Source organism: Rhizobium sp. 62_C5_N11_2, assembly GCF_051811185.1.
GTDB classification, from domain to species: domain Bacteria; phylum Pseudomonadota; class Alphaproteobacteria; order Rhizobiales; family Rhizobiaceae; genus Rhizobium; species Rhizobium leguminosarum.
This window is the reverse complement of the sequence record NZ_JBPWPW010000002.1, coordinates 687,061-744,731: the sequence shown is the minus strand read 5'-3', so window position 1 is coordinate 744,731 and position 57,671 is coordinate 687,061. Positions and strand designations below refer to the sequence as shown.

General features: G+C 59.5%; 51 protein-coding genes and 7 pseudogenes. 31 read left to right on the top strand and 27 right to left on the bottom strand.

Translation table 11 applies throughout. The features are described 5' to 3' along the window. Positions 1–270 precede the first annotated feature (270 nt). The 5 genes from AB8B31_RS27170 to AB8B31_RS27150 all read right to left on the bottom strand — a co-directional run bounded on the left by AB8B31_RS27170 (position 271) and on the right by AB8B31_RS27150 (position 8,138). Entirely contained in the window at positions 271–1,977 is a 1,707-nt protein-coding gene (locus AB8B31_RS27170) for a SulP family inorganic anion transporter (protein WP_018245218.1), read from the bottom strand. Between the two features lie 395 nt (positions 1,978–2,372). Beyond that, positions 2,373–3,206 carry an SDR family NAD(P)-dependent oxidoreductase gene (locus AB8B31_RS27165; protein ID WP_018245219.1) on the bottom strand — a complete coding sequence of 278 codons (834 nt, stop codon included), beginning with the start codon at positions 3,204–3,206 and terminating at the stop codon, positions 2,373–2,375. Positions 3,207–3,289: 83 nt separating this feature from the next. Further along, positions 3,290–3,913: a TetR/AcrR family transcriptional regulator gene (locus AB8B31_RS27160; RefSeq protein ID WP_018245220.1), complete on the bottom strand. Its 624-nt coding sequence runs from the start codon at positions 3,911–3,913 to the stop codon at positions 3,290–3,292. Between the two features lie 2 nt (positions 3,914–3,915). After that, positions 3,916–7,026, bottom strand: a complete 3,111-nt coding sequence (locus tag AB8B31_RS27155) for an efflux RND transporter permease subunit (protein ID WP_018245221.1) — start codon at positions 7,024–7,026, stop codon at positions 3,916–3,918. Further along, positions 7,026–8,138 (bottom strand): efflux RND transporter periplasmic adaptor subunit, encoded by a 1,113-nt coding sequence (locus AB8B31_RS27150; protein WP_018245222.1) that lies wholly within the window; start codon positions 8,136–8,138, stop codon positions 7,026–7,028. Before AB8B31_RS27150 ends, AB8B31_RS27155 begins: the two co-directional genes overlap by 1 nt. Positions 8,139–8,236: 98 nt before the next feature. Here AB8B31_RS27150 and AB8B31_RS27145 point away from each other — a divergent pair, with 98 nt between their 5' ends. From AB8B31_RS27145 to AB8B31_RS27120, 6 genes and pseudogenes are all read left to right on the top strand, one after another. Beyond that, positions 8,237–8,824, top strand: coding sequence for a TetR/AcrR family transcriptional regulator (locus AB8B31_RS27145; protein ID WP_018245223.1), 588 nt, complete (start codon positions 8,237–8,239; stop codon positions 8,822–8,824). Between the two features lie 56 nt (positions 8,825–8,880). Beyond that, positions 8,881–9,119 (top strand): annotated as a pseudogene (locus AB8B31_RS27140) (IS66 family transposase); the annotation flags it as partial. A 51-nt stretch (positions 9,120–9,170) separates the two neighbouring features. Further along, positions 9,171–10,412, top strand: coding sequence for a site-specific integrase (locus AB8B31_RS27135; protein ID WP_096772357.1), 1,242 nt, complete (start codon positions 9,171–9,173; stop codon positions 10,410–10,412). Further along, positions 10,409–11,332, top strand: coding sequence for a tyrosine-type recombinase/integrase (locus tag AB8B31_RS27130; protein WP_086083856.1), 924 nt, complete (start codon positions 10,409–10,411; stop codon positions 11,330–11,332). The genes AB8B31_RS27135 and AB8B31_RS27130 overlap by 4 nt, the downstream gene beginning before the upstream one ends. Further along, entirely contained in the window at positions 11,329–12,330 is a 1,002-nt protein-coding gene (locus tag AB8B31_RS27125; RefSeq protein ID WP_096772358.1) for a tyrosine-type recombinase/integrase, read from the top strand. Before AB8B31_RS27130 ends, AB8B31_RS27125 begins: the two co-directional genes overlap by 4 nt. A gap of 114 nt (positions 12,331–12,444) precedes the next feature. Beyond that, positions 12,445–12,579 (top strand): annotated as a pseudogene (locus AB8B31_RS27120) (transposase domain-containing protein); the annotation flags it as partial. Between the two features lie 74 nt (positions 12,580–12,653). Here the strand turns inward: AB8B31_RS27120 and AB8B31_RS27115 are convergent. Next, positions 12,654–13,400 (bottom strand): NADPH-dependent F420 reductase, encoded by a 747-nt coding sequence (locus AB8B31_RS27115; protein WP_018245225.1) that lies wholly within the window; start codon positions 13,398–13,400, stop codon positions 12,654–12,656. 94 nt (positions 13,401–13,494) lie between these two features. On the opposite strand from AB8B31_RS27115, the gene AB8B31_RS27110 reads away from it, so the two are divergent. The 11 genes from AB8B31_RS27110 (at position 13,495) to AB8B31_RS27060 (ending at position 24,700) form a co-directional block, all read left to right on the top strand. Further along, positions 13,495–13,869 carry a winged helix-turn-helix transcriptional regulator gene (locus AB8B31_RS27110; protein ID WP_018517409.1) on the top strand — a complete coding sequence of 125 codons (375 nt, stop codon included), beginning with the start codon at positions 13,495–13,497 and terminating at the stop codon, positions 13,867–13,869. A gap of 145 nt (positions 13,870–14,014) precedes the next feature. Next, on the top strand, positions 14,015–14,785 hold the full coding sequence (locus AB8B31_RS27105) for an SDR family NAD(P)-dependent oxidoreductase (protein WP_018245227.1): 771 nt from the start codon (positions 14,015–14,017) through the stop codon (positions 14,783–14,785). 281 nt (positions 14,786–15,066) lie between these two features. Beyond that, complete coding sequence (hisD, locus tag AB8B31_RS27100) at positions 15,067–16,395, top strand: histidinol dehydrogenase (RefSeq protein WP_018245228.1); 1,329 nt, start codon at positions 15,067–15,069, stop codon at positions 16,393–16,395. 4 nt (positions 16,396–16,399) lie between these two features. Further along, a complete protein-coding gene (locus AB8B31_RS27095; protein WP_018245229.1) occupies positions 16,400–17,413 on the top strand; it encodes a zinc-dependent alcohol dehydrogenase in 1,014 nt (337 codons plus the stop codon). 36 nt (positions 17,414–17,449) lie between these two features. Further along, complete coding sequence (gene hutC / locus AB8B31_RS27090; RefSeq protein ID WP_439007580.1) at positions 17,450–18,181, top strand: histidine utilization repressor; 732 nt, start codon at positions 17,450–17,452, stop codon at positions 18,179–18,181. A 32-nt stretch (positions 18,182–18,213) separates the two neighbouring features. Continuing rightward, entirely contained in the window at positions 18,214–19,503 is a 1,290-nt protein-coding gene (locus tag AB8B31_RS27085) for a hypothetical protein (RefSeq protein ID WP_439007579.1), read from the top strand. A 3-nt stretch (positions 19,504–19,506) separates the two neighbouring features. Further along, positions 19,507–20,652, top strand: a complete 1,146-nt coding sequence (locus tag AB8B31_RS27080; protein ID WP_131705717.1) for an alpha-hydroxy acid oxidase — start codon at positions 19,507–19,509, stop codon at positions 20,650–20,652. 125 nt (positions 20,653–20,777) lie between these two features. Then, entirely contained in the window at positions 20,778–21,794 is a 1,017-nt protein-coding gene (locus tag AB8B31_RS27075) for an ABC transporter substrate-binding protein (RefSeq protein WP_018245233.1), read from the top strand. A 24-nt stretch (positions 21,795–21,818) separates the two neighbouring features. Then, positions 21,819–22,679, top strand: coding sequence for an ABC transporter permease (locus AB8B31_RS27070; RefSeq protein WP_026188656.1), 861 nt, complete (start codon positions 21,819–21,821; stop codon positions 22,677–22,679). A gap of 1 nt (position 22,680) precedes the next feature. Beyond that, positions 22,681–23,463, top strand: a complete 783-nt coding sequence (locus tag AB8B31_RS27065; protein ID WP_018245235.1) for an ABC transporter ATP-binding protein — start codon at positions 22,681–22,683, stop codon at positions 23,461–23,463. Positions 23,464–23,518: 55 nt separating this feature from the next. After that, a complete protein-coding gene (locus AB8B31_RS27060; protein WP_131705718.1) occupies positions 23,519–24,700 on the top strand; it encodes an amino acid aminotransferase in 1,182 nt (393 codons plus the stop codon). A gap of 122 nt (positions 24,701–24,822) precedes the next feature. Here AB8B31_RS27060 and AB8B31_RS27055 read toward each other — a convergent pair. Then, positions 24,823–25,032, bottom strand: a pseudogene (locus AB8B31_RS27055) (ISL3 family transposase); the annotation flags it as partial. Between the two features lie 714 nt (positions 25,033–25,746). Between AB8B31_RS27055 and AB8B31_RS27050 the strand changes: the two are divergent. Continuing rightward, on the top strand, positions 25,747–26,676 hold the full coding sequence (locus AB8B31_RS27050; RefSeq protein ID WP_018244093.1) for a sugar ABC transporter substrate-binding protein: 930 nt from the start codon (positions 25,747–25,749) through the stop codon (positions 26,674–26,676). Positions 26,677–26,853: 177 nt separating this feature from the next. Here the strand turns inward: AB8B31_RS27050 and AB8B31_RS27045 are convergent. Together AB8B31_RS27045 and AB8B31_RS27040 are read right to left on the bottom strand one after the other, a co-directional pair. Beyond that, a pseudogene (locus AB8B31_RS27045) lies at positions 26,854–27,121 on the bottom strand (hypothetical protein); the annotation flags it as partial. Further along, the gene (locus tag AB8B31_RS27040) at positions 27,111–27,407 is read right to left on the bottom strand and encodes a hypothetical protein (protein WP_018245238.1); all 297 of its coding nucleotides are present in this window, start codon (positions 27,405–27,407) and stop codon (positions 27,111–27,113) included. The pseudogene AB8B31_RS27045 and the gene AB8B31_RS27040, both read right to left, overlap by 11 nt. A gap of 57 nt (positions 27,408–27,464) precedes the next feature. Here AB8B31_RS27040 and AB8B31_RS27035 point away from each other — a divergent pair, with 57 nt between their 5' ends. Further along, positions 27,465–27,848, top strand: a complete 384-nt coding sequence (locus AB8B31_RS27035; RefSeq protein WP_077988349.1) for an AraC family ligand binding domain-containing protein — start codon at positions 27,465–27,467, stop codon at positions 27,846–27,848. Positions 27,849–27,894: 46 nt separating this feature from the next. Here AB8B31_RS27035 and AB8B31_RS27030 read toward each other — a convergent pair whose 3' ends face one another. Next, the gene (locus AB8B31_RS27030; protein ID WP_018245239.1) at positions 27,895–28,101 is read right to left on the bottom strand and encodes a hypothetical protein; all 207 of its coding nucleotides are present in this window, start codon (positions 28,099–28,101) and stop codon (positions 27,895–27,897) included. Positions 28,102–28,431: 330 nt separating this feature from the next. Here AB8B31_RS27030 and AB8B31_RS27025 point away from each other — a divergent pair, with 330 nt between their 5' ends. Next, a complete protein-coding gene (locus AB8B31_RS27025; RefSeq protein ID WP_018245240.1) occupies positions 28,432–28,650 on the top strand; it encodes a helix-turn-helix domain-containing protein in 219 nt (72 codons plus the stop codon). Between the two features lie 564 nt (positions 28,651–29,214). Next, a complete protein-coding gene (locus AB8B31_RS27020) occupies positions 29,215–29,688 on the top strand; it encodes a VOC family protein (protein ID WP_018245242.1) in 474 nt (157 codons plus the stop codon). A gap of 78 nt (positions 29,689–29,766) precedes the next feature. Here AB8B31_RS27020 and AB8B31_RS27015 read toward each other — a convergent pair. Next, positions 29,767–30,119 (bottom strand): annotated as a pseudogene (locus tag AB8B31_RS27015) (HipA domain-containing protein); the annotation flags it as partial. A 35-nt stretch (positions 30,120–30,154) separates the two neighbouring features. On the opposite strand from AB8B31_RS27015, the pseudogene AB8B31_RS27010 reads away from it, so the two are divergent. Both AB8B31_RS27010 and AB8B31_RS27005 read left to right on the top strand, forming a co-directional pair. Continuing rightward, positions 30,155–30,451: pseudogene (locus AB8B31_RS27010) on the top strand (class I tRNA ligase family protein); the annotation flags it as partial. A gap of 51 nt (positions 30,452–30,502) precedes the next feature. Further along, positions 30,503–30,739: pseudogene (locus AB8B31_RS27005) on the top strand (IS6 family transposase); the annotation flags it as partial. Positions 30,740–30,858: 119 nt separating this feature from the next. On the opposite strand, the gene AB8B31_RS27000 reads toward AB8B31_RS27005, so the two are convergent. The 15 genes from AB8B31_RS27000 to AB8B31_RS26930 form a co-directional block, all read right to left on the bottom strand. Further along, positions 30,859–31,476: a nucleotidyltransferase family protein gene (locus tag AB8B31_RS27000; RefSeq protein WP_245484586.1), complete on the bottom strand. Its 618-nt coding sequence runs from the start codon at positions 31,474–31,476 to the stop codon at positions 30,859–30,861. A 300-nt stretch (positions 31,477–31,776) separates the two neighbouring features. Beyond that, complete coding sequence (locus tag AB8B31_RS26995; RefSeq protein ID WP_018245245.1) at positions 31,777–31,974, bottom strand: hypothetical protein; 198 nt, start codon at positions 31,972–31,974, stop codon at positions 31,777–31,779. Then, on the bottom strand, positions 31,971–32,678 hold the full coding sequence (locus AB8B31_RS26990; protein ID WP_018245246.1) for an XdhC family protein: 708 nt from the start codon (positions 32,676–32,678) through the stop codon (positions 31,971–31,973). Before AB8B31_RS26990 ends, AB8B31_RS26995 begins: the two co-directional genes overlap by 4 nt. After that, positions 32,678–33,007, bottom strand: coding sequence for an XdhC family protein (locus AB8B31_RS26985; protein WP_130716195.1), 330 nt, complete (start codon positions 33,005–33,007; stop codon positions 32,678–32,680). The genes AB8B31_RS26990 and AB8B31_RS26985 overlap by 1 nt, the downstream gene beginning before the upstream one ends. Before the next feature lie 13 nt (positions 33,008–33,020). Further along, a complete protein-coding gene (locus AB8B31_RS26980; RefSeq protein WP_439007578.1) occupies positions 33,021–35,363 on the bottom strand; it encodes a beta-glucosidase in 2,343 nt (780 codons plus the stop codon). Positions 35,364–35,395: 32 nt separating this feature from the next. Continuing rightward, complete coding sequence (locus AB8B31_RS26975; protein WP_018444488.1) at positions 35,396–35,875, bottom strand: MarR family winged helix-turn-helix transcriptional regulator; 480 nt, start codon at positions 35,873–35,875, stop codon at positions 35,396–35,398. A gap of 52 nt (positions 35,876–35,927) precedes the next feature. Further along, the gene (locus tag AB8B31_RS26970; RefSeq protein ID WP_112907576.1) at positions 35,928–36,524 is read right to left on the bottom strand and encodes a cysteine hydrolase family protein; all 597 of its coding nucleotides are present in this window, start codon (positions 36,522–36,524) and stop codon (positions 35,928–35,930) included. Between the two features lie 2 nt (positions 36,525–36,526). Then, a complete protein-coding gene (locus AB8B31_RS26965) occupies positions 36,527–37,576 on the bottom strand; it encodes an ABC transporter ATP-binding protein (protein WP_018245251.1) in 1,050 nt (349 codons plus the stop codon). Continuing rightward, positions 37,563–38,342 carry an ABC transporter permease gene (locus AB8B31_RS26960; protein WP_007813634.1) on the bottom strand — a complete coding sequence of 260 codons (780 nt, stop codon included), beginning with the start codon at positions 38,340–38,342 and terminating at the stop codon, positions 37,563–37,565. Before AB8B31_RS26960 ends, AB8B31_RS26965 begins: the two co-directional genes overlap by 14 nt. A 10-nt stretch (positions 38,343–38,352) precedes the next feature. Beyond that, positions 38,353–39,267 carry an ABC transporter permease gene (locus AB8B31_RS26955; RefSeq protein ID WP_018245253.1) on the bottom strand — a complete coding sequence of 305 codons (915 nt, stop codon included), beginning with the start codon at positions 39,265–39,267 and terminating at the stop codon, positions 38,353–38,355. Then, positions 39,257–40,333, bottom strand: coding sequence for an ABC transporter substrate-binding protein (locus tag AB8B31_RS26950; protein WP_032994185.1), 1,077 nt, complete (start codon positions 40,331–40,333; stop codon positions 39,257–39,259). The genes AB8B31_RS26955 and AB8B31_RS26950 overlap by 11 nt, the downstream gene beginning before the upstream one ends. 366 nt (positions 40,334–40,699) lie before the next feature. Beyond that, positions 40,700–42,937, bottom strand: a complete 2,238-nt coding sequence (locus AB8B31_RS26945; protein ID WP_131590815.1) for an MGH1-like glycoside hydrolase domain-containing protein — start codon at positions 42,935–42,937, stop codon at positions 40,700–40,702. A 17-nt stretch (positions 42,938–42,954) separates the two neighbouring features. After that, the gene (locus AB8B31_RS26940) at positions 42,955–45,639 is read right to left on the bottom strand and encodes a carbohydrate-binding protein (protein ID WP_439007577.1); all 2,685 of its coding nucleotides are present in this window, start codon (positions 45,637–45,639) and stop codon (positions 42,955–42,957) included. 11 nt (positions 45,640–45,650) lie between these two features. Then, positions 45,651–49,193 (bottom strand): molybdopterin cofactor-binding domain-containing protein, encoded by a 3,543-nt coding sequence (locus AB8B31_RS26935; RefSeq protein WP_131590819.1) that lies wholly within the window; start codon positions 49,191–49,193, stop codon positions 45,651–45,653. Further along, positions 49,190–49,729 (bottom strand): (2Fe-2S)-binding protein, encoded by a 540-nt coding sequence (locus tag AB8B31_RS26930; protein WP_245268266.1) that lies wholly within the window; start codon positions 49,727–49,729, stop codon positions 49,190–49,192. Before AB8B31_RS26930 ends, AB8B31_RS26935 begins: the two co-directional genes overlap by 4 nt. Before the next feature lie 357 nt (positions 49,730–50,086). Between AB8B31_RS26930 and AB8B31_RS26925 the strand changes: the two genes are divergently transcribed. The 8 genes from AB8B31_RS26925 to AB8B31_RS26890 all read left to right on the top strand — a co-directional run bounded on the left by AB8B31_RS26925 (position 50,087) and on the right by AB8B31_RS26890 (position 56,886). Beyond that, complete coding sequence (locus tag AB8B31_RS26925) at positions 50,087–51,223, top strand: FAD-dependent monooxygenase (protein WP_047620176.1); 1,137 nt, start codon at positions 50,087–50,089, stop codon at positions 51,221–51,223. After that, positions 51,220–52,020 (top strand): alpha/beta fold hydrolase, encoded by an 801-nt coding sequence (locus AB8B31_RS26920; RefSeq protein ID WP_047620175.1) that lies wholly within the window; start codon positions 51,220–51,222, stop codon positions 52,018–52,020. Before AB8B31_RS26925 ends, AB8B31_RS26920 begins: the two co-directional genes overlap by 4 nt. 78 nt (positions 52,021–52,098) lie before the next feature. Next, positions 52,099–52,851, top strand: a complete 753-nt coding sequence (locus AB8B31_RS26915) for a maleate cis-trans isomerase family protein (RefSeq protein WP_047620174.1) — start codon at positions 52,099–52,101, stop codon at positions 52,849–52,851. A 13-nt stretch (positions 52,852–52,864) separates the two neighbouring features. After that, positions 52,865–53,506: an N-carbamoylsarcosine amidohydrolase gene (locus AB8B31_RS26910; protein ID WP_131590821.1), complete on the top strand. Its 642-nt coding sequence runs from the start codon at positions 52,865–52,867 to the stop codon at positions 53,504–53,506. 59 nt (positions 53,507–53,565) lie between these two features. Further along, complete coding sequence (locus tag AB8B31_RS26905) at positions 53,566–54,597, top strand: leucyl aminopeptidase (RefSeq protein WP_047620173.1); 1,032 nt, start codon at positions 53,566–53,568, stop codon at positions 54,595–54,597. A gap of 133 nt (positions 54,598–54,730) precedes the next feature. Beyond that, positions 54,731–55,210 carry a MarR family winged helix-turn-helix transcriptional regulator gene (locus tag AB8B31_RS26900; RefSeq protein WP_018245264.1) on the top strand — a complete coding sequence of 160 codons (480 nt, stop codon included), beginning with the start codon at positions 54,731–54,733 and terminating at the stop codon, positions 55,208–55,210. 621 nt (positions 55,211–55,831) lie between these two features. Continuing rightward, complete coding sequence (locus AB8B31_RS26895) at positions 55,832–56,293, top strand: mobile mystery protein A (protein ID WP_131590824.1); 462 nt, start codon at positions 55,832–55,834, stop codon at positions 56,291–56,293. Then, the gene (locus AB8B31_RS26890; RefSeq protein ID WP_131590827.1) at positions 56,290–56,886 is read left to right on the top strand and encodes a mobile mystery protein B; all 597 of its coding nucleotides are present in this window, start codon (positions 56,290–56,292) and stop codon (positions 56,884–56,886) included. The genes AB8B31_RS26895 and AB8B31_RS26890 overlap by 4 nt, the downstream gene beginning before the upstream one ends. Positions 56,887–57,206: 320 nt before the next feature. Here AB8B31_RS26890 and AB8B31_RS26885 read toward each other — a convergent pair whose 3' ends face one another. Next, positions 57,207–57,572 (bottom strand): VOC family protein, encoded by a 366-nt coding sequence (locus tag AB8B31_RS26885; RefSeq protein WP_245494235.1) that lies wholly within the window; start codon positions 57,570–57,572, stop codon positions 57,207–57,209. Positions 57,573–57,671 lie beyond the last annotated feature (99 nt).

The window sequence follows — 57,671 nt, the reverse complement described above, 5'->3', positions numbered from 1 at the left end:
TTTGGTCGCCCGCTGCCTCGCTCGGCCAGGTGGTTGCCAAAGTTGGGGTCTGAGTCAGACCCATCACGGCGGATATGCGCACAGAGCCAGGTTAAACGGCGACTGCCTCGTCAAGCTCATCGAATCGCTTTCGACGAAAGATGCCATGGCCATCGGGGCTGCTGGTCACACGGTCATGCTGTCTGTGCTGGCATACCAGACTTGTATAGGTTCCATTCGTGAGAAACGCTGCATGTGGCAAATCTGCATCTTTCTATCCCATGCCGTAACTTAGCCAGCCAAGGAATTGCTTTCCTCCAGCCATGCATTCACTCCGTCCGTTGTCCGTTCGTAGAACCTGCCCGGTCCCACCAATTCCTCAATCCCGGCAAGCCGCATGGCATCTCGTACGGGGTCCCGAACGTGGGAGAATGCGACGGTGACGCCCACGCTCCGAAGGTCCTTGATAAGGACAGAAAGCCCGTCCACTGCAGTCACGTCGATAAAGTTTACCGAGCTAAAGTCGAGCAGCGCGCATCTGACCTCGGGTCGTGCGCTCAGAGCTTCTTTCAACATGCCGGCCATTCGTCCGATGGTCGCGAAGAAAAGGTCACCGCCAGCTCTCCATATCAAGAGCCTGTCAAACGTCCTTGCGTCTGGATGGCGTTCCACATCCCGATAGGCCTCGACCCCTGGGACTTGACCAAGTTCGGCGCTGAGTGGGTGGCTTACGAGATAGATAAGCGTCAGGAGAGATAGCACGACTCCAAGCGCGATGCCCTGTGGCACGCCAAGGATCAACTCACCCGCAATGACAATGAGAACGTTCGCGAAAGACCAGCGGCTGCGCAAGAACAGCTGCCGTAAGTAGCTTGGCTTCGACAGATGCAGCATTGCCGCGATGACAACGGCCGCTAGCGCCGGTTGCGGCATCGTGCGGAAAAGCGGGGTCAAGAAAATCAGCGTTAGGAAGCAGAGCGCAGCGGCGACCAGGTTAGCTGCTTGGCTTCGTGCGCCTGCTGCCATTGCCACCGATGTCTTGGAGAGGCTGCCCACTACGAGGAAACCGCCGAAAAGCCCGCTTAACATGTTCGCGGGTCCGTGTGCGATGAGTTCCTGGTTCGGGTCAATCTCGGCGCCGCTTTCCAGTGCGGCCGCCTTGGCCGCCCCAAGAGCTTCCGCGTATCCGACCATCACGATCGCAAGCGCGCCTGGCGCAAGTTGCAACCATATTGCTGGATCAAGGTTTGGCTGGGCCAGACTTGGCAAGCCTGAGGGGATGTGGCCCGCTACATGCACGCCGAAAGCCTCTCCGCCAAGCACGCCGATGGCGATCGTGGCAACGGCCATGACGACGAGAGCTGCCGGTACGAGCGGCACCAGACGGCGAAGCAATAACATGGTAGCGAGCGAAAGCAGACCGGTTGCGGCAGGCGCAACATGGACGTCCGGCAGGTGTGCCAAGATGTTGGAGAGCTTGTCGAAAAAGTTCCCCGATCCGCCTTCGATACCAAGCAGATGAGGCACTTGGCCGATGATCGTCACGTAGACGAGACCTTCTATGAACCCCCGCATAACCGGCGCAGGAATAAAGCTGGCGATCCACCCCATCCGCATGAAACCAAAGATCAGGAAGAGAAAGCCGATCAGCACCGCCAGTGTTGACGTCAGCGAATTGAAATCCGCCGTCCCCTGGGTCGCGATGGCACCAACGGTCAACGCAGAGAGCAAACCGGTCGCCGTATCGGGTCCGACAACAAGCTGGCATGAGCTACCGAGAAGTGCGTAGGCAAGGAGTGCCGGGACTATCGTGTAAAGTCCCATGATCGGCGGGACACCGACGATACCGGCGTAAGCCATTCCTTCAGGAACCATGACCGCCCAGAGCGCGACACCGGCGAATACATCATGCGACAGCCAGTCATGCTGGTAGCCGCGGACCCAATTGACGATGGGTAGCGCGGAGTGGGCGGTAGGTTTGACACTGGGCTGTACCATAGGTCCTCGCAAGGTTTGGGAGTCTATCGGTTCCTAGCCACGACTACTCGTTGATCAAGGAAGCGACACCACTCTAGCTCCGCTCCTTGGCGATCAAATGCGGATCGAATTCCGCGGTCGTATCTTACTGTAACCTACTTCAAGAACTCGGCCACGGGGGATAGTCATCCTGATCGAAGATCAGCGGCACGCGCATCGTTATATGGAACGGCGATATGCTGCGAGCCTTTCTTCCTCTTGTCGATACCCATTGATGATCGCCAGGGTATTCTGGATGCATTAATCGACTGAAGGGACCGCTGCGGCGGTAGATGCCATGTCGATGAAGCATTGCACGCTGGGGATTGGAAACCGGCCTGTCCGGATATCGGTATGGGGCGGCAACAATGATCATTCTATGGCCCCAGAATTCTTTTCATGGTGGCTCGCTGCATCGAACGTGGCGTCAAGCGATTTGAAAAGGCAACGACGTTATTCATGAACCCGGCGATCACGGACGCTTTCCCCTGAGAGAGTGCTCGAAGGCCGCTTTCGGCGACTGGACGGGGCTTCATTGTCAAAAGGCGCAGTATGGGTGAGACCGGAGCCCCGGCAGCTGTATCGAAACCCGTTTCGGTGTGCCCTGGGCAAAGGCTGGTGACGACCACGCCTTGCCGACGGAGCTCTTCGTGCAGGGCTTCTCCAAACGCCAGTACATAAGACTTCGTCGCAGCGTAAGCAGCAAAGCTGGGAACCGGCTGAAGCGCAAGGAGACTTGCCACGAGAAGGATCTGGCCCGATCCCCGGGCGGCCATGTCACGTCCGAAAGCATAGCTCAGTTCGGTGAGCGCCGTGATGTTGAGCTGGATCATATCGGTGGTGCGCTCGATCGGTGTTTCGAGAAAATCGCCGTGCAACCCGTATCCGGCATTGTTCACCAGGATGTCGATCTGTAGCGACTTCTCATCCAGGCTGGTCTTCAAACGGGCAGCAGCGCCTGGAGCGGCAAGATCGATTGGCTCGACAACGATATCGACATCATGCTTCCGCCGAAGTTCGGCAGCGAGCTTCTCCATTGGCTCCCTGCGCCGGGCCGCGAGTACGAGATTGACTTTTTGCGCCGCGAGCAGTTCAGCAAATTCGAGGCCAAGGCCACTTGACGCACCGGTGATCAGGGCACGTTTTCCGGGAGCGCCATCAATTTTTTCCACGACGGAGATTTGCGTTCCCGTGTCAGCACTGTGTTGCATTCGTTTTCCTGTCAATTAACTGGACCTGACCCCCCATGTTTGATTCCCTCGGGGTTGATGGCGAATGGAGATATTCGAGCGCTTCACGCATCGATTGCTTTCAGAATAAAGTGGATCTGATCACGCAGACCTTCTTCGGTATCTACGCCGTCTCGGACCCCCTGCTCTATGAGAACAGGGTGGTAGAAGGGCATGAGGGCGTTCATCAGAGATCGGGCGGCCTTCGCCGCATCAACACGAAACGCGCCTGTGTCGATCCCATCATTTACAATCGCCTCGATGATCGCCACGAGATGCTTATTATGCGCACCGATGATCGCCCAGTTCTGTGCCGTTGCGGCGACAACCAGATCATGAACCGGCTTCTCGTGCAGGAAGGTGTTTTTCCGTTCCCTGTGAAGCTGATTGAAAAGTTCTACCAGCTTCTCGTAAGCCGGCCCCTCCATCTGTGCAATCGAAGCTGCAGACCGCATTGTTTGTCCGATGATGCGACCACAAATCGCCGTGTTGATCGCCGCCCTTGAAGGAAAAAAGCGATATATATTGGCGCTACTCATCCCGAGGTGGGATGCTATGTCGGCTACCGATGTCTTTTTGTACCCGATGCGCCGAAAGTGTTCTTCCGCCACATCGAGGATTCGCTCCCGCCAGAGATCGGTATGCGTTTCTGTACGGGTGCGGAGGGCTCGTCGGGTCGGGCACAACATTCCTACTCCGCAGCCAGTGCTATCGGCGGTTCGAGACGCTCAATGGCTTCCTCGTGGCTCTCTTCTTTTGCAGGCTTGATCCGGAACCACACCGCGTAAAGGGCTGGAAGGAAGAGCAGTATCATCACGGTCCCGGCTGCCGTTCCGCCAATCAGCGTATAGGCCATCGATCCCCAGAACACCGAATGCGTCAGCGGTATAAAGGCCAGTACGGCTGCGAGCGCGGTCAAGATGACAGGACGAGTCCGCTGGACGGTTGCTTCAATGACAGCGTGATAGTCGTCGAGACCTGCAGCCTGGTTCTCCTTGATCTGCTCCGTCAGGATCAGCGTGTTGCGCATGAGGATGCCGGCCAGTCCTATCAAACCGAGAATGGCGTTGAATCCAAAGGGTTGATTGAACAGAAGCAGCGCTGGGACCACGCCTGCAAGTCCAAGAGGCGCGGTCAACATGACCATCGTCATCGTCGAAAGGCTGCGTACCTGGAGGATGATGACAATCAACATGGCCGCGATCATCAACGGGAAGACTTGAACAAGTGCGACATTGGCCTTGAGCGATTCTTCGATGTTGCCGCCCATCTCAATGCGATATCCCACTGGAAGCGATGCGATAAGCGGCTGAAGGGCCTTCATCACCTGCTGGGAGACCTCCGGCGGCTGCGTCGCCTCGTTGATATCCGACCTGATCGTAATGACCGGTGTCCGATCGCGCCGTTTCAGGATCGGTTCCTCGAACCGGATTTCGGAATGCCCGATCTGATCGAGGGGAACCTGGCGACCATTCCGGCTCATCAGCGAAAAGTCGGCAAGGCGTGATGGATCGAGGCGGTTCTCGCCAGCACTGCGTGCGACGACGGGCACGTTGCGGATGTTGTCGCGCACCTGCGTGACAGGGATGCCGCTCAGCAGCAACTGCATCTGCTGGGCTGCCTCGGACGGTGAAAGACCGATCAGATTGAGCCGCTCCTGATCAGGGACAAAGCGCAACACAGGCGTTCGATTGCCCCAATCGCGATTGGCCTGACGGACATCGGGCACAGTTTTCATAATTGCCAGAGCTTGCTCGGAAATCTTATAGAGTTCCTCCTGATCCGGTCCCATGATCCGAAACTCGACCGGGAACGGCGTATAGGGACCGAATACGAGCTGCGTGACGCGTACGGATGCCTCTGGAACAAGGCCGTCAGAGATTGCGGCGCGAAGGCGATGCTTTAGCTCTTCTCGTGCATGCGCATCGGGCGTCAGCACGACAACCTTGGCGAAGGCGGGGTCGGGCAACTCGGGCGCCATGGCAAAGAAGAAGCGGGGAGCGCCCTGCCCTACATAGCTGGTGACGATTTTTGTTTCCGGCTGGGCCTGCAACCAGTCTTCGACCTTCTCCACCGCGGCCGTCGTGGTTTGAATGCTCGTACCTTCAGGCATGCGAACTTCGACGAGAACCTCAGGCCGGTCTGATGTCGGGAAAAACTGTTGTTTTACCCCTCCCATCCCGACGACCGAGACAGCCATCGTCACGCCGACCACGGCGCAGGTCATGAACTTATGGCGAACCGCAAACGCGATGAATGAGCGCAAGCGGCGATAGTTCGGCGTATCGTAGATGGCGTGGTGTCCACCTTCCACCGGTTTGATGTCAGGCAGCATCTTCACGCCGAGGTAGGGCGTAAAAGTCACCGCGACGATCCAGGAAACGATCAGGGCAAATCCCACGACCCAGAAGATGTTGCCGGCATATTCACCTGCAGTCGACTTGGCGAAACCAACGGGCATCAGTCCGATGATTGTGACGAGTGTGCCGGACAGCATCGGTGCCGCCGTGTGGCTCCAGGCATAAGCGGCCGCCTTAATGCGATCCATGCCCTCCTCCATCTTCACCACCATAACCTCAATGGCGATGATGGCGTCATCCACGAGAAGGCCCAGCGCAAGAATGAGCGCGCCGAGTGTGATGCGGTCGAAGAACCGACCGGTTTCCAGCATGATGAGGAAGACGACGGCGAGCGTCAGCGGCACGGCGAGTGCCACGACAATGCCAACGCGCCAGCCGAGTGCGACAAGGCTCACGAACAGCACGACGCCAAGCGCCATGGCGAACTTCAGCATGAATTCACCGACCGCCTCGTCGATATTGACGGCCTGATCGCTAACTTTTGTAAGGGTCATGCCCAACGGCAGTGTCTGCGCGATCGCGGCGGACCGGGCTTCAAGCGCCTTGCCGAGGTCAAGGCCATTCCAGCCCTGCTGCATTACGGCGCCCAACATCAAAACCGGTTCGCCATTGTGACGGATGACGTAAGTGGCCGGATCCTCATAGCCACGCCGTACATCCGCCAGATCGGAGAGTTTCACCGTTCGTCCACCTGCTACGATCGGCGTGTCGGCAATTGCCTGTACGCTATTATAGGCTCCGTCGAAACGGATGAAGACCTGTGGCCCGCGCGTGTCGATCGAGCCTGCGGGCGTCACCGTGTTCTGCCTCTGCAAGGCTGCGGCAACATCCTGCGCCGATATTCCAAGTGTCGCGAGCTTGGCATAGGAAAATTCGACGAATATCTCTTCGGGGCGCTCCCCGAGGATGTTGATTTTCTTGACGCCCGGAACATGCAGCAGATCCTGGCGGATGACCTCCGCCTGCCGAACGAGGTCCCGCATCGGCATCCCCTTCGCCTTCAATGCGTAAAGGCCGAAGCTCACGTCGGAATATTCATCATTGACAAAGGGACCCATGACGCCGGGCGGAAGATTTCGAGCCTCGTCGCCGAGCTTCTTGCGCGCTTGGTAGAACTCCTCTTCAACTGCGGACGCCGGAGTATTATCCTTGAGTGTGACTGTAAGGAATGCGTAGCCAGGCCGCGTCGTTGTTTCGACGCGGTCATACCAGGTGAGTTCCTGGATACGCTTCTCGAGTGGCTCTGCGACAAGATCCTGCATTTCACGCGCGGTGGCGCCCGGCCAAACTGAGGTTACCGTCAGGGTCTTGATGGTGAAGGAGGGATCCTCGGCGCGGCCCAATTTGACAAAGGCATAGACCCCGGCGGCGGCCAACAGGACAATAAAGAATAATGTAACGGCGCGTTCGCGAACCGCGATGGCGGAAAGATTGAAGCTCATTACTTTGTCACCTCTTGCTGCGCAGCCGTCCTGACGGTCGCGCCATTTTCCAGTAGATGCGCGCCCAGAGCGACAACCTGCTGACCAACCCCTATTCCGGTGACAAATGCCATTTCCTCGCCGATCCGCTTGATCTCGACAGGCTTGAAGTTCACGGTCGATGTGGCCCCGTTGACAACCCACACACCTGTCCGGCTGCCGTCGTCCAGGATGGCACCGACTGGTACGGCGACCTCCGATCGCCGGTTCGCGTCGAATATTTTGATCGTCACCGTCGAACCAAGCGGGGCAGAGGCAGCGGCGCCTTCGAGAACATACCGCGCCTCGTAGGTCCGGGTTTGCAGGTCGGCAGAATCGGAAATCTGTCGCAAAAGGGCTTTTCCACTTAGACCCTCGCCTCCATAGACACTGGCTTGCGCTTCGGATCCTGTCTCGGGCCGCAGGGTTTCCGGTAGCCAGACAACGGCTTCACGCGGCCCCGCCTGCGCCAGTTGAACCACCGTTTGTCCCGCTGACACCACCTGTCCCGGGTCTCCGAGCGTATCGACGACCGTTCCATCCGAGTCTGCAAGAAGAACGCTATAGGAGGCGGCGTTTTCCGCAACCTCGGCGTCCGCTTCAGCCGCGGCAAGCTGTGCCGAGGCCGTATCGAGGGCCGCTTTCGCTTGTTCATAACGCTGCGGGGTGGCGGCCAATCCATTTTTGACCAGCGCCGCATACCGTTTCTCGTCTGCTTGTGCTTGGATCAGGACAGCACGCGCTGCGGTAACCGTATTGCGCTTCGCCGTCAGAGCAAGCTGAAGATCGGTTTCATCGATGCGCATCAGAGCCTGGCCTTGCTTGACCTGCTGGCCCACATCGACCATCCGCTGAACGATCTTGCCCGGAACCCGAAAGCCCAGATTGCTCTGTACTCGCGAAGCAACCGTGCCGGTAAAAGATCGCTCTGCCGTTTCAGTCCTTGTCGCCTCTGCCACCCTGACCAGTGGCGAGGCAGTCCTTGGGTCCGCAGCCTCTGCCTCCGACTTAGGGGTTCCGAAAACCACGAAATAGGCACCGGCACCCGCCGCTGCCGCGAGGCCCACGAGAGTCAGGACATGTTTGCGTTTCATCTTAAGTTCTCTTCTTGACCAGCGATCCGGATGATTTAGATTGCGATCTAAATCTAATTGCGTTATAGATGTCAAATGAAATCTAATCGGAGATCAGTATGAGAGTGAGCCGGGCACAGGCCGAGGAGAACCGGGAAACGGTGATCAACGTCGCAAGCCGTCTGTTTCGAGAGCACGGCTTCGACGGTATTGGCCTCAAAGATCTGATGAAGGGGGCGGGCCTTACACAAGGTGGGTTCTATAAGCAGTTCTCGTCCAAGGACGATCTTGCAGCCCAGGCGTCCAGGCGCGCGCTGGAAAGCGCTACACGCAGATGGTCGACGGCGGCTGCGACAAGTTCCGATCCCCTCGAAGCAGTCATGGAGTTCTACCTCTCACCCGGACATCTTGGAGAAAAGGGTGACGGTTGCCCTCTAGTGGCGTTGGGATCGGACGCGGCGCGGCAGAGTGAAGAGGTCAGGCGTCCATTTGAGGATGGTATCCTCGCTCACTTTGAGGTGCTGGATGAGCTGATGGACGACGCCAAGAGCTCAAATCCCAGCGGCAAGGCGATGGCGATACTGTCTCTGATGGTGGGCGCCGTCACGCTGTCGCGCATCTTGCAGGATGAGAATTTGTCGCAAGGCATCCTCGACGCAGCCGCTGGCGAAGTCAGGCGCATTGCGCGCGGTGATGGCATCACCTAAAGACTATCGCTGGGTTCGGTGACCTGGTCCGGACGCCAAATATTGGGAAGGGTCTGGACGGTCGCATCGAGATCGACAACAACAGCGTCGACAGGACCATTCGGCCGATTGCCCTCAACCACAAGAACGCACTTTTGCCGGGCATGACGCGGGAGCGGACAACTGGGCGACCATCGCCTCGCTCATCGAGACTGCCTTATGCCGCGCGCGGCATAAGGCGGTTTATGCCGACCGGCGAACTATGCCGATTAATCAACTTTTTGCCAACGTTTCCAGCACCATAGCGGCCGCCTAGTCGGCATAGCTTAGGGTCTCTCCGTCGCAATTGTCGCGAAGGAGAGGACACATGAACGCAACTGACTATTTGAATCGCAGCGCCCTATACCGGAAGCTGGTCTACGGTCCGTATCGGGAGTTTGCGGGCGTTTACGCCGCCAAAATGTCGAACGAAGGTTTGGGGCGGCAATGCACGTGGCGGTCGCTGAGCCTGTTTCGGGATCTGATGGACTGGCATGTTGGCAATGGACATGCTCCGCAGGATTTGAATGAGGTTCACGCCGACCGCTTTCTTGAGCATCGTTTCAAACACTGGAAGCCCGACTCGGGCGATCGATCGGCGCTCCGCCGCTTGCTTTTGGCGTTACGGGAGAAAGGCTTAATACCAGCCGCGCTTCCGATTCAGCGCAGTGAGCACGAGATGATCGTCGATGTATTCGGGCAATATCTCTCGAATGAGAGAGGGCTCGCCGCCGCGACAGTGGGGAGCCACAAGCTTCTGTCGCTTCGATTTCTCCGGGAGGTGTGTCCTTTCGGCGCAGACGAGTTTGCAGCGCTCACCCCGGAGATCGTTATCGGTTATGTCGAGCGACATGCGCTCGACGGTTCCGCCGACAGTGGCAAAGCCATGTGCGGGGTTGTGCGTGCTTTCCTGCGCTATTTGCATCTGAAGGGCTTCATCTCGACGCCGCTCGCTGACTGTGTGCCGTCCATCCGCCGCTGGCGACTTGCCGGCCTTCCAACCTTCCTGCCGCCCGAGAAAGTCCAGAAGGTTCTCGATGCCTGCGATCGGACGACGGCAATGGGTCGTCGGGACTATGCGGTTCTGATGATCCTCGCCAAGCTCGGTTTGCGCGCCAGCGAAGTGGCCACCCTCAATCTTGACGATATCGACTGGCAGTCGGGCACGATCCTCGTACACGGAAAGGGACGACGACAAGCGACTATGCCGCTGCGTCACGACGTCGGAACAGCGATCGTCGCTTATATCCGGCATGGGCGCCCAGCTTCGGCATGTCGGCGAGTCTTCTTGCGAACACTTGCGCCGCATGTGGGCTTTGCCTCCGGCTGCGCCATCACGATGATCGCGAAGCAGGCACTCGAACGGGCAGGCATTGACGGCTATGCGCATCACGGTGCCCATCTTTTCCGCCACAGCCTTGCGACCGACCTTTTGCGGTCGGGCGCCAGCTTTGCCGAGATCGGTCAACTGCTCCGCCATCGAAGCATCGACAGTACAAGAATCTATGCAAAGCTCGATATTGAGAAGCTGCGGGAACTGAGCCTACCCTGGCCGGGAGGTGTCCAATGAGCCGGCTTCGCACCGCGCTTGAGCGCTACATCGGCATGCGCCAAGGGCTGGGATACAAATATGACGGTCCGGCAAAACGATTGTCGGAGTTCGTCGCTTTCATGGAAGCCCGCGGCGCCGAGACCATCACGGCGGACCTGGCAATGGAGTGGGTCACCTCGATGGGCCGGCAGCCGAGTTGGTCAATCCGACTGGCTGATGTGCGCTGCTTTGCCCAGCACCTCAGTCATTTCGATCCTTTGACGGAAGTGCCACCGAGCGACGCTGTGGCGCCGGCACGGCGGACAAAACCCTACATCTATAGTGAGGTCGAGATTCAGGCACTTCTGGCGGCAGCACTGTCGTTGCCGCCGGCCAACGCCCTGCGGCGCTGGACATATCACTGCCTGTTCGGGCTGATAGCGGTCGCCGGACTGCGCCATTCCGAAGCGCTCAGCCTGCTCCGGGCCGATGTAGATCTCGACCAGGGCGTCCTCACCATCCGAGAGACAAAGTTTGGCAAGTCACGGCTGGTGCCGCTGCATGCCACGACAATTGCTGTCCTTTCAGGCTATGCCGCCCGACGCGATGCACACCTTGGTACGCCGCGTAGTCCCTATTTCTTCGTCGCCGAACAGGGCGGCAGATTGCTGCATCAATACGTGCACCGCGTGTTCTGGCGACTATCTCGGCAAATCGGATTACGGCAGGAGGGGAAACGAGATGGCCCACGGATTCATGATCTTCGTCACCGTTTCGCCGTCCAGACCCTGATCAACTGGCATCGCGCCGGCGAAGATGTGGAACGCGAGCTGCCGGTTCTCTCGACCTTCCTCGGCCATGCGAATGTTCGCGACACCTATTGGTATCTGTCCGCCACGCCGGAACTGATGAACCATGCCGTACGGCGATTGAATAAGCGCTGGGAGGTACGGTCATGAGACGCACGAAAGACCTGGCCGTGCTGATCGAGCGGTGGTTCACAGATCGGCTCATGAAGCATCGAGGTGTAAGTTCTAACACCATCGCCTCCTATCGCGACACCTTCAGGCTCCTGTTTGCGTTCGCACAGACGCGCCTTGGGAGATCCCCATCGGAGTTGACGCTGCGGGATTTGGACGCTCCCTTCATCGGCGCATTCCTGGAGGATCTTGAGACGAAGAGATCCGCCTCGGTGCGGACCCGGAATCTCCGCCTTACAGCCATCCGCTCTTTCTTCCGATATGCGGCGTTCGAGGAGCCGGCACATAGCGCCCACATTCAGCGTGTGCTCGCGATCCCCAGCAAGCGATGTGACAAGCGGCAGCTTCAGTTTCTAACTAGGCCCGAGATTGAAGCGATCCTGGACTGCACGGATCGAAGCACGTGGCTGGGACGCCGCGACTACACTCTGCTGTTACTGGCCGCCCAAACGGGGCTGCGGGTCTCGGAGATCATCGACCTTGACCGAGATTCGGTAATGCTCGGCCGCGGTGCGCATGTGCAATGCATCGGCAAGGGCCGCAAAGAGCGAAGTACGCCGCTCACAAAGGTTGCACAGCAAGCCCTCCGTTATTGGCTCAAGGAACCAGGGAAGCGAGGCTCAACAGCCCTCTTTCCGAATACGCACGGTGGCAGGCTCAGCGCCGACGGCGTGCAGGCACTGCTGAACAAATATGTCGCCAAAGCACGTGAGCACTGCGTCTCCCTTCGCTCAAAGCGGGTGTCGCCCCATGTCTTGCGGCACTCTGCTGCCATGGAGTTGCTGCAGGCGGGCGTCGACTGCTCCGTCATTGCCCTGTGGTTGGGCCATGAAGCGATGGAAACGACGTTGACCTATCTTCATGCGCATCTCGAACTGAAGGAATCTGCACTCGCAAAGCTGAAGCCGTACGAAGGCGCCAAGGCCGAGCGATTTCGACCAAGCGACCGGCTTCTGGAATTCCTGAACACCCTCTGAGCATGAGAACTATGCCGAGTGCCAAACAACGGCGACCCGCCAAACTGGCTCGGAACGCACGGTTTGCCGTTCCTGCCAGAAGACGCACTCGGCATAGTTCGCCGGTCGGCATAAACGAGCAACTTAAATGACGTCGATCCGCTTGCGTATTTAACCAGCACCCTCACCGCCATCGCTAAAGGCCATGAGCAAAGGCGGATCGATTGCCTTCTTCCGTGGAGATACTCGACGCTCCATTGCAAAACGTAACCATCATCTTGGCGGACCCGGCGGATATGATCCTCCTACGGGTTTTCTGACACGACTTTTGACATGGTGCCACCTCAGGTTAGTGGGTTGAGGGAGCGATTCATCGCCACGACATCATCATGGGTGGGGCTCGGGCCGAGAGTTGCCATTTTGCTCGTGAGCTGTTCACGTTTCTTGGGTGCTTCACCCTTTACCGCCGCATTGAGTGCCCTGCGCATGGCGACTGCATCGTAATCGCAGCAATAGCCAGGCGTCGAGGGTTGCTGGCGCCAGGACTCTTCAAGCGTACCGCCATCAACCGGGTCGAATCCGACCTCGTTCACGATCCCCATAACAAGCTGCTTCGCTGCGTCATCATCTCCGGCGACCGCTACGGCCAGCCGACCGTCCGTCCCTTCAGGTTGACCCAGTTCCGCCAGAGAATGCGCAAGGATGTTGTTGAACGCCTTGATGACGGGACGGCCGATTTGTTTGGAGACCCACACGCTTTCGGCCTCGCCTGCATCAAGGTCGGCAATCTGCGGATCGCGCAGCCCCGGATAGTAGTTGCTGGTATCAACGACCGGCACGCTCGCGGGGACGTCTTTGAAGAGGTTTTTCGGCAGCCTTTCGATAGCGGGAAGCGGGATGGACATGATGACCAAATCCGCTCCGGAGATAGCTCCGTTCGTGTCGGTCGCCGTAGCTCCGATCTCCTCCGCAAAGGGCCGCACAGCGACCGCGCCTTTGGAGTTGGCCACCCTGACCTCATGCCCCGCAGACGCGAGTTTGCGAGCTATGGTGCCGCCGATGTTGCCAATGCCAATTATGCCGATTTTCATGCTGATGCTCCTGTTGTTCTGCACCACAAGATAGTAGATACTGCAGTATCAACAAGAACTGACTGATAAGTGGGTTACCCACCAAAAGGTAAGTATGGCAGCGGATCGTGACTGGAAGTGCGGAGACCCGCAACAGCATCTCAAATGGGCGGAAGCGACTACGGACGCCCTGCGTGTGCTGGAAGGCAAGTGGAAGATCGTGATCATCTGCCAACTGTTCGGAGCGAAAGAGGCTCTTCGCTTTTCCGAACTCGAACGGCGCTGCGCAGGCGTGAACCAGAAGATGCTCATCCAGCAACTGAAGGAACTGGAAAAGGACGGAATCGTGACCCGTACCGTGTATCCTCAGGTGCCGCCGAAGGTGGAATACGAGCTGACCGAGATGGGCAAAGCCCTGGGACCCTCGATGGCCGAACTTGTTGACTGGGCCTACATGCGCAGGGAGCGACTGGCGGAAAGAGCGACCTGACAACATTGTAGGGTTAGGATGCCGCCTACGCTTACTAGGCGGGGCATGCGTCTTTCTGGCACGAATGGGAATGCCTCTTTGTCAATGCATGTATAGACATCGTTCTTGAACGATGGTTCTATCCTGCAGAAGCAAGGGGATCATCATGGCCAATAAGATGTTCGATCTGGCAGGAAGAGTGGCAGTTGTAACCGGTGCCAGCCGCGGCCTGGGCCAATGGATTGCGCTGGCGCTTGCCGAAGCGGGTGCCGATGTCTGCGTTACGGCACGCGATCAAAATTCGCTGAGCGAAACCAAAGAGATGATTGAGGCCCTTAACAGGACCTGCATCACGAGCGCCCAGGATGTGACAGACATCTCGTCCATCGACGAGACGCTAAGCAAGTTCGAAAACATCACTGGCGCTGTCGACATCCTTGTCAACAATGCCGGCTACGAACAGACTTCTCCCTCGCTCGAGGTCGATGAACAGATCTGGGACAAGATCATCGGCACCAACCTCAAGGGCGCGTTCTTCTGGTCGCAGGCCGCAGCACGCCGGATGTCGCGCCGACCCCACGGTGGAAGCATAATCAATCTCTGCTCCCTCACGTCCTACGTCGGTATCCCGACCGCTGTGCCCTACGGCTCCTCGAAGTCGGGACTGCTGGGTATGACGCGCGCGCTTTCGGCGGAATGGGCGCCGCTAGGGATCCGCGTAAATGCGGTGGCTCCGGGCTATTTCCGAACAGCGATGACCGAAGGGTTTTATCAGGACAAGGGCTGGTCTGCGAAAATGCTCGACAAGATCCCACAGAAGCGGTTCGGTGATGGTTCCGACATCGGCGGCGCCGTCGTCTTCCTTGCAAGTGGCGCATCGGCCTACATTACCGGCCAATGCATTCCTGTCGACGGCGGCTTTCTGGCATCGATATAGAAACGGAAATTGACGCTTGACAGCACGGGAATGATCATATTGTCTATAGATGTATAGACAACTCTAGACAATAAAACGGGAACGAAGTCTTCGACTTCCTGGGAATTTGCCGGATAACCATATCCGGCATCCTCGCACGAACAGCTTGCAGGGTATTGCCCGGTTGCCACCGACTTGCGGTGCGTTTCCGCATGACCTGTAGGGACGATATATCGTCGCGCCGGCAGGGCGCGGACGACAGCGGCTGTCAGCGCCTCTGTGCGCCAATAAGGGTATGAGCAATGACCGACGTCACCTTTCATGAATATTCCAATCTTGGACCGGATGAGCAGGCCGCACTCTTGCGACGGTCCGAAACAGACATCTCGGGCTTCATCGAGAAGGTGGCACCAATCCTTGAGGCCGTGCGCACCGAGGGTGACCGCGCCGTTGCCCGCTTCGGCCGCGACCTCGACAAGGCAAATATTACAGAAGCAACGATCAAAGCAACGGAGGCGGAATTCGATGCGGCTTTCAAGCTCGTTAGCGAGGATGTGATCGAGGCCATCACCTTCGGCATTGAGAATATTCGCAATTTTCATGAAGAGCAGAAGCCTGAAGCCATGTGGCTGAAGGAGATCAAGCCAGGCGCCTTTGCCGGCGACCGCTTCACCCCGATCAAGTCCGCCGCGCTTTACGTTCCACGCGGCAAAGGTTCGTTTCCGTCGGTCACGATGATGACCTCCGTCCCGGCCGTCGTGGCAGGTGTTCCCAATCTGGCGATCGTCACTCCGCCTGCCCCGGACGGTAGCGTGGACGCCGCAACGCTGGTGGCAGCGCGTCTGGCCGGTGTGGAAACTGTCTACAAGGTAGGAGGCGCTCAGGCAGTCGCAGCTGTTGCCTACGGGACGGAAACGATCAAGCCGGCACTGAAGATCGTTGGACCGGGAAGCCCTTGGGTGGTCGCAGCCAAGCGGAGCCTGTCAGGTATCATCGACACAGGCCTGCCTGCTGGCCCTTCGGAAGCGATCATTTTCGCGGACGACACTGTCCATGGCGGCCTTGCCGCGCTCGATCTCCTGATCGAGGCCGAGCATGGTCCCGACTCTTCCGCCTATCTCGTGACCCATAGCCGCCGCGTGGCCGAGGAGGCCCTCGCCGCGCTGCCGGAGCATTGGGCACGTATGACCGAACAGCGGGTTCAGTTTTCGAGCGCTGTCCTTTCAGGCAAATGCGGTGGGATCATCCTCACCTCCTCGATCGAGGAAAGCTACGATTTCGTCAACGCCTACGCGCCGGAGCATCTCGAAATCCTCTCGCAGGATCCCTTCGCCCATCTCGGAAAGATCACCGAGGCTGCAGAAATCCTCATGGGTCCGCATACGCCTGTCAGCATCGCCAATTTCTGCCTCGGTCCAAATGCCGTGCTGCCGACGAGCCGCTGGGCGCGCACGTTCGGCCCGCTGTCGGTGACCGATTTTGTGAAGCGCAGCTCGATCGGCTACGTGACAGCGTCGGCCTATCCCGAGTTTGCGAAGCGTGCCCACAAGCTGGCGGAATATGAAGGCTTCTCATCCCACGCGCACGCAGTCTCGGCGGTCCGCGACAACTATCTGCCAAAGCGAGGCTGACAGGATGAAGGCGGTTCGGCTTTACGACGCGTTTGATCTCAGGGTCGAGGAAGTCGACAAACCTCTGTCGCCGCCCGCGGGCTACGTGACGATCGACGTTCGCGCCGCGGGCATCTGCGGCTCGGACGTTCACAACTACCGAACCGGTCAATGGATCAGCAGGCGCCCATCCACCGCTGGACACGAGTTTTGCGGGCGCGTTTCCGCGCTTGGTGAGGGTGTCGAAGGTCTCGCGATCGGTGACCTCGTCGCAGCTGACTCCCGCTTTTACTGTGGCCAATGCGAACCATGCAGATCAGGCCGCACCAATATCTGCGAACATCTCGGTTTCGTCGGCGAGGTATGCGACGGAGGATTTGCGGAGCAGGCCCAACTACCCGCTCGTCTGGTTTTCAAACACGAGCCGTCACTTGATCCTGCAGTGGCGGCCATGGCCGAACCTTTGGCTGTCGCCCTTCATGCGATACGACGGCTTAACCCACCCCAAGGCGAGGCGATTCTCCTAGTCGGCTGCGGGACGATAGGCGGTCTCTGCGGTTTGCTGCTTTCACATCTCCACGATGGAAAGTTGTTGTTTGCGGATTTGAATGGCAGCCGTGCCGAGATGGTGGCCGCAATTTGCGGAGGATCGGTGGTCGCACTGGATAAGTCGCAAGCAAGAACCGCACTCGGCGACGCGCGACTGCGTTACGCGGTGGATGCAACGGGAAGTACAAAAGCCATCGCGCAAGGCATCGAACTTCTGGACGGGGGCGGCGCCTTCGCTCTTGTGGGTATTAGTCATGGGAAACTGGATCTGGATCCCAATGTCCTCGTCGAGCGTGAGATTTCCCTGATTGGCTGCCATGCCTTTGAAGACGAACTCGCCGATGCCATCGCGATGTTGCCAAAGCTGCAGCCTGCACTTCTGCAATTTAGCGAGATCCTGAACTCACTCGACGGAATTCCTGATGCATACCACCGACTGATCGATGGTCGTTCAACCAAAATAAAGACGATCATTCGAATAGCCGATTGATCGAGCACACGCCTCGGCGTGAGACGGAGATAGAAATTGCCCGGCCTTTCAAACACCGCGCTGCCGCTCTACGAAAAGGTCAAGAACTTCGTGCTCGACAATATCGGGAACGGCAACTGGCCACAGAACGAGAAGCTTCCGTCCGAGCACGAGTTGACGTCTTCGCTCGGCGTTTCTCGCATGACGGTCCATCGCGCGCTTCGTGAACTGACCGCCGAAGGCTATCTGCGCAGGGTCCAGGGGGTCGGGACGTTCGTCTCGCCTCCCAAAGCACAGTCGACACTCATCGAGATCAGCAACATCATCAGCGAGATCAAGGCGCGTGGAAGCCAACACCGCGCGGAGGTGATCCTGCTCGAGCGGATCGAGCGGCCGGATCAAATGCTATTGGACGCGTTCGAGTTCAGAAAGCTTTGCCCCGTCGATCACTCGATGGTCGTTCACTACGAGAATGGCGTCCCTGTTCAGCTGGAGGAGCGCTATGTCAATACAGAGCTGGTAAAGAACTATCTCGATCAGGATTTTACGTCCATCGGCACCTACGATTACCTTCAGCACAGCACACCCCTAACCGAAGTCGAGCATCTCATCAGCGCCATCCCGGCGACGGAGAGACATGCACGCCTCCTGCACATTCGTGAGCGCGATAGCTGCCTGGTCCTCAACCGAAAAACGTGGACGGGGCAGGCGATCGCAACGGTCAATACCTTCACCTATGTCGGCAGCCGCTATTCGCTTGGCAGCAGATACTTACCGCCCAAAAAATGAAAACCTTCGCGTCATTGCAGGAGTGAGAGAGCATGGGGCAGCCCAACAGTCGGACGGCAGCCATACGGGAAAATGCCAAGAGGGGCGACGGCAGTGCCGAAGCTCTTCTTGCCGACCTGTTGCGAGATCTGTTTGGGGTCGACGCACGCGATCTGGCGATCAACCACGATCAATACAGCCTCAATTCACTGAATGGCTTCTTCGAGGCCGACGGAAAGCCCTACTTCTTCAAATTCCATCAGGAGGAAAACGAGGAGGAGATGAGCGGTGAGTACTATCGCGCCGACATTCTTGCCAAGGCCGGCCTGCCGGTAGATCAGCCGCTTATGATGTCGACCCTTCCAGGCGAGCAGATCCTCGTCTACAGGCGCAGGACCGATCCGCGCTTTTCCGATGCTCTGCGTACCCTCGACGGGCTTCATGATGAGCAAATGGCACGCCAGGCCGTGGATGCGGAGCGCCGGCTCAATGAGACCGTCCTATCGGTCTATCTGAGGACGTTGCATCCTGTCACTCCAGATGCGGTCATGAAGGAGCCGGTTCATCGCCTGTTCCGCGATCGACTGGTGACAGCCCCGAAAGGGACCTACCCTGGAGGGCGGCTGGAGAGTTTTTATGTCGGCAAGACATTTGACTTTCCAGGCGTCACGCTTTCCTGGGATTCGCTCTCGAAAGCCCGCTTTGTCATCAATGGCATCGAGTATAGCGAAACTCTCGGCCAACTTTTCGACGCCGCGCATGAAAGACTGAACCCTGTCCGTCTGGCCGATAGTGGCGGGGTGACGGCACACGGCGACGCTCATAACGCCAATGTCTGGTTCGAACGGCGCGAAGGGCGCGCGAGCCTGTCCTTCTTTGACCCAGCCTTTGCCGGCGAGCACATCCCGACGCTTCTGGCGGAGGTGAAGACGACCTTCCACAATATCCTCGCCCATCCCTACTGGCTCTACGATCCGGCTCTTGCCGAACAGAAATTCAAGGCCACAGCCAACTACGAGAACGGCCGTCTCTTTGCGGATTTCGATTGGAAGCTGACCCCGGTTCGCAAGGCGCTTTTGGAAACGAAGGCCGAAGCAATGTGGAAGCCATTGCTTGCCGCCCTCAAACGGCGCGACATGCTTCCTCAAGACTGGCGAAAAGTTGTCCGGCTCGGGCTTTTCCTATGCCCGACGCTTGTCATGAACCTGCGCGCAGGTGCGACAAGCCACAATCCGACATCCTCCCTGATCGGGCTTTCTGTGGCCATGATGGTCGGCTCGGAGCCTGATGAGGGCGAGGACCTGATGACCCGCTTCCTCGCAACGATAGATCCGGAGGGGTAGATCGTGACGATCGTCAATATCGATGACCTCCGGCTGGCCGCTCGCAAGCGATTGCCGAAGCTCTTCTTTGACTACATCGACGGCGGCTCCTTTGCGGAGGAAACCTATCGTCGAAACAGGGACGATTTCTCGCTTTTGCAACTGCGTCAGAACGTTCTCTGCAACTATGCCGAGCCTGATCTGGCGACCGAATACCTCGGGCAACGCAATCCTCTTCCATTCATGCTGGGGCCGGTCGGCTTTCTTGGCCTTTACACGAGAAACGGAGAACAAAAGGCAGCCTGTGCCGCTCACGCTGCCGGCATCCCCTTCTGTCTTTCGACCTTCTCGATCGCGTCGCTGGCAGACCTCCGGCAGGCGACAGACGGTGTGCTACATTTTCAGCTTTACGTGCTCGACGACCGCGCGCTTTGCGAGGAGTTTCTAAGCGCTGCGGAAGAGGCCGGTGTCGAGGCGCTGTACGTGACCGTCGATACGGCCATCACCGCCATCCGCGAACGTGATGTGCGAAACGGCTTCCGATCTCTTACGCGTGTCACACCTCGACTGTTCGCCAGTCTATGCCGGAAGCCTGGCTGGTTGTTCGATATCGGTCGCGGCGGCATGCCCTCCGTTCGGGCGGTCGAGCATCGCACCGACTTCGGGAGGGGAGCGCTCGAACAGGCCGCCAATCTTTCCAGGCGCATCGACAAAAGGCTCGCATGGAAGGACATCGAGGCATTGCGCGACCGGTGGAAAGGCAAACTGATTATTAAGGGCATCCTTTCACCTGAGGATGCCAAAAAGGCACAGGCGATCGGCGTCGACGGCATTGTGATCTCGAACCATGGCGGTCGCCAACTCGATGGCGCCATGAGCACGATTGCAGCGCTTCCCGACATCCGGGCCGCAGTCGGACCGGATTTCACGCTGATGCTCGACGGGGGCGTGCGAAGGGGAAGCGATATTGTCAAGGCACTTGGAATGGGCGCCGATGGTGTCATGTTGGGTCGGGCCTATACCTACGGTCTCGCAGCTAAAGGCCAGGCCGGCGTCGACCGTGCGATCGAGACATTACGCCGGGAGATCTCGATTACCTTGGCTTTGATGGGCGTGAGCTCCATCGCCGACTTAAAGGAACGTGGCTCGCACCTCATACTCAAACAGTAACCGCTAACGCCGGCGAAAGGAGACAAGTACGCAATGTCCGCCACCAAGAGCTTGATGGTCGGGCGTCAAACCTAAGAAGATGCAAGCTTTGTGATCCGTTAAAATCATCAAAAGAGGGGTTCCCAATGAACTACAAATCCATCAGCAAGCAGTTTTCCCGCGCAGCGATCGCGCTCGGGATCGTCGGCATTCTTGCCAGTGCGCAGGCTAACGCCCAGGATCAAATCCCGTCCAAACCGGAGCCGGGTACCTTCAAGATCGGCATCGAGCCCTGGCTCGGTTACGGTCAATGGCACGTCGCCGCCAGCAAGGACTTGTTCAAGAAAGCAGGCCTTGAGGATGTCGAACTTGTCAACTTCAGCGAAGACAAGGACATCAACGCGGCACTTGCCAGCGGTCAGCTCGACGCTGCCAATATCGCCACGCATACGGCCATGGCCATGGTTGCCGCCGGCCTGCCGGTGAAGATCGTCTCGCTTCTTGATTTCAGCCTGAAGGCGGACGCGATCCTGGCCGGAAGCGACATCAAGAGCGTCGCTGACCTCAAGGGTAAGAACATCGCCTTCGAGGAAGGCACGACAAGCGACATCCTGCTGAACTACGCGCTTGCCAGCAACGGTATGACGATCGACGATATCGTCCGCGTGCCGATGCCGGCAGCTGATGCTGGAACGGCACTGATTGCAGGCCGTGTTCCCGTCGCGGTCACCTACGAGCCCTACATTTCAACGGCGCTGGCCCAGGACAAGAATATCAAGCTGCTTTTTGAAGCCGGCAAGGATCCGGGCCTAGTCTCCGACGTTCTCGTCGTTCGCGAGGAGGTGCTGAAGCAGAAGCCTGGGCAGGTTCTGGCCATGATCAAGGCCTGGGACATGGCTCTGGCCGACTACAAGGCCAATACCGAGGAGGACCGCACCATCATCTCGAAGGCCGTAGGCGCCTCCCCGGATGATCTGAAAACGGCTTTCGACGGTGTCCAATACTACAGCTCTGCCGAAGCAGCCAAGGCCTTTGCCGGTGACTTCAAGACCAAGACCTTCGCCGACGTTCTGAAGGCGGCCAAAACAGCCGGCCTCGTGACCCAGGACGTTTCCGCCGACAGCATGATCGACACATCGTTTGTCGATGCAGCGAACAAGTGACCTCTGGCCACCAACGGGACCGTAATGTCTAGCTCAGAATTGTCGTCCACAACGAAAGAAAGGTCCCGCGCGCCATCGCGCGCGGGCGTCGGTAGACCACCTGGTGCCTTTCGGATCGGGGATCCGATCAGCGGCCGGTCGTTTTTTCTGATTGCCGTTGCCGTCTTTGCGCTGCTGTTTGCCGTGTGGTGGGTTGCTACCATCACCGGCTGGGTGAAACCGATTTTTCTGCCCTCGCCCGGAGCGGTGTGGGCCAAGATGATGGAACTGGCGGTCGATGGCACGCTGTGGACGGATGCCGGGATCAGCATCTATCGCATGCTCGTCGGATTTCTTATTGCATCGGCCCTGGCGATCCCGATCGGGATCATGATCGGCTGTTTCAAGACGTGGGAAGCGGCTATTGAGCCCTTTGTCGACTTCGTTCGTTACATGCCGGTTGTCGCCTTCGTTCCGCTGACCATACTGTGGGCAGGAACAAGCGATATCCAGAAGTTCGTCATCATCTTTATCGGAACCTTCTTCCAGCAGGTACTGATGGTCATGGACAGCGTCAAGCGTGTGCCGACCGACTTCGTCGGACTGGGCCGTACGCTCGGAATGTCAGAAACCAGGATCCTGCGCCGCATCGTCCTGCCGTCTGCCCTCCCCGGCATCTGGGACACGCTGCGCATCAGCCTCGGCTGGGCCTGGACCTGGCTTGTGCTGGCAGAACTTGTGGCGGCGACGTCCGGCCTCGGCTATCGGATCGTCGTCTCTCAGCGATATTTCCAGACGCAGACGATCATTGGTTACATCCTGCTCCTTGGCTTGCTCGGTCTGATCACAGACCAAAGCATGAAGGCCCTGGAGCGCATCTTCTTCCGTTACGCTGCAAGGCATTGAGATGAGCGAACCCAAACTAAAGATCGAGGGTCTGAACAAATGGTATGGTGGCAGGAAGAGCCCCGTCCACGCCCTCAGCGGTATCGACCTGGAACTCGCTGACAACGAATTCGTCTCCTTGGTCGGTGCTTCCGGCTGCGGCAAGAGTACGCTGCTGTCGATCGTCGCCGGACTTCAGGGCTTCGACAATGGCCTTCTTCTGACGGATGGAGCGCCGATCGTCGGTCCCGGGCTCGATCGCGGCGTTGTCTTCCAATCCTACACGCTGTTGCCGTGGCTGACCGCGCAGCAGAATGTTGAATTCGCCCTGCAGGCGGCCGGGTTGCCGACTGCCGAGTGCCGGGATGTCGCCCGCCACCACATTGAACTGGTGAAGCTCACCAAGTTCGCCGATGCATTTCCGTCGCAACTGTCGGGTGGCATGAAGCAGCGCGTCGCCATTGCACGTGCCCTGTCCTATCGACCGAAAATGCTATTGATGGATGAGCCGTTCGGCGCGCTCGACGCTCTGACCCGACACCAGATGCAGGAACTGCTGACCCAAATCTGGGAAGAGCATCGGCTGACCGTCCTGTTCGTCACGCACGATGTCGAAGAAGCCGTCTATCTGTCCGACCGAATTGTGGCGATGAGCATCAATCCGGGACGCATCAACGCGACTTTCCACGTCGGGCTTTCCCGTCCACGAAACCAGGACATGATTGCAACGTCGGAATTCGTTGCTCTTCAAAAGCAGGTTCTTGCCGCAATACGCTCCGGGTCGCAAAGCGAGTTCGAGCATTGATTCAGCCGACGCGGGGCAGCGTCTCCGCATTCGACCTTAATTCAAAGGAAAAGCCGTGTTCGAAACCCTCACTGCCGCGCCGCCAGACAAGATCCTCAGCCTCTCGGCTCTGTACAGAAATGACGCACGGCCGACGAAAATGGATCTCGGCGTCGGCGTCTACAAGGATTCGCAGGGTGCGACCGTCATCATGCGGGCCGTGCGTGACGCTGAGAAGCGCCTCTATGAAAGCCAGACGAGCAAGACCTATGTCGGCATGGCAGGCGATGAGGGTTTCAACAAGGCCATGCTGAAGCTGGTCTTTGGCGAGAAGGCCGATCTCTCGCGCATGTTCGCCTGCCAGACAGCGGGCGGCTCGGGCGCACTCCGCACGATCGCCGACCTATTGGTAAAGGCCCGGCCGGACGCCACCGTCTGGCTCTCCGACCCGACCTGGGTGAATCATGTACCGATCCTGAAGGCTGCAGGCCTCAATATCGCGACCTATCCCTATTTCGATCCCGCCAGCGGCACGGTGAAGGCCGAGGCCATGCTCAAGGGATTGAAGCAGGCAAAGGCCGGCGACATCATTCTGGTGCATGGCTGCTGCCACAACCCGACCGGCGCCAATCTGACGATCGAGCAATGGGGTCTAGTCGCGGATCTTCTCGTCGAAGGCGACCTTTTTCCCTTCATCGATCTTGCCTATCAAGGCTTCGGCGACGGTTTGGAGGCAGATGCCGCCGCCGTTCGCCTGCTCGCAAGCAAGGTGCCGGAAATGGCTGTCGCCACCTCCTGCTCGAAGAACTTTTCGGTCTACCGCGACCGCGTCGGCGCCGTCATCCTGATGGGCAGGGACGCAGAAAGTGTAAAGATCGCTGGCAGTCAGGCGCTCGCCACCACTCGCGTGCTGTATTCCATGCCGCCGGACCATGCCGCCGCCGCCGTCCGCCTTATCCTCGAGGACGATGCACTGCGCGCCGACTGGAAGTCCGAACTAGAAGCTATGCGGCTTCGTATGCTCAACCTGCGAAAGGGCTTTGCCGAAGCGCTCCGTCGCCAGTCCAACACCTCGCGCTTCGACTTTATTGCCGACCACCGGGGTATGTTCTCGCGGCTCGGCCTGACCGAAGCGCAGGTCGACCGCCTGCGAGATGAGTTCGGCATCTATATGGTTGGTGATTCCCGCTTCAATGTCGCGGGCCTCAGGGAAGACCGGCTCGACGACCTCGCCAAGGCTGTTGTTTCGGTGCTCTGAGCCCAAGGACCTGCCAGTTCAGTGGGCGAAGCTGTGGGCGTCTTCTGCTAACTTGAACGGGTCAATCTGCACATTGAAGCGTCAACGCCATTCGCTATCGCAGAACGCGTTCTGAAACGGTGCGACACGGCCGTGATGCCTGGATGAACGGCAAGCCACGCTTCCGCCGTTGCCATCTCGCGGTCGGGCAACAACCCCACGATGCTCCGCCTCTCTAGATCACAGACTATGCTGCCGTAGCGGCAGCTGCGACGCCAGGCCCAGTCACAGATGCCAATGACATTCAGCGTTTCCGTTGGAGCGCGCGTGCGCCGACGGACGACGCGGAGCAACCCTTGAAGCGCAGTTTGGAGCACCCCTGCACCTTGCAACAACAAGGGTGTTTCACTGAGCGAAAAGGACGAACGTCACCCCAAAGGTATTTCGAAAATTAGAGAAGATCTGGGTGACCTGGCTGGAGGCTAGGGCGCGAGCGATTTCCAGCGTTCTGAGGCTTGCAATCCGCCAATCTTCGGGACGCGCTGGCGTCTTGCCGGGTTCCGGATTTCGTCGGGGGGCACCTGGAAATAACGATCACTTTCTCAACCGAGATCGGCCAGCTCGTACCCTTCGATATCTTCATCCCGGAAATCATCTAGGGATGATGGGATTCCCTCATTTCCCTCAACATTCTTTCAAGAATGCAAGTGAGCTCCTCGCCAGAATGATGGATTGCTGCGGAATTTCGCGTAGAGATTCGTGAAGCGGTCAATTTCGCTCCACCGGAAAAACGGAACTCAGGAGGAGATAGCGAATGCCATCCACGCGCTTTGCGCTCACTTGAAGGATTCGGCCAGCGCGGTGAAACCGAAAAGGCTCAACTGAAGCGCTGAGCCACACGAGTCCGGCGCTTATGGGGCGTTGGCGGCCGCGTCGGCGCTTTGAAACTGTGTGTCAGAGCGGTGAGTAACGAGATCGATCGCGAGATAGAATAGGCTTCAGAGCAAATGCCTGGAGTTCCGGCGTGAGGAGGGTGCAGCCGGGCACCGCTTTGTGGAGGAAGTAAAATGAAAAAGTTTATCCTGGGCACTGCGATGGCGCTCGTCATGTCGACGGCGGCTCACGCGGAAACTGTCGGCGTCTCGATGGCGAAATTCGACGACAATTTCCTGACGGTTCTGCGCAACGGCATGACCGATTATGCAAAGACACTCAGCGGTGTGACGCTGCAGGTCGAAGACGCACAGAACGACGTTTCCAAGCAGCAGAGCCAGATCCAGAATTTCATCGCCTCCAAGGTCGATGCAATCATCGTCAACCCTGTCGATACCGATGCAACCACGGCAATGTCGAAGCTCGCGGCCGATGCCGGCATTCCGCTGGTTTACGTCAACCGTCAGCCGGTCAACGTCGACACGCTGCCGGACAAGCAGGCCTTCGTCGCTTCCAACGAGCAGGAATCCGGCACGCTGGAAACCAAGGAAATCTGCCGCATTCTCGGCGGCAAGGGCAAGGCCGTCGTGATCATGGGAGAGCTCTCCAACCAGGCTGCGCGCATGCGGACCCAGGACGTTCACGACGTCATCAAGACGGATGAATGCAAGGGCCTGGAGATCGTCGAAGAGCAGACGGCGAACTGGGACCGCACCCAGGGCGCCGACCTGATGACCAACTGGCTCTCCAGCGGCATCGAATTCGACGCCGTGATTTCCAACAACGACGAAATGGCGATTGGCGCCATCCAGGCGCTGAAGGCAGCCGGCAAGGATATGACCAAGGTTGTCGTCGGCGGTGTCGACGCCACGCAGGACGCGCTTGCCGCCATGCAGGCGGGTGATCTCGACGTCACGGTGTTCCAGGATGCCGCCGGCCAGGGCAAGGGCTCGCTCGATGCAGCGCTCAAGCTCGCCAAGGGCGAAAAGATCGACAAGAAGGTCTACATTCCCTTCCAGCTCGTGACGCCTGCCAACGTCAAGGACTTCGTCACCAAGAACTGAGGCGATGAGCAAAAGGTGCGGGCTTTGCCCGCACCTCACAGCATCAGTATGCGGTGCAGGCGACAGCCGACGTTCTCGGCGGCTACCGAGACGGCTAGACCCGACAAAACCGCGCGGCGTTGTCGTGGAGCTGCAGGCAGTTTACATCTGTTGCCAGCGCCCCCCGTCTATTCCGCTAGGGTCCAGTCGGCCGAAGGCATGGGTCAGCTCAGACAGGCAGACCGCCGAATGGTGACATAGGCGATACGTGATCAGCCTATCGACCTCCACCGGCGAGCGCCCTTGAAGCACATCCAGGTAGACGCTCGTATCCAGGAACAGAGGCCCTCCGATTGCCGGTTCGTCGGCAGCCCAAGGACGATCTTCGTCGGGGCCTGCGCTCGAGCGTCCCGACGTGCTTCTGGGGCTTTAGTGATCGCGGGATTTCAGAGAGTTCAAATCCCAAGATCGATATCCGTCGGGATGCGGCCCTTGCGGCCCACCAGACGTGCGCCAAAGTCGTCTTCGAGAGCCAGCCGTGAAAGCGCCAATTCCAGCAACTCAGTGTCAGATGTAACATGGGCACGCTTCTTGGCTGCCTCGATCAACTCCGACGGCACTCGCCCCGACAAGCGGGTATTCTTCGCCGTACCAAGGAGACCGACGGCCTTCGCTTGCTCAAGTACGAGCCTATTGCGAGTCAACGCGACTTCCGCTTCGCTTTCCGCAACAGTTCGTGGTTGGGTAGCCATAAGAATCTCCCGTGTTGAGCAGAATATAGATTGTGTTGAACAGGAAGGCGAAGTTCAATAGCAGTAGGGGTTGCGATCCAGGAGTTCGCGGCAATCCACCATGGGAATGACGACGGGGAGCGGGCACCGGACGGGTGGAGACCGACAACGATACCCGAAGGCTCTATTTTCCTGCTCTTTCCCGGTGCCCGGCACCGGTATGCCCCGCATCGCCGTACCGGATGGGTCGAGCACTGGATCGAATGCCGGGGAGGCGCCTTCAATTTCGCGTGCGACGCCGGCTCGGCGCAACCGGAACAACCAAGCAGCTCCGAGATTTCAGATTTGTTCACTTCGATCCACGCGTTGGCGCAGCCCGATACCGCGCGCAATCAGCCGCGCATCTCAACCCTTGGATTTCAGTTGGCTTTTCACTCGATTACTGACCAAAAATTATATTAAAATATTGGTCAGAAAGCGCCTGCTATCCCGAGACTCAAGCTTGAGACTATTCTTCTAGCAGGCCGTCGAAGACCTCGAGCATGGCATCGCTGATGGCCTTGCCAAGTGCGGCGGCAGTCTCCGCCAGCGCTTCCTCATTCATATCACGAGCAGCCATCGCGAAGGCCGCACCTTCGGCCGCAACGATTGCTTGCGCGCGTTGGATTGCCCAGAGCGCCAAGTCACTGCGGTTGCTGATCTCCACGGTCTCCATGTTTTCTCCTGATCTGTACGAGCGATCCCTTATAGCGGATCTGTCGGACGATGTAGTCTGAAGAGTCGTTTTAAGAATGAACCCGAGGTAGCGAAAGACAGCAGTTCGATCTGTTTGTTTCGCCTGAGGCGGCATCTACGATACCTCTCGTCGGCCGCATGCAAGGGGCGTCCGCTCCTTCATCACGTCAGATCTGTACTCCGTCGCACAAACTGATAGAAAGAGCGCCCGCGGAAATCGAGAAATCGTCCGCTGCCGGACGCGGTCGGCAGCGGTGGAACTAGAAAACGGTTTGCACGTTTTCCGGCCGCCAAAAGGAGCCTCAACGACATGAACATGGCCTCGAAGATTGCGAAATCCCCTGTTGTCCCGTCCATCGGCGCCCTGCTTGCAGAGGCTCGCCAGGCTCGCGGCTATTCGCTGGACGACGTCGCAGAAACTACTGGTCTGACTGTTGCGGAGGTGACAGCTCTGGAGAACGACGCGGATTTCGACGCGTCGAGGATCCGAAGAACCGCAGCCGCTCTAGGGGTTTTAGACAAGATTTGAGACGCGCGACGCGCTGACATCGTTACACAGCTACTTCAAGGAGAGTGCCTGCCGCAGCTCATTGAGTAGAGGTCGCGCTTCAATGGGAAGCCGTCCAATGCTGGTACAGCTTATAGGGACAATTAAGCGCCTGACTCAGCCCGGCTGGGACGAGTCGGCTGGCCCAAATCAATTTGCCGAGCGCCTGAAGTCATTCGTCGCAACCTTGCTTTTTAGAGACGCTCGCGCGTCACCTTGCCGAGCGCAGTTTACCGGGTCATTGAGCACTAAACCGGGAGTGCGCTGGTCCTGTTCGATGGACGCGGGCAGCGGTTTGATCTTTGACGGGTCAGAAGTTCATATCGTCTCAAGAGCCCCATCGTCGCCTTGGGCAAATAAGATTTGGATGACGAACCTTATCGCTTGAAGACGACGATTTTCTCCGCCGTCATCTCCCGCGCCGATATCGCTACCGTTGCCGACCAAAGAATCTTTTTGGGATGATGTCGGTTCCTCGATAACTCGTCCGTCTTTCAATCATGACGACTGCTAGACCCCTCACACCAAATCATGAAAGGGACTGAAATGGCCAAGAACACGATCTGCCTTTGGTTCGAGAAAGATGCCGAGGAAGCTGCAAACTTTTATGCGCAGACTTTCCCTGATAGCGCTGTCGGAGCCATTATTCGAGCACCCGGCGATTATCCGGATGGAAAAGTCGGCAACGTTTTGGTTGTCGAATTTACGGTTGCCGGTGTCTCTTGCGTCGGATTGAACGGCGGCTCAACCTTCAAACACAGTGAAGCATTCTCATTCCAGATTTCGACAGAAAACCAGGAGGAAACCGACCGATATTGGAACGCCATCGTTGGAAATGGCGGACGGGAAAGCGAATGCGGGTGGTGCAAGGACCGTTGGGGAATCTCGTGGCAGATCACGCCGCGCGTTTTGATGGATGCCATGAGAACTGGTGGGATTGAAGCAAAAAGAGCCTTCGACGCGATGATGAAGATGCAGAAGATCGACGTCGCGGCAATTGAAGCGGCCGTTCGAGGATAGCGTCGTCGGCAACTTGGCCGCCCACTCTACCGCCAACGTTTCAAGGCGCAATAGCCAGTGTCGGCAACCCGTCTGCCAACCAACGAGGACATTGAAGCAAAGGCGAGTAAACAGCTCTCTCAATGTTTCAGGAACGGAGGTAAAACGCGTACGCTTTCAGCCAGATCCTGATAGCTTGCATATCGCGCGTGCATTTCGTCGAGCTCGAGCATGGTCAAGGCGGATACCATCGACCGGCGATACCAAGCGTTGCCAGCGCGAATGCGGTCAAAGCGCTGGACAAGCAATACGTCCTTCCCCGACGCTCGGACGATCTTTACAGGCGATACATTCAGACCTGAAAGCGCGGCCAGGCGCATGGCAATGTATTCGCCCTTCACCACGCTATACGTGTCAGAGCTGCTCGAGAATTTTGCGATGAATTTGCGCGCCTTCGCGTAGTGCTGAACGAGCACGCGGCTGGGGCGTGCCCGTGCCTGGGAGCAACGACGTTATCTATGTCTGGTTCGATGCTCTGGCGAACTATCTCAGAAGGCTCGATTACGGTTCCGACGAAACCCTGTTCTGGCGAAACTGGGCACAGCAAGGCGAGCCCTCCCACTTTGTCGGCAAGGAAATTTCCAAGTTTCACGCGATTTAATGGCCAGCGATACTCCTGTCTGCCGAAGTGCTGCTCCCGTCATCGATCTTCGTTCATGGCTACCTAACGGTAGACGGCGAAAGATCGGAAAATCGGCGGGCAACGGCATCGATGGGCCTCGTGGAGTACTATCAGACCAAGGACGCACTGCACTATTACCTGCTTCGCAATATGGGCCTGAACAATCGCGCTGAGAATTCTCATGTGCCACCTCGAAAACGAGAACGGATGATGCATGGATTTCGATCTGCCGGCGGCTTTCAACGTTTCATCTCGGTCTTTTCAGCAACCAGAACTATTTCGTCCCGTCTCACCAGAAACGCTCAGCCCTTGGCACCCATAGTCATCGCATCAGCGCATTGGAAAGTCGTGACCGGCGCAACTGCGTCGGCGATTAAGCGAACAACGTGACATAGCCCTTCGAACACAGGCGCCGTCCCTGGCTAGCTTGTCGGGCAGATAGCCGTCATTGACAGCCGTACGACGAGATCACGGCTCGCCGAGGTTGGCTCAGTCAACATTATAAGCCTTCAGACTGTTCCAGCAGGTGTCCCGCCGGCCGCAATGATCGCCTCCGGCGTGTCGACGTCGATCTGCGCTGCATCACCAATCTCGACGTCTGTCACCGCCAGCCCGGAGGTTTCGATCAGATGGCGGGCGCCCACATCTCCCTCCAGGCGGAGAACGGCATCGTTCAGCGACCGCGGCAGGATGACCGGATTTCCGCGCTTGCCTTGCGACACGGCGCGAACAATAGATGCGCCATTGGCGTCTCGAAACGCGGTGATCATTCTGTTCAAATCGTCTGTGGTCACGCCCGGCATGTCAGCGAGCATGACGAGAACGCCCTCCGTGTCGTCGGCCGCGGCAGCGGCAAAGCCCGTCGTAAGCGAACTTGCCATGCCCGCCGGGTAGGCCGGATTTGCGATGATCGTCACCGGGAGATCGACCAGGACCTTGCGGATGTCATCTTGACGATGGCCGACGACAACCGTGACCGATGCGGCATCGCTACCCATCGCGATCAGGGCTGACCGGCGAACAAGCGGCATGCCGTCAAAAGCAGCCAGCAGCTTGTGACCACCATTCGGGCCCATGCGCGTTGCCATTCCTGCCGCCAGCAGGACGATTGCGACCTTTGGCTGCAATGACGTCTCCTTCAAGGTCTCACGCGGCATCGACCCTGTCTGGATTTCCATTAGCAGTCCACCCACGCCCATGCGACCAATATCGTACCCGTTGGGATGTTCCCCTGCTAGAATCCGCTCCGGCAGTCGATCGAAGCCATTCCGTTTTGGGCCGCGGGCGTAACCCCGGATCCCCGACGGCATAACAGGTACCGATCTCGCCGAAAAACCATGAGGTTTCCCGGATCCATCGGGATGTCGACGCGCAGGACTGCGGGAATGAAATCGCCATGCACCGACGACGATGATCAGTCGCGGGCTTCATCGGCAATGGGCGGCGGCATCTCTCCGAATGGTATCGCCGATGCGGGCTGCCGTCACCTTGACGAAGGCCTGCCCGCTCCAGCTACACAAGGTCGCCTTGGCATAGTACATGCCGCTTCGAACGGGCTTCTTCCGTAGGTCGTAGCGCATGAGGCGACCAGCCAGCGTCGTCGGCAAGAACTGAGGGCGTTTCATTGCGGCCCATCCCAGGAGAGCGAAGGGCGGCGCGAGTGAAGCGCCTGGATGACCTGAGCCAATATGGCCACGGCGATCTCGGCGGGGTTGGACGCACCTATATCAAGCCCGATCGGAGCGTGGATGGTTGAAAGTGCATCGGCGCCAAAGCCGTCCGCGGCAAGGCGTTCGGTCCGCGCGGCGTGGGTCTTTTGACTGCCGAGTGCGCCAATGTAGAAGCAGCCGGTGCGCAATGCCGCGGCCAGGGGAAAATCATCGATCTTCGGATCGTGGGTGAGCGCGACCAAGGCGGTGTAACGGTCGAGCGGATCGGCCGTAAGCGCATCGGCAGGCCAATCGGCGGACAGCAGCACGTCAGGAAAGCGATCCCGCGTCGCAAAGGCCGTGCGAGGGTCTATGACCCGCACATCGAAGCCAGCGAGCCTTGCCATCTGCGTCAGACATTGGCTGATATGGACGGCGCCGATGATGGCAATACGCGGGGCGGGCATGTAAACGTTGACGAAGCCGCTTGCGGAAGCGCTGTCGAAGGCTATAGAGCGGCCGGACCGAAAGGCACGTTCGACGAGTGCGACAAACGGTTCCTCGATCGGGTCACCTTCCAGGATGACATGCTCCTCGTCGGCATGATGATCGGTCAGAAGCACTGCGGCAACACGTTTTCGACGCGCGGCGTTCAGGCTTTGCAGACTGTTGAGGCGCATCAGCCGATCCTTTCGACATAGACGCGGATGCGCCCGCCGCAGGACAAGCCGACTCGCCAGGCAGTTTCGTCCGCGACACCGAATTCCAGCATCTGCGCCTTGCCGTCGGCAATCACATCGATGGCCGCCGTGATCACCGCAGCTTCGATGCAGCCGCCGGAGACCGAGCCTTCGAAATTGCCATCAGCGTCGACCACCAGATGGCTGCCCGCCAAACACGGCGCCGAACCCCAGGTTTCGATCACGGTCGCAATCGAAACATCACGACCAGCCGCTATCCATTCTTCGGCAGCAAAAAGTGGGTCGGTTGCGTGTATTGCGGTTGTCATTTCGGCCCTCAGGTCAATTGTCGTTTAGCCCTGCAAAGATCTTGGCGATATCCGTCTCTTTGACGCTATCTCCGACATACCAGCTCAAAGTGTCGTAAAATCCGAGAAAGGACCCCTTCGTTTTTGCAAGGAGCGCCGTAGCTTCTGCACTTGAGATCGAAAGCCTGGCGACGAAGAAACTGACAAGAACAGCTTCAGCCCTAGGGTGGGCAAAGACGAGGGCTGTTGGAGAATTGGGCGAAATCAGTGGCAACACGGGAGCGGGCAATTTACATGGCAGAGTAACTGACAAGCGGATATCGCGGGAGGATGCCGCAGCTTCGATCACGAAAGCCTCCGCATCGAGAACCCAGGCGGAGCGTGCCGTATCGAAATAGCGGAAATCGCGCTGCCTCAGCGTCAAGCTCACCGTCTTCGTCTCGCCAGGCTGCAGATGCAGCTTGGCGAAGGACTTGAGCTCGCGGATTGGCCGCTTCAGGCCGGGCGCAAGCGGGCGCACATAAAGCTGGACCACTTCCTTGCCGGCGACCGATCCGCTGTTACGGACAGTAACACGCACCGCGCAACTCGTATCCGCGCCGATCTCGCTCTTGTCGAGCTCCATATTCTCATACGTGAACGAGGTGTAGCTGAGCCCATGCCCGAACGGGAAAGCGGGGACGATTTCTTTTAAATCATAGAACCGATACCCGACGAAAATACCCTCGCTATAGACATGCCGCCCGTGCTCGCCCGGGTAGGTGTGCCAGCCTGGAATATCGTTCACGCGCGCGGGCATGCTGGCAGAGAGTTTACCGCAAGGGTTCTGCTCGCCGAACAGAATACGGGCGATCGCTTCGCCGCCGCCCTGCCCGGCATAGAAGCTGGCAAGCACGGCATCAACATCGTGGAGCCACGGCATCTCGACGGTATCCGGCATCGACAGCACGACGACGATCTTGCGACCGGCTGACGCCAGTGCCTTGATGAGGGCGTCGTGGCTAGCGGCGAGCTTCAGTGTGTCGCGGTCATTGCCTTCGCCGTGGCGGCTCTTCTCGTTTTCCGCGAACACCACAACGACATCGGCGCGTGACGCAGCCTCAACGATCGCCTCGATCGAGGCCAACAGGTCCCCCTGCGCGGCGCAGGAGAAGGGCTGATGCCGCACCGTCAAGGTGTCTCCCGCCCGCTTGGCGATCTGAGCCAAGGGACTGTCGACGCGATAAGGATTGGTGGTGGCCGAGCCGGAGCCCTGGATGACCGGAATGACAGCGCCATCGCCGACGATGAGAAGCTCGCCCAGGCGGCCGGGATCAAGTGGCAGCGCCTTGCCTACGTTGCGCAGCAGCACGATCGATTCCGCCGCGATTTCGCGTGACAGCGCATGGTGCGCGTCGAGATCCGCCGCGGTGCCGCGCTTCTCGTGCATCTTGCACTTGATCACGAACGCCAGAACCCTGGCGCAGGCGGCATCGATCAACTCAGTCGGCACGTCGCCGGCTTCGATCGCGGCGTGAAGGCGCGCCTTGCGCGGCTGGCTTTCCGGCATGTCGAGTTCGGTGCCGGCATTGAGCGCGGCGCCACGATCCTTGATCGCATGCCAGTCGGAGACGACCAGCCCGTCATAACCCCATTCCTCGCGCAGCACGGTACGGAGCAGCCAATGATGCTCGGCTGCCTGGATGCCGTTCAGCGGATTGTAGGCGCTCATCACGGTCCACGGCGCGCTCCTTTCGATTGCCCGCTCGAAGCCCGCCAGATAGATTTCGCGCAGGGCCCGCTCGTCGACATCGGAACTGGTCGTGGTTCGCTCGATTTCCGAATTGTTGCAGGCGAAATGCTTCAGCGAGGCGCCGACGCCATGATCCTGCAGGCCTGAGATGACAGCAGCAGCGAGTTCACCACTGATGACGGGATCCTCGGAATAATATTCGTAGGCCCGCCCAGCCAATGGCGTGCGCCGGATGTTGATGCCGGGGCCAAGTAGCAGATGAACGCCGAAATCCTGGCACTCGGCCGCAAGTGCCGCCCCCATGCGGTAGGCAAGATCGATATCCCAGGAACAGCCAAGCAGATTGCCGTTTGGAAAGCATGTGGCCGGGCGGGTGGCGCCGAACATGCCGCCTGGCCCATCGCCCTGTTGCCCGACGAGATCGAGGAATGCCTGGAGACTGTCTTCGTCGTTGTCGCCGGCATCGATCTGGGTGGTCGAATAGCGCACGCCATACGCACCATCGGTCATGACGACCGAAGGGATGCCGAGCCTTTCGATCGATGCCGTTTTCCACAGCCCGCGTCCGCTCAGTAGAGCGACCTTTTCGCCGACGGTCATTTGGCCAACGAGCGATGGGATTTCGTCTTCGCTGAGCTGGAACATGGGTAGTCTCCGAGGTTACGGCAGGCGTCGGCTCAGCAGATTTTCTGAAGGAGTTCCATTAGCATCATGCGCTCGGCAACCGTCAGGTTACTCAGTGTTTCCTGCGAAATCTGCAGTGCGACCGACAGGTTGCGAGCCACCGTCGCCTCGCCGTCCGGCGTCAGCGTCAGCACCAGCCGCCGTGCGTCGGTTGCGTCGGGTGCTGTGTGAACCAGCCCGCGCTTCACCAGTCGATCGACGACCCCCTTGATTGTCGCCATGTCCATGGCGGTTTCGCGGCCGAGATTGCCCTGCGAACAGGGCTGCAGTTCGTTGAGCTTGACCAGCGCTGCCCATTGGGTCGTGGTCAGTTTCTCCGCCATCAGGCTCGCAAAGATCGCCACGTGCCGCTGGTTTGCCTGCCGCAGATAGAAGCCGATCTGTTCGCCAAGCGCATACTCGGCCTGCTGGCCTTGAACCTTAGGCACTGCCGCCTTCCTGCGGCCGCCTTTGTCTTTGAAGGGAACATCCATCGGATCTCTCAAATCTGCCTGTTCGTCGTGATTGGCAATCGCATTGTCGAACTCAGTCTCGCCATAAATCCAGGATGGCTTCTGTCGATAAGATTTCGATCTGCTCCGAAAGCCTCGGCACCAAGATCTCGGTTACCATGGCGTGCGCTTTCATGTCACCGCTTCCCAGCGCATCCTCGGCCAGGATGACCCGGTAGCCGGCGTCCACCGCATCGAGAACGCTCGCGTAGACGCAGACGTCTGTCTCGACGCCTGAGAAAATCAGAGTGTCCGTTCCCGAGTTCTGCAAGCGGCCGGCGAAACCAGGCGAACCGAAGACGGAATAGGTTTCTTTGTCGACGATGGAGCCAGGACCGGCGATCGCCGCCAGCGGCGCGACCAGATCCAGCACGGTCGCGTCGAGCTCATCCAGCGTCACCGATGACCAGCGGCGATAGTAGTTCTTCCAGCGGCCTTTTGCATCTTCCGCGTTCTGCGGAACCACAAATCGGACAAAGATCGTGTCGAACGGGCGCGCTTGGCTGAGCGCCAGCACGTTCGGAAGAATATCGGTGATTGCTGGTGTATGCCACGCCGTTTCCTCGGCAAACAGACGTTGCATGTCGATGACGACATGCAACGTATTCTTGGAGAGCGGCGCGGTTGCCATGATCAGTCGGCCACCGAGACGGTGTGTTCCGGGGCCCAGCTCAGGGTGATGCTGTCTCCATCGCTCAGAATCTTCCCATCGCGGTTCTGCGCAAACAGCTTCAGCGGCAGGCCATCGGCAGTCTCTAGCAGATAGGAAAGCACGGGACCTGCATAGATGACCGTGGTGATGCGTGCCGTTAGGCTATTGCCGTCCGTCGGACCAGATACGATCGACATCTTTTCCGGACGAACCGCAAGCGTAATTTTGGATCCGCTTGATGGCAACGTCCCGGTTGTCCGGACGACCGTCCCATCGGCCAGACGCACGGCTCCATTATCCACCGTCCCGGTGAGGAAGTTGGAATCGCCGAGGAATTCCGCTGCAAAGCGCGTCAGTGGCCGTTCGTAGACGGTTTCCGGCTCGCCGATCTGGACGATGCGGCCCTTGTCGAGGATGGCCACCTTGTCGGACAGCGTCAGCGCTTCTTCCTGGTCGTGGGTAACGAAGATCGTCGTCAGGCCGCTTTCACGCTGGATGCGAAGCAGTTCGACCTGCATCTCCTGGCGAAGGCGGCGATCGAGCGCCGACAGCGGCTCGTCGAGAAGAAGTACGCTCGGCTTGATGACGATGGCGCGGGCCAGTGCGACGCGCTGCTGCTGACCCCCGGACAGTTGCTTGGGCGTGCGGTCGCCGAAGCCGGGAAGACGGACCATCTCAAGAGCCCGATCAACTTCCTTGCGCGCGGCGGCGCCCTTGATGCCTCGACGTTCGAGACCGAAGGCGACGTTCTGGGCGATCGTCATGTGCGGGAAAAGTGCGTAGGACTGGAACATCATGCCAATGTTGCGGCCCCAGACAGGGATGTCGGTGACATCGTTGTTGCCGATCCTGACGATACCCTGGTCGGGCTTGATGAAGCCCGCGATGATGCGCAGAAGCGTGGTCTTGCCGGAACCGGATGGGCCGAGAAGGCTGGTGAAGGAGCCTTCGGGAAACTCGGTGGTGATATCCGACAGGACGGGCGTGGTGCCGTAGGTCTTGGCGACGGAATTGACTTTAACGTTTGTCACGAGTGTCTCCAGGCTTGGCGAAACGCGCAAAAATCAGGATGATCGTCATCGAGCCGAGCAGAAGTACGGTCGAGATCGCGTTGATTTCGGGGGTGAAGCCCTTGCGGATCGAGGAGTAGATTTGCACCGGCAGCGTGGTGTAGCCGGGCGTTGCGAGAAAGTAGGAAATCACGAACTGGTCGAGCGAAACCGCGAAGGCAAACAGCGCGGCGCCGAGGATGCTCGGATAGAGCAGCGGCAATGTCACCGAGAAAAAGGCGTGAACCGGTGTGGAGCCGAGGCTCATGGCTGCTTCTTCCAGATCGGCACGAATAGTACGGAAGCCGGTCCCGACCACCAGAACCACATAGGGGATTGCGAGTGCGACGTGGCCGATCAGCAGGGCATGCATGCCACGCCCGATGCCGCTCCAGTAAAAAAAGATCAGCATCGCCGTGCCGGTAATCAGCCACGGAATGGCAATCGGCGGCAGTAGCATTAGCTGCAGCAGGCTCTTGCCGCGGAATGTCCGTCGCGACAGCGCCACCGAAGCCATCGTCCCAAGCGCCGTCGCCAGCACTGCCGTGATCGTGGCGATGACGATGCTGTTCAGGCCAGCCGTCAGAAGCACGGTGTTGCTCGACAGAGCCTGGTACCATTGCAACGAGAAGCTGAAGGGCAGTTCATAGAGCGGCGATGCGTTGAACCCCATTGCCATCATCACGAGAATGGGCGTGTAGAGGAAGATAAGGATCGCAATGAGATAGATACGGCCAAGCGGTTTCATGATCCTCTCCTCAAGCTACCGTGCCACGGCGCAGAGCGCCGGAGAAGGTTGCGAAAATGGCGAGCACGACGGCCAGAAGCGTAAAGGACAAAGATGCGCCTAGCGGCCAGTTGAAGGCCTGCGTGAACTGGTCTTCGATCACCGTTCCCATGGTGACGCCGACACGTCCGCCCAGGATGCGCGGTTCCATGAACGAGCCGATCACCGGAATGAAGATCAGGACGGAGCCAGAAATCAGGCCGGGTGCGGCGAGCGGCACCAAAATCTTGAACAAAATGGTCCACCAGCGCGCGCCGAGACTCGATGCAGCCTCAATGATCGCGTCATCGATAGCCACAAGCGCGATGTAGCAAGTCAGGATCATGTAGGGCAGATAGCCGTGGACAAGACCGACCACGATGGCATAGCGCGTATAAAGAAAACCGATCGATCCGGCATCGGGCGCGATCATATGCAGGAGATTGTCAAGGAAGCCGTTTTCCCGGAGTACCATCGTCCACGAAAAGACGCGCACAAGACCGTTGGTCCAGAATGGCAGGAGAATGAGGATCAACAACATCTCACGCGTCTTGCCGAAGGTCGAGCGGACCAAAGCCACAGCCGCCAGGAAACCAAGCACTGCGCAGAACAGCGTCGTCCAGAAGCCGATCAGCAGCGACGTGATGCCGATCCCCACCAGATAGGGTTGGTCGATGAACGCGCGGTACTGCTTCAGCGTAAAGACGATCGGGGCCTTGCCCATCGGTGTCGCGGACATGAAGCTGAACACGAGCATGGTCAGCAGCGGCAGGAAAACGGCAAGTGTCAGCCATCCATAGGTCGGCAGCAGCAGTGCCGTCGTCGATATCCATGGGGGGAGCGGACGCCGGCTGCGCGGACCCGAAGGTCCGCGCTCTGACGCTGAAATCACTCGATCATTCTGCATAGAAGGCTTTCACTTCCTGCCAGATATTGTTGAAGGCTTCACGGCGGTCGTCGGGAATGCCCGAGACAAAGGACGTCGTCTTTAAGTACTCGGTCTTGTGCACCAAACGCGTGAGATCGTCGGCCGGGAGTGCCGAAAGGGCTGCCGAATTCGACGAGGCGGGCGCCCCTATCTTGGTTGCCCACTCGACATAAAATGTCGGATCGATCATCCAGTTGATGAAGGCAAGAGCACCTTCTGGATTCGGCGCCGATGACGGAATCCCGAGACCATCGACCCAACCGACGCCGCCTTCCTTAGGCACTACGAACTGAACCGGAAGTTTGGAAACGCGCTTGGAGCGTACTGAACCGCCCGACCAGAACAGCGACAGGTCGAATTCCTTGGCGGCGAACGACTTGTTCCACTGGTCTTCCGTCGACCACAGCAACTTGACGTTCGGCTTGATGGACTTCAGCGCGGCCGTGACAGCAGCCAGATCCTTGGGATCGTTGATGTCCTGCCCGCTCATCAGCGCGCCGACACCGACATTGATGATGGCGTCGTCGTCCATGGCAACACGACCCTTATAGGCCGGGTCTGCGAGGACCGCATAACTGTCGGGAACGGTCATGCCTTCACGGATGGCAAGCGAGGTCATGCCCCAGACCCAAGGAACGGCATAGCCCTTGCCGTCCTTGCTGAAGTTCGGGTTGGCGCGGAGGGTCTCATCGACCGTTGAGGCGTTTGGAACCTTGCTGAAATCGATCGGCTGCAGCAGGTCTTCGGCAACCGCCTGGGCGCAACGCGCAGCGTTGAGGATAACGAGATCATAAGTCCCCGGATTGGTGCGCAGCTTGGTGAGCATTTCCGATTCCGAGCTATAGTAGTCGTGAACGACCGTGATGCCGGTCTTTGCCGCGAAAGCCTCGACAGACCATTTTTCGTCCGTTCCGTAGCCTTGCCAGTTCAGGACCGTGATGGTGCCCGCCGAAAAAGCCTTGCGCGGAAGGCTAGAGAAGCTGACGCCAGCGACAAGCGCCGCGGACATTAATTTCATCGTGTTGCGTCTGGTGAGTTCAGTCATTGTGGCACCCCTCTTGAACATACACAGTTATGGACGATCGTGACCGCGGTCAGCGACCTCAACGGATCGGCAAGGCCGAAAACAGAAGACATGCCAAATGCACATCAACTAATTTGTGTACCAACTATAACCAGAGGAGAGCGAAGGCTCGAGGCGCATGATTTCCAGGCGAGCAAAAGCCTGCGCCGCAAAGAGCGGAACATGACTTCATAACCGAGATATCGGTGCCGTACTTCGATAATGACCCACCTAAATCATTCGATTGTCGGTGGACCTTTAGTTCAAACCCTCTGATCTTTGAAATCAGTCTTTTTATTTTTTTATTTGCATACAAACTATTAATGACGAATTGACAGGTGTCAAGCGCTACCTTGCGTCTGCAGCGGAAAAATAGATGTCGAGTCGGCGGTCCTGCGCGCTTTCAGCAATCGTGAGGCGTATGCCTTCTGCGCTTGCAACATAGCCGATCCCCCGCCCATCAAGACGAACAGCAAGGACATCGCCGATATCCAACCGAGGCAGATCGATGTAGCCAGCTGCGGCAACAGGCGCGATGGTGCAGGCCAGTCGTCCATCGCTCATGACGATGCGCGACAGCGTCGTTTGCAGGTCCGTCCGCAACATCACGCGGCCATTGAGCGTCATCGACAAAGCAGCGGCCTCGACCTGCAGATGCAAAGTCCCCGATGGCGACAACATTGGCCCGAGCGCCAGGTCGCGGCCGGTGTTGCGCACTGTCCAGCCCGTCCACGGATCAAATTCGACGATTTCGCCGGTTGCCATCAATGGCAGCATGGCGGCCCAGATGTAGAACGGGTCGGTGTCACCCTGGTCCAGTGCCTCGCCGGTCACGGCATTGTAGTTTTCGGAGGCGATGCGATCCTCGCGCCAGTTCTTCATGAACAGGTCGTAGCTCTGGCCGGCGAGCTTGCTCGCTTCGGCCGTGAAGCCGTAGCGACGCAGGCCGAGCCAGACCATGTAGTTGACATTCGGCCAGATGCGGCCGCGCCAGTAGACGTTGTCGGCGAAGGCCGGATCGTCACGCGTCGCGTTCGGCAGCACGAAGTCCCCGCCGAAAGTGGTCTCGTCGCTCAGATGTTTAAGCAGACGCGCCGCCTGAGCCGGCGTCGCGGCGCCGCAAAGCAGCGGATAGAAGCTGGTCGGAGACAGCGATCGGACAAAACCACCGCGCCGCTGTCGATTGGCAAAGATGCCGCGGCTTTCATCCCAGAGCGTTTCCGAGATCAGCGTCCGGTGGCGTTCGGCCAAAGCGGCGAATTGGCGGGCATCGTCATGCTTGCCGAGCACGACGGCCATTTTTGAGAGCATTTCGGCATCGAGAGCGGCCGCGCAGTTGAGGCCGAGGTCGAAGGTCGAGAGCGTCCGGGTGACGGGATCGTAGATCGCTTCGTCATGCGTCGCGGAGTTGTCCATGCCGGTCTCGTTGCGCGCGCCGAAGGCAGTGCCCTTGTACAGGCCCTCACCTACATCAGAGGTGCCGCAGGACAGCAGGCCGAAACCGTCGGGATCGCGATTCTCCTGCCACCAGCGCCGATTGCGCACCAGCGCGTCGTAGCTTGCCTGGATCATCGACCGTTCGCCGGTCCGCTGGTAGAGCTGCCAGACGACGAGCGCGCCGAACGGCAGCTGGGTGCGATCGACCCAGGCATCGTTGGAGGTGACGATGCAGGCGATATTGCCCTGCGGCGTTGCGCCGGCCATGGCGGTCGCCATGTTTTCGCGCGCCAGATCGGCGTCGAACACGCCGGCGAGAAGGGCCGCGAAAATCTGGTCGTTGAACCAGACGGCAAATTTCCCGAGATTCCAAATCCGCGTCACCGCCGTATAGGGCCGCGCGTTGGTCTCGTCCCAGATGGTGTTCCAGGCGACCACGTCGCGCATTGCGTCGAGGGCGCCCTCGAACAGGCCGGTCTGCGCCACGGCGAGCTCAGCCGGCGCGCCGGCCGCAAGGCAGGCCTTCGCCTTTGCGATCGCGAGCTCGGCGCTGTCGGCGACGCCCGCCGCATAGGCGCCCTGGCGCATCATCTCAAGATTGAAGCGCAGGGCGATCACCGGCGCTTCGTTTTTGCGCGTGGCGGTGTAGAAATAGCCGTTCTCCTCGAAGTCCGCCCGCAGCGCGTCGATCGTGTCGTGGCCGGTGACGTGCACCGGCGCCTCGGCGGTCGCGACCGCCACGAATCGCGTGCCAACCTTCAGCAGCGTAATGTTGCGTGCCGCATCATGGACCGCCACCTCACCGCCATCGGAGGAGATCGCCAGCGTCACCCAAAATCGCAGCCCCCATTCGGCCGACACCTTGCCGGTCCACCTGCCGCGTACGGCGAAGGGGTCGGTCTTGGTCGTCGAAAACGAGACCGTCGTACCGCTGAGGTCTGTCTCCAGCTCGATCAACGAGCCGTCAATGGTGTGACGGCCGAGGCGAACGGCGTCGCGCCGCGGCTCTATCGCGGAGGTCGTCCTGCTACGCGTTGAATACAGAACCGGCGTGATCCGCACGCCGAGCGGCAGGAAGACCATTTCGGCCGGCCGGCTTGACCAGCTGTTCCAGGCACGCATCAGGGGGATTGTCGAATGTTGTAGCATGGCTCTGTAACTTCCGGTCAGTGTGTCAGCGGAATAAGTTTCGGTACTGCGGACAGGCCGCTCTTGTCGGCCGTATCGCCGAGATAAGGCGTGTTGGCGTAATATCGGTTTGCCGCCGTGTTGGCGACGCGCAACTCGAGCGAATGGACGCCAGGACGCAACCGGCCGAGCGCAAAACGATAGGGCCGCCAGCCCCGCCGATCGATCTGCCGGCCGTCCAGGCTGGCGGCGACCACGGTCGCGACGTCAGGCAACTCGAGAAACCAGTCGGCCTCGTCGCCGATCTCCAGCGCCAGCCGGTAGATCCCGGTGCCGGACAAATCGGCAAATCCCTGCGTCTCCCATCCGGTCTCAACCGAAATCGGCACGAATGCCGCATTGGCCGCCGGCGCAAAACTCCAACCATCGACAAGTGAGACGGCGCGCGCGGGGTCAAGCGCTGGCTGGTTCGAGAGATGGCCATCGCCTGCGCCCCCATGCGTTGTCTGACGCAGGCGGAGGCAGCGCGCTTCCTGCGCTTCGAGCGTGACGGTCAATTGACTGAAGGCAGCGGCCTCCTCGATCTTGCCTGTCGTGGCGGACCAGACTTCGCAGTCGAAACCGTCATTGAAGAAAATCTCACTTTCCAGCGCGGCTTCACCATCGTTGAAGAGAACGATCCGCCACCAGCCATTGTCCTCGTATCCGGCCCATTGCCAGAGCCGGTCCGCGGGATGGCCGGTGATGACAGGACCGGACGGCGGAAGCCCTGCCAGCAGCGCGTCGATATCGCTGCCGCCGGGCATCCGATCGATATGCGTCGACGCCACCGCAGCCATCGGATCGGTGGCATCGCAAACGGTCGACAGGCGATCTCCGGAGGACCAGACGACACCGCCAGCGGCGCGGAAGGTCTCCAGTGCCCGCACCGTTTTTTTCGTCTCCAGCACGGTCACCGATGGCAGGATCAGGGCATCGAAGACAAGCCCCGAGACCAGCATCTGGCCGTCCTCGATCCTCGCCTTGGCCAGATCGGCCTCGCTGACGAACATGAAGTCGCAGCGCTTGGCCAGAAGCCCTTCGCACCATGCACCGATGTGGGTGGCATGGCCGTGGCGTGGGCCTTCTGCGAAGGCGGTATGAAGTGGATAGAGGATTGCGACCGGGGTGCGGGGTGTGGCCGGCTCGATGAAGGCTGAGATACGCGCGGTCTCCTGCGAAAACAGGTCATGATAGCCCCACCAGGGCTCAAAGTTGATGCCCGGCGCGAAATCGAAACGCGGATTGGTAAAGGGCGTCGGATCGTTGTCGCGCCCATCCGTCTGGTAGACGCCGTGCCATAGAAACTGGCGAGTGCCGAGGCAATAAAGCCGGATTGCCTGCGCCCGCATCGTCTCCAGCGTCAGTTCCCATTGCCCGGCGGCGCGCACCGGCGTTCGCTCGGCACTGGCATAGGTTTCGACGACACAGCGGCTGCGGCCATTCGAGCGGGCAACGGAATCGCCGAGCTTGGGCGCCAGCTGTGCGACGAAATTGTTGGAGTCGACCGTCGTCTCATGCCTGTAGGCATCGATGCCGAAGAAATCCACGGCAAGCGCGACCCTGGGGTCAATGCTGGTGAAGCCCCCGTTCAAGGCCCACGAACTGATATGCGGCAGGATTTCGTGCCCCGTGAGTGCGATGCCCTTGCGTTCGGCCCATCGACGCAGCGTGCCCGAGAAGGCATCGTTCATCAGGGCTGAATAAGCGGCATAAAATTGCGCGCGCAGCCGCAAGGTGTCAGGCCCGACATTGCGCAGCAGCGCCAGCAGCGTCTTGGCGAACGGCTGGCCCGTGTTTTGCAAAACGGCATCCGGCAGCGTCGAAGCAAATAGCAGACTGTTGCCAAGACTGCCCGAAATCTGATCCCATTTGTAAAAGCCGGCCGCCGGCTGGTCATAGAAGACCAAACCGACGGGATCAGGCACGAGATCACCAAGCGCTTCGACGAGCGGATCGAGCCCGACGTCGATAAACCGCTCCGCGGCTTCCGGCAGGAGGTAGTTGATCAGCCGGGACGTCGTGGAGCGCGCGCTGATGAATACCGTTATCGTCTGGCCGTCTTTAATCTCCCCGTCGAATGCGTAGGTGCAGGAAACACCGTCGCTTCTAACGACTGATGTCTGCGTGGTCACATCGACAATCTCGTCCAGACTGCCAACCTCGCCGGAGGAATGCAGCAGGGCCGACGCGACCATCCATTCGCACCACTCGACCCGACCGCCTTCATATTGCCACTCGAAAATGTCCGATCCCATCTTCCGAGTGAAAGGCGGATGAATGCCACTGATCTCACCCCGCGGATCTCCTGAGGACATCCAGAAAAGATGGCGCTCGCGCAGGTCGTCGCGGTCCACGACTGTCCGGCCGCCGGCGTGCCCGCTGATCCAGTTATAGTCGTCGTAGATCCCGAGCTTCACCCCCAGCTCGGCGGCGATGCCGGCCGCGGCGCGATAGGCGACGAGGTAGGCCGGCGACAGGTAGTCGTCGCGCGACATCGCAAGCCGAGCCTGGATCAGGATCGTGCCGATCCCCTTCTGTTTGAAATCGGCAAGCTGCGCGTGGCAGACCTCCTCTGTCGGGATCGAATGCCAGAACCAGTAGGCCGACGGCCGGAACGCTGTTGTCGGGTTCTCGAATAAGTCGCGGCGATCGATGTCCTGCCCGGTTCGGATCTGCTCCAATCGTCTGCTCCCTAGTGGGTTGCCGCCGTCACGCGTTGCATGGCGTTGGTCGTTTCCGTCCAGGCCGGCTTGTCGGGCGCGAAACGCGCTCTCAGATAGTCGGCAAGATCCTTGATCTGGCTTTCGTTCAGCGTCTGGCGAAAGGCCGGCATCGACATTACTTCCGGGGCCTCACGGCCGGTGGTCTGCGCCAGAATCGCCGGCGCCTCGACACCGTTCAGGATCGCCTGGATGAGATTGTCCGGCGTCGCCGCATGCAGGTTGCTGTTGAGCGCCAGCGACGACAGGATCGAGTTTCCGGTGTGGCATGTGGCGCAGGCGCCGTTGAACAGCCGCTCGCCCTTCGGCGAAACCCGAGCGGCGACAGCCTTGGCCGCTTCACTTGCGGCAATGGCGGCCTCGCTTTGTGCGTTGCTATCGGCGGGGGCCTCGTTGAGGCTGGCGAGATATGTTGACATGGCACGGATATCGTTATCCGGCAGCGGCTGCATGACTTCGACGACATGCGCCATCGGGCCGGCGGCACTGCCGTGATCGCGCGAATGTCCGGTGCGCAGATAGTCGTAGAAGGCGTCCGCCGTCCAGCTGACAGGGCCCTTGGCGAAGGCATTGAGAGCCGGCGCCTCCCAGCCATCGGCAAAGCCACCCGAGAGCCGGGCGCTGCCGCTCTTTTCCGCGCCCAGCACATTTCGGTCCGTGTGACAGGCCGAACAGTGACCGAGCGTCTCGACGAGATAGGCGCCCCTGTTCCATTGCGCACCACGGGTCTCGACGTATTTGAACGGCTCAGCTTTCAGAAACAGCGCATTCCAGCCCGCCATCATCGCGCGGATGCTGTAGGGAAATTTGAGCTTTGTCTCCGGCGCCTTTTCGGCGACCGGCGCCTGCGTCATCATGTAGGCGTAGAGTGCCTGAAGATCGGCTTCCTCGGCGCCCGCGAACGAGGTGTAGGGATGGGCGGGATAGAGGTGATGGCCGTCGCGGCTGACGCCCTCTCGCATGGCCCGTTCGAAGGCTGGATACGACCACGCGCCGATGCCGCTTTCAGTGTCCGGGGTGATGTTCGTGGCATAGACGGCGCCGAACGGCGTGTCGAAGCGCCGGCCGCCGGCAAAGCGTGTGCCGTCATCACCGACATGGCAGACATTGCAGGCGCCGGCCGCGGCCGCAAGCCTGCCGCGTTCGATGGTGGCCGGGCTGTAGACGTTGGCATCGGGTCGCGGAATAGTGCCGATAGCAGAACGCCAAGGCGAGGCCATTGTGACGATACCGGACAAAGCGGCGACGGCACCGACGGCCGACAGACCGATGTTCCACCACTTCCGCTTCTTCGCCACCGGGGCAGCCGGCGCTTCATCCGTCTTGCCGTTCAGCGCGGCGAGTACCAGCTCCGGCGTCAGCGGTAGTTCGCGGAAGCGAATGCCGGTGGCATCGTAAACGGCATTGGCGATGGCCGAGGCGCTGGGAACGGAGGCGGATTCTCCGACCCCGAGCGGCGGCTCGTCCTGCCTCGGCACCATCAGCACGTCGATATCAGGCACCTCGGGGAAGGTGATCAACGGATAGCCGCCCCATTCCTTCGACTGCACGGCGGTCGAGGAGAATTCGACTTTTTCCTTCAGCACCCGGCTGGTGGATTGAATGATATTGCCGTGGATCTGGTGGCGCACGCCGTCGGGATTGATCATCATCCCGGAATCCTGCGCGCAGGTCACTTTGGTGACCGCGATCTCTCCGGTCTTCTTGTTGACGGCGACATCGGCGACCCAGGCGGCCCAGGCGGCGGCCTTGCCCGGAAACGGTCCATGGACGTAAACGGCATAGGCAAACCCGCGCCCGTAGAGCAGGTCGCCCTCACCACCCAGCGTGCCCCATGTCGTATGCGGCACCCATTTCGCCCGCTCGGCCAGCGCATGCACCAGGTCGACGGCGCGCGGATCGTGGAGGTAGCGAAGCCGGTACTCGACCGGATCGACGCCGGCGGCGGCTGCCAGTTCGTCGATGTAGCATTCGTGCGCAAAGGTGTTGGGCATTGCCGACACGCCACGGAACCAGGAAGCACGCGCGATCGGCGGCATATCGTGCACGGTGACGCGGAGGTTCCCGTAGGCATAGGGCGGGATGGCGGTGCGATCGCCCATCTGCACGACGTCGGAAACTGGCGGCATCTTGCCGGTGAGGATCAAGGGAAGGGTCGGCGCCAGATTGGAGGGATAGCGGGTTTCGAAATCATAGGCGGACGGACCGCCCTCCAGGTCGATACCGCCGCGCACATCCATGATCTGGGCGGCGCCCTTCGGCTCCCAGGCATGTTCCTGCTCGCGCGTCAGCTGCACCCGGACAGGTGCCTTGACGGCGCGCGACAGCAGGGCGGCGTCGGCCGTGACGTCATCGGCGCAATTGCGGCCATAGCAGCCAGCCGCCTCCAACCGCTCGACCCGGATCAGCTCTTCCGGCATGTCGAGCAGCAGCGCCAGATCGCGGCGCATTGGAAACGGGTTCTGCGTCCCCGACCAGACGGTCAGCCCTGCGTCACTGTAATCGGCTACCGCGCAGGACGGCCCGATCGAGCCGTGCATCTGGTAGGGCCAGACATAGGTGCGGTTCATCGGCTGGGCACTGCCGGCCAGGGCCATATCGACATTGCCGAGATCGGCAAGCTTGCGCGCAGTCGACGGATTGGCGCGCAGCGCCTTTTCCGGCGCGTTGAGATCCGGCCACTCGGGCGGCGCGCGCCACACGACCTTCAGGCTCTTGGCCGCCTCGATGGCGTTTTCCTCGCGGGTCGCGACCACGCCGACGAAATCGCCGAGGGCGACGACGCCGACCAGCCCGTTGATGTGCGCAACCGATGTTTCGTCGATGGAGATCAGGCTGTTTCCGACATGATCGCCGTGATCGAACCCCGCATAAGGCGGGCGAACGACGCGGCCATGCAGCATGCCCGGCACGCGCACATCATGCACATAAGTCCAGCGCCCCGTAGCCTTCTCGGGGATATCGACGCGCGGCCGCGACGAGCCGACCAGTCTATAGTCCGAGGCCGGCTTAAGGGCCGCGTATTTATCGATCGACAGCCTGACATGGCTGCCGGCGACGATGTCGCCGAAGCTGAGCTGCCAGTTCTCGCCGCCATCGGCACGGATGATGCCGTCTTCCAGTCGCAGCCGCTCAAGCGGCACGCCGCCCTTCTCAGCCGCCTTGGCGAGCAAATGATGGCGGGCGGTGGCGGCGGCCTGGCGCAGCGGCACTGCGGTGATCTGGATCGTTTCGCTGGCGATGGTCGCGCCCTGGTTGGGCGCGGCGGAGGTCGTGCCGAGCACCATGTCCACCTGCTCGAACGGCATGCTGAGCTCTTCGGCAACGATTTGCGCCAGAGAGGTGCGGATGCCCGTCCCTAGATCAACATGGCCGTTGAACGCAGTCACACGGCTATCGGCGCCCACCGCGATGTAGAGTTCCGCACCGTCGCCAAGCCTTGTATCGTTGACAACAAGCAGCATGTCGGCGGCCGACATATAGGCGGATTTCGGCATTTGGCGGTGGTCGGTCACGGGGAGACCTCCTTCGCAGCTTTTGATGAGATATCGTCCGGCGTGGATCGTCGCGTCCGTTCGGCCCTGGAATAGGCGACCGCCCGCCTGGCCGCGGCAAGTATTTCCATGTGCGTTCCACAACGGCACAGATGATGGCGCAACGCCTCGCGGATCGCGTCCTCGTCGGGATCGGCATTGCGATTGAGCAGGGCTGTGGTGGCGATGATCATGCCGTTCAGGCAATATCCGCATTGAGCGGCGGCCTCGTCGATAAACGCCGCCTGGACTGGATGCAGATGCTCGGGCGTGCCGAGACCCTCAAGCGTAGTGACGCGGCGAGTGCCGACGGCACCCAGAGGCACGGTGCAGGAGCGCACGGAGCGACCATCGACGAGAACGGCGCAAGCGCCGCATTCACCGAGGCCGCAACCGTATTTCGGGCCATTGAGGGAGAGATCGTTTCTGAGGATATAGAGGAGTGGTGTTTCCGGGCTTGCTTCGACGCTCTCGACGGCATCGTTCACATTCAAACTGAAGCAAACTGGCAGTGTCAAAGCAGGCCCTCCGCCCCGGAGAACGAAACACAGACCTCGCCTCTTTCCATCGGCCGTACCGCTACGCAGCAGACATCACTCGGACGTCCGCAAACCATAACGATGCGACAGTCACCGACTCTTCGCATCTATTGCCCCTTTTATTATTAAGAAGTGCATACGCTTTATAATGACAAAAGACAAGTCGGATTTCATCATCGGGATTTTGCTAGTATATCCAATCAGCAAGGCGTTTTTTGTGTCGTCTTGATAAAAATCAGAACATCGCTATTGCAATTTAGAGCGTATGCGCTAGAATTTTTGCCAAGCCTCCAATCGTGGGAACAATGCGTCGAAAGACAGCTAAGAAGGGTCGCTATGTCTAACGGAAAAGAAAAGATCGCGATTATCGGCGCCGGCCTCGGCGGCGCTGTCGCGGGTGCGCTGCTCCAACACGCAGGTTTCGACGTCAACGTCTATGAACAGGCACCGGCATTCTCGCGCCTGGGCGCCGGCATTCATATGGGGCCGAACGTCCTGAAGATTTTCGAGCGCATCGGCGTCGACAAGAAGGTGATCGGCATCAGCAGCACGCCGAGCCATTGGTTCAGCCGCGACGGCATTACCGGCGAATACACCGCCCGGGTTTCGCTTGAAGGCTACGGCCAGACCTATTGCACCGTTCACCGCGGCGACCTGCAGGCCATCCAGTGCGATGCGTTGCAGCCAGGCACCTTGCATTTCGGCAAGAAGCTGGCTCGCCTCGACGATAGCGGCACCGATGTGCTGATCGAATTCGAAGACGGAACCTCGATACGCGCCGACATCGTGATCGGCGCCGACGGCATCAATTCGCGCGTTCGCGAAACGCTGCTCGGCGAAGAGAAGCCGAATTACAGCGGCTGGGTCGGGCATCGCGCCCTGATCTCGTCCGACAAACTGAAGAAATACGATCTGACATTCGAGGATTGCGTCAAGTGGTGGGGGCCGGACCGTCATATGATGGTCTACTACACGACGGCTCGGCGCGACGAATATTACTATGTCACCGGCGTTCCGCATCCGGCCTGGGAATTCGATTCGGCTTTCGTCGACAGCAGCCGCGACGAGATGGCGGCGGCGTTCGAGGGTTATCATCCGATCATCCAGGCGCTGATAGAAAGCACCGATGGGGTGACGAAATGGCCGTTGTTCAACCGTAACCCGCTGCCGCTCTGGAGCAAGGGCCGTCTTGTGCTGCTTGGAGATGCGTGCCATCCGATGAAGCCGCATATGGCGCAGGGTGCCGCGATGGCGATCGAAGACGCCGCCATGCTGACCCGCTGCCTGCAGGAGACCGGCGTCAACGACTTCCGCACCGCTTTCGGATTGTATGAGACCAATCGCCGCGATCGCGCGACGCGTGTCCAGAGCGTTTCGAACGCCAACACTTTCCTGCTCAAACAGGAGGATCCGGCCTGGGTCTACGGCTATGATATCTATGCCGCCCCCCTGAAGAGCGAGACTGCGGCATGAGCGGCGGCGCCTTGTACGGGGCGAATGTCTTCGCCAACGGCATCCGCCAGCACTATCTGCGCTATGGCGGCAAAGGCCCTGCGGTCATCCTGATCCCGGGCATCACCAGCCCCGCGATCACCTGGGGTTTCGTCGCCGAACGCCTGGCCGAGCGTTACGACGTCTATGTGATCGACGTACGCGGCCGCGGCCTGTCGTCGACTGGCCCCGACCTCGATTACGGCCTCGACGCCATGGCTGCCGACGTCGTCGGCTTCGCCTTGGCACTTGGACTAGCTACTCCCGCCCTGCTCGGCCATTCGATGGGCGCGCGCATCGCCATTCGTGCCGCCGTTGCGGCGCCGGAGGCGTTTTCGAGGCTGGCGCTGATCGATCCGCCGGTCTCCGGCCCCGGACGCCGCGCCTACCCGAGCAAGCTGACCTGGTATGTCGACAGCATCCGCCTGGCGCTGAAGGGCATCGACGCGGAGGGCATGAAGGCGTTTTGTCCGACATGGACCGACGAGCAACTGAAGCTGCGCGCCGAATGGCTGCACAGCTGCTACGAGCCCGCGATCGTCACCGCTTTCGAGGACTTCCACAAGGACGACATCTTTCCGGATCTGCCGAAGCTCAAGCAGCCGGCCATGTTGATGGTCGCCGGCCGTGGCGGCGTGATCGAAAGCGTCGACGTGGACGAGGCCCGCTCGCTTTATCCGGGGCTGGAAATTACCCGGGTGCCAAATGCAGGGCATATGATTCCATGGGATGATTTCGACGGCTTCTTTGCCGCGCTTGGAGATTTTCTCTCCCGTTGATTGAAGCGGCGGTGGGGCGATGATCCACCGCCGTTTGTTTGAGAGCCGTTTTTTTTTGCGAAGCAAAGGATTTCACCCGTGCAGAAGTATTACCGAATCGGCCAGATCGTTCCGAGCTCCAACACGACGATGGAGACCGAAATTCCCGCCATGCTGACGGCACGCCAGTCCATCCGGCCCGAGCGCTTCACTTTCCACTCCAGCCGCATGCGGATGAAGAAAGTGGTGAAGGAAGAACTGGCGGCAATGGACGCCGAATCCGACCGTTGCGCCGTCGAGCTCTCCGACGCCCGCGTCGATGTTCTTGGATACGCGTGCCTGGTCGCCATCATGGCGATGGGCCTCGGCTATCACCGCCAGTCGGAGAAGCGCCTGATGGGTCGCACCCAGGAGAATGGCACTGATATTCCCGTCGTGACCAGTGCCGGCGCCCTGATCGAGGGCCTGAAGGTGATGAAGGCGAGGAAGATCGCCGTCGTCGCGCCTTATATGAAACCGCTGACGGAGCTGGTCGTGGACTACATTCGCGAGGAAGGCTTCGAGGTCGTGGACTGGCGGGCACTCGAGATCCCCGACAATCTGGATGTGGCGCGCCACGACCCGGAAAATCTTCCGGCGATCGTGCAGACGCTCGACCTGACCGATGTGGACGTGATCGTGCTATCGGCCTGCGTGCAGATGCCATCGCTGCCCGTCATCGCCAAGGTCGAAGCCATGACAGGCAAACCGGTACTGACCGCCGCCGTCGCGACCACTTATTGCATGCTCAAGAAGCTCGGTCTGGAAGCCGTCGTGCCAGGCGCCGGCGCACTTTTATCGGGCGCATACTGAAGAGGGGCCGATCATGCAGAGCGCGCAAAGCAATTATCAGGGCGTCTGGGGCAACCGCATCGGCTTCGGCCAGCGCCCTGCCCTCCTCGTCATCGATTTCCTAAAGGGGTACACCACCGAGGGCGCGCCTCTCTACGCCCCTGGCGTGGTTGACGCGGTCGCGCAGACGCCGGCGCTCATAGATGCCGCCCGCGAGGCCGTCATCCCGATCATCCATACGCGCATCCTCTATCTTGCGGAAGACTGCGCCGATGGCGGGATGTGGGTGAAGAAGTCGCCTGTCATGAAAGGAATGGTCGAAGGCAACGTGCTGGCCGAATTCTGCGACGGTGTCGAGCCTGCCAGCGGCGAACTCGTCATCGTCAAGCAATATGCCAGCGCCTTCTTCGGCACCAGTCTTGCCTCCCAGTTGCATGCGCAGGGGATCGACACCGTGATCATGGCCGGCTGTTCGACCAGCGGCTGCATTCGCGCCACCGCCGTGGATGCGGTCCAGCATGGATTCCGCGGCATCGTGGTGCGCGAGTGCGTCGGCGACCGGCACCCAGATCCGCACAATGCCAATCTCTTCGACATCGACAGCAAATATGGCGATGTCGTTTCGAGGGAGGAGGCGATCGCGGAAATCGCCAAAGTCAGGTCCGACCGCGCATAATTTGGGGGAAACGCCCCAGACTTCAAACCTAAGCCTTCAAACAAGATAGGGGAACGAGCATGGATCAATTCAGTTTCACGGAAATTTGCCTGCATCAGTTGAAGATGTCGGGTGTCCACGAGGGCGAAAAACTCATCGTCCTGACCCAGGGCAGCGAACGCCTCGATTACGCCGACGCCTTCATGGCGGCAGGCATGCGTCTTGGCGCCAAGATGTATCACATGCGTTTGCCGCCGGTGCCACCGGCAGGTGCCTGGGCGGTCGGCCAGACGGGCCTCGCCGCCATGCCGGAAGCGGTAGAGGCCCTGAAGGCCGCCGACATGCTGATCGACTGCATCTTCCTGCTCTTCAGTCCGGAACAGATGGCGATCCAGGCGGCCGGCACGCGTATCCTGACTGCCGTCGAACCGCCGGAAATTCTGGCACGCATGCTGCCGACCAAGGAATTGCGCGAGCGCGTCGAATTTGCCGGAGACCTGCTGTCCAAGGCGAAGGTGATGCGGATTACCTCTCCGCACGGCACGGACGTCACCTACAAGCTCAACACCTATCCCGCCATTACCGAATATGCGTGCACGGACGAGCCGGGCCGCTGGGATCATTGGCCGTCCGGCTTTGTCTTCACCGGCGGTGACGACGATGGCGTCGACGGGACAATCGTCGTTGCTCCGGGCGACATCCTGCTGCCGCAGAACATCTACGTGCGCGACCCGATCATCTACACGATTGAAAACGGATGGATCACCGATATTCGCGGCGGCCTCGATGCCGAGCTGGTCAAGTCCTACATGGATGGTTTCAACGACCCGCGTGGCATGGGCATGAGCCATGTCGGCTGGGGTCTCAATCAGAACGCCAAGTGGCATCGCATGGTACCGGGCGAATTCCCCGGTGGCATGGGAATGGAGGCACGCTCCTTCTACGGCAACGTGATGTTTTCAACCGGCCCCAACAACGAGCTCGGCGGCCCGAACGACACCGCGTGCCATCTGGATATCCCGATGCGCGGTTGCTCGCTGTTCCTCGATGATGAGCCAATGGTTCTGGATGGCGACATCGCCGTGAAGGAAATGAAGCACAACTTCAAATAACCGGGCTTGCCAGCCGCTCCGCGTTAAATCGCGCGGAGCGGGTTGCGGTGTGCCACGCCTTGACCGTCGCAACACGCTGTGGTGTTTCCTGCATTCCCGCCAAAGACGCCGTAACTGATGGACCACATCGACGATGACCGCAAAAGAGACCGAACAGCTGCCAGAAGCTCCGGCGCCTCAAAATGGCTACCAAGTGACGGAGCAAGTCGGGCATCTCCTGCGCAAGGCCTATCAGCGCCATCTGTCGATTTTCCAGACCAATGCCAGCGATCCGGACTTGACGTCGGTGCAGTTCGTGACGCTGTGCGCGCTGCACGATCTCGGTCCCAGCTCGCAGGTCGAGCTCGTGAAGGCAACGTCCGTCGACCAGGCGACCATCCGTGGCATCGTCGAGCGGCTGAAGGCCCGCGGACTGATCGATCTCTCTAAGGACGAGGCCGACGGCCGCAAGGTGGTGATCTCTTTGCTGCCCAAGGGGGAAGCCCTGCTGCAGGACATGTATCCGCAAGCCTACCTCATCAGTGAAAAGACTGTCGCGCGTCTCAATCCGGCGGAACGCATCGCGTTGTTGTATCTCTTGCGCAAAATCGCCGACGATGAGACTGATCAGTAGGTGTTGATTGGGGTCCCTGCTCTTGAGGGAAACGAACCGCAGACGCGTTACAGTCCGTGCAAACGGCTCCTGCTGAGAAGGCTCGTCTCAGTCTCTCCTCTTCATTGCCAGTCGTTGCAAAGCCGCTGACCCTGTGATGCTGCGACAGAGCGCGTTATTCGGAGCCGAAAGCGATGCTGCAAACGCTGCCTGCACCCGCAGGGCCGCAATGAAGTGGAGGACGGCAAAGCCGTTGCCGGAGCAGGTCGCGATTGGATTTACTGAGATCTAATGAAACGAAGATTACGCCAAGATCGACGCGGATGGCGGGTGCATCGGGTTTATCGGCTGTCGTAAGCATGATGAGCCTCCAGAGCGACTTTTAGCGAACCCACTGTGCCCCGGGTGCAGGCCGCTATCCACTCCCCATAGGATCTTGTTCCAGGCAACGCCCAGCCCGATCCTGAAGTCGATGCAACTGACAGCCTTCAGATCGAAGGCTACAGCCTGATTTCTTATTCACAGGCTACAAGCTGATATTATCCGACATAAAATCAGACTATAGCATGAGTCGTGCTATTTACAATCAGCCTGTATACTGATAGAGATTGTCTGGATCAGTCTGCAGCCTGAGAGAAATGGATGAAGAACGACAGTCGAAAGAGGGGGCGCCTGCGGCTTGATGAAAGACTTCGGGCGCTCCAACCGATTGAGCAGTTCAAGGCGCCGCCGAAAGGATGGGTGCGTGCGTTGCGCGACGCACTCGGGATGACGGGTGCGCAGCTCGGCACGCGCATTGGCGTGCGGCCCCAAACCGTAGAAGCGATAGAGAAGTCGGAAGCCGCGGGCACGATCCAACTTAACACCTTACGTCGTGCAGCTGAGGCGATGGATTGCACCCTCGTCTACGCACTGGTACCAAACAGTTCACTCGGGGCTGTCGTCGAGGCGCGCGCGAGGAAAATCGCAACGCGCGAGCTTCAGCGCGTCGCGCATACAATGCGGCTCGAAGCTCAGGGCACGGATGAAGCGAACTTCGAATCGCGCGTCCAGGCATACATTCGCGACAAGCTCTCCGAACGCGACCTCTGGAACGAGACATGACGGACCTGTTTCAGGAGCCTGAGGGCGCAACGCCCCTTGAACCGAATGAACGAGAGGGGCTGCTTCAGACATGGATCACGCACCGCCGTGATCTCAACGAGGCAGAGCAAGAAAACATCGTCGAGGGTGCGGCCTGGGCGCGCGGTCGCCGGCGCGTATCGCTTGAACGAATGCTCAGCGAGGACTTTATGCGGACACTGCACAAGTGGATGTTTGGCGAAGTCTGGGAATGGGCCGGCGCCTTCCGAATGACGGAGCGCAACATCGGTGTACAAGCCTACCGTATCGGCGCGGAGCTCGCGAGCCTGTTAAGCGACGTCCGATATTGGGTGGAGCATGAGACATTTTCGCCGGATGAAATTACGATCAGGTTTCACCATCGCCTGGTCGCGATCCACCCATTTCCAAACGGAAATGGCCGTCACGCTCGCTTGGTGGCCGATCTTCTGATCGAACGCCTTGGCAGCGAGCGTTTCAGTTGGGGCGGCAGAACTCTGGCCGATGTCGGTGAGCTGCGGACTCGCTACGTCGCAGCCCTTCGCGCAGCCGACAACCATAATGTCGCGCCGCTGCTAGAATTCGCGCGCACCTGAGAGGCGTAGCTTCAGTGCACATCGTTCGCCTTGAACCAGTTCTAACCACCGACCCGTTGATTCTCAGCATCGAGAGCAAAGCCCAGCTCGCTGGCAAAGTCTCTGGTCATTCCTGCGCGCCGTGGAGGACGCGAAGAATACGGCCTGCCCGCGGGGGCTGCGGAGGCCGTCGGCGCGTACTGCTATATTCACTTCTCCCTGAAGCAGGCAGCTGAGTTTTCAGAGGTCTCCCGGAGCTAAGCGACGAAATAGACTGCGCTGAAAATCCAGGAAAAATCCTGTCACAAACGTCAGATTTATGTGACATTCAAAAGGGTGGTTCAGGCCGCCTCAAATAGCTCGATAACATTCCCTGAGGGATCATCGCACAGGATCTGTCGCCCGCCTGGCCCCTCGACAATTTCGTTTCTGAAAACTATGTTTCGTTTGCGCAGATCAGCGACGAGCTGCGACAGATCCGGAACCTCCAAGACGAAGCGGTTCCACCCGCCGGGTTCCGGCTTGCGCCCATCTGCCATAGATTTTGCGGCCGATGCCATCGGCCCGGCGAGCCACAATGTGAGATCGCCGCGTGACAATATCGCCATTGCCGGGCCAAACTGCTGCTGGAGGGTGAAACCAAGATGCTCTGTATAGAAGGCAACGGACATATCGACATCGTTGACCAAATACCGGGCTGTAGCCATCGTCATATCCTCCATTACCAGGCTTCGGTAGCGAATGAATCGCACACTTTTACGGCGTGCGAAAGTCAGGATTTCCGCGACGGGCATGATTAAGGAAGT

Bases quoted from the DNA above. Each gene is read 5' to 3' on its own strand.
- AB8B31_RS27170 (WP_018245218.1), bottom strand. From the start codon at position 1,977: ATGGTACAGCCCAGTGTCAAACCTACCGCCCACTCCGCGCTACCCATC.
- AB8B31_RS27165 (WP_018245219.1), bottom strand. From the start codon at position 3,206: ATGCAACACAGTGCTGACACGGGAACGCAAATCTCCGTCGTGGAAAAA.
- AB8B31_RS27160 (WP_018245220.1), bottom strand. From the start codon at position 3,913: ATGTTGTGCCCGACCCGACGAGCCCTCCGCACCCGTACAGAAACGCAT.
- AB8B31_RS27155 (WP_018245221.1), bottom strand. From the start codon at position 7,026: ATGAGCTTCAATCTTTCCGCCATCGCGGTTCGCGAACGCGCCGTTACA.
- AB8B31_RS27150 (WP_018245222.1), bottom strand. From the start codon at position 8,138: ATGAAACGCAAACATGTCCTGACTCTCGTGGGCCTCGCGGCAGCGGCG.
- AB8B31_RS27145 (WP_018245223.1), top strand. From the start codon at position 8,237: ATGAGAGTGAGCCGGGCACAGGCCGAGGAGAACCGGGAAACGGTGATC.
- AB8B31_RS27135 (WP_096772357.1), top strand. From the start codon at position 9,171: ATGAACGCAACTGACTATTTGAATCGCAGCGCCCTATACCGGAAGCTG.
- AB8B31_RS27130 (WP_086083856.1), top strand. From the start codon at position 10,409: ATGAGCCGGCTTCGCACCGCGCTTGAGCGCTACATCGGCATGCGCCAA.
- AB8B31_RS27125 (WP_096772358.1), top strand. From the start codon at position 11,329: ATGAGACGCACGAAAGACCTGGCCGTGCTGATCGAGCGGTGGTTCACA.
- AB8B31_RS27115 (WP_018245225.1), bottom strand. From the start codon at position 13,400: ATGAAAATCGGCATAATTGGCATTGGCAACATCGGCGGCACCATAGCT.
- AB8B31_RS27110 (WP_018517409.1), top strand. From the start codon at position 13,495: ATGGCAGCGGATCGTGACTGGAAGTGCGGAGACCCGCAACAGCATCTC.
- AB8B31_RS27105 (WP_018245227.1), top strand. From the start codon at position 14,015: ATGGCCAATAAGATGTTCGATCTGGCAGGAAGAGTGGCAGTTGTAACC.
- hisD (WP_018245228.1), top strand. From the start codon at position 15,067: ATGACCGACGTCACCTTTCATGAATATTCCAATCTTGGACCGGATGAG.
- AB8B31_RS27095 (WP_018245229.1), top strand. From the start codon at position 16,400: ATGAAGGCGGTTCGGCTTTACGACGCGTTTGATCTCAGGGTCGAGGAA.
- AB8B31_RS27085 (WP_439007579.1), top strand. From the start codon at position 18,214: ATGGGGCAGCCCAACAGTCGGACGGCAGCCATACGGGAAAATGCCAAG.
- AB8B31_RS27075 (WP_018245233.1), top strand. From the start codon at position 20,778: ATGAACTACAAATCCATCAGCAAGCAGTTTTCCCGCGCAGCGATCGCG.
- AB8B31_RS27070 (WP_026188656.1), top strand. From the start codon at position 21,819: ATGTCTAGCTCAGAATTGTCGTCCACAACGAAAGAAAGGTCCCGCGCG.
- AB8B31_RS27065 (WP_018245235.1), top strand. From the start codon at position 22,681: ATGAGCGAACCCAAACTAAAGATCGAGGGTCTGAACAAATGGTATGGT.
- AB8B31_RS27050 (WP_018244093.1), top strand. From the start codon at position 25,747: ATGAAAAAGTTTATCCTGGGCACTGCGATGGCGCTCGTCATGTCGACG.
- AB8B31_RS27040 (WP_018245238.1), bottom strand. From the start codon at position 27,407: ATGGCTACCCAACCACGAACTGTTGCGGAAAGCGAAGCGGAAGTCGCG.
- AB8B31_RS27030 (WP_018245239.1), bottom strand. From the start codon at position 28,101: ATGGAGACCGTGGAGATCAGCAACCGCAGTGACTTGGCGCTCTGGGCA.
- AB8B31_RS27025 (WP_018245240.1), top strand. From the start codon at position 28,432: ATGAACATGGCCTCGAAGATTGCGAAATCCCCTGTTGTCCCGTCCATC.
- AB8B31_RS27020 (WP_018245242.1), top strand. From the start codon at position 29,215: ATGGCCAAGAACACGATCTGCCTTTGGTTCGAGAAAGATGCCGAGGAA.
- AB8B31_RS26995 (WP_018245245.1), bottom strand. From the start codon at position 31,974: ATGAAACGCCCTCAGTTCTTGCCGACGACGCTGGCTGGTCGCCTCATG.
- AB8B31_RS26990 (WP_018245246.1), bottom strand. From the start codon at position 32,678: ATGCGCCTCAACAGTCTGCAAAGCCTGAACGCCGCGCGTCGAAAACGT.
- AB8B31_RS26985 (WP_130716195.1), bottom strand. From the start codon at position 33,007: ATGACAACCGCAATACACGCAACCGACCCACTTTTTGCTGCCGAAGAA.
- AB8B31_RS26980 (WP_439007578.1), bottom strand. From the start codon at position 35,363: ATGTTCCAGCTCAGCGAAGACGAAATCCCATCGCTCGTTGGCCAAATG.
- AB8B31_RS26975 (WP_018444488.1), bottom strand. From the start codon at position 35,875: ATGGATGTTCCCTTCAAAGACAAAGGCGGCCGCAGGAAGGCGGCAGTG.
- AB8B31_RS26970 (WP_112907576.1), bottom strand. From the start codon at position 36,524: ATGGCAACCGCGCCGCTCTCCAAGAATACGTTGCATGTCGTCATCGAC.
- AB8B31_RS26960 (WP_007813634.1), bottom strand. From the start codon at position 38,342: ATGAAACCGCTTGGCCGTATCTATCTCATTGCGATCCTTATCTTCCTC.
- AB8B31_RS26955 (WP_018245253.1), bottom strand. From the start codon at position 39,267: ATGCAGAATGATCGAGTGATTTCAGCGTCAGAGCGCGGACCTTCGGGT.
- AB8B31_RS26950 (WP_032994185.1), bottom strand. From the start codon at position 40,333: ATGACTGAACTCACCAGACGCAACACGATGAAATTAATGTCCGCGGCG.
- AB8B31_RS26945 (WP_131590815.1), bottom strand. From the start codon at position 42,937: ATGCTACAACATTCGACAATCCCCCTGATGCGTGCCTGGAACAGCTGG.
- AB8B31_RS26925 (WP_047620176.1), top strand. From the start codon at position 50,087: ATGTCTAACGGAAAAGAAAAGATCGCGATTATCGGCGCCGGCCTCGGC.
- AB8B31_RS26920 (WP_047620175.1), top strand. From the start codon at position 51,220: ATGAGCGGCGGCGCCTTGTACGGGGCGAATGTCTTCGCCAACGGCATC.
- AB8B31_RS26910 (WP_131590821.1), top strand. From the start codon at position 52,865: ATGCAGAGCGCGCAAAGCAATTATCAGGGCGTCTGGGGCAACCGCATC.
- AB8B31_RS26905 (WP_047620173.1), top strand. From the start codon at position 53,566: ATGGATCAATTCAGTTTCACGGAAATTTGCCTGCATCAGTTGAAGATG.
- AB8B31_RS26900 (WP_018245264.1), top strand. From the start codon at position 54,731: ATGACCGCAAAAGAGACCGAACAGCTGCCAGAAGCTCCGGCGCCTCAA.
- AB8B31_RS26895 (WP_131590824.1), top strand. From the start codon at position 55,832: ATGAAGAACGACAGTCGAAAGAGGGGGCGCCTGCGGCTTGATGAAAGA.
- AB8B31_RS26890 (WP_131590827.1), top strand. From the start codon at position 56,290: ATGACGGACCTGTTTCAGGAGCCTGAGGGCGCAACGCCCCTTGAACCG.
- AB8B31_RS26885 (WP_245494235.1), bottom strand. From the start codon at position 57,572: ATGGCTACAGCCCGGTATTTGGTCAACGATGTCGATATGTCCGTTGCC.